Raw genomic sequence first — 57671 nt, forward strand, 5'->3', positions numbered from 1 at the left:
GACGCGCGATGACGGCGACGGTATCGGGGGCATCCTCGGGTGCCCTGGTGATGATGCCGGCCTTCTCACCCGCGATGCCGGCCAGGTCGTCGCCCAGGTATTCGACGTGATCGAGGGAGATCGGGGTGATGACCGCGACCGGGGCATTGATCACATTGGTGGCATCCCAGCGGCCACCCATCCCCACCTCGATCACGGCGACGTCGACGGGGGCGTCGGCGAACGCGGCGAACGCCATCGCGGTCAGCACCTCGAACTTGCTCATCGCGGGTCCGCCGGCGGCTTGCGACTGCGCGTCGACCATCTGGATGAACGGTTCGAGCTCCCGGTAGGTCGCCACGTACTGGGCCGGGCTGATCGGCTTGGAATCGATGGAGATGCGTTCCACAGCCGACTGCAGGTGGGGACTGGTGCTGCGCCCGGTGCGTCGATGCAACGCGGTGATCAGCGCGTCGATCATTCGGGCCACCGAGGTTTTGCCATTGGTGCCGGCGACGTGGATCGACGGGTAGGCCAATTGCGGTGAGCCGAGCAAGTCCATCAGCGCGCTGATCCGGGTCAGGCTCGGCTCGATCTTGGTCTCCGGCCAGCGCTGGTCCAGCAGGTGCTCGACCTGCAACAACGACGCGATCTCGTCCGGGGTGGGGGCCGGGTCGGGAACCTCACCGGCAAGCTCGTCCTGCGGCCACTCGGGCGGCTCAGTCATCGATCACTCACTGCAGTCCGGCTAGCCGCGCGTTGATCCGTTCCGTCTCCTCTTGGGCGAGGCGCTGACGGTCCCGAATCTTGTCGACGACGTTTTGCGGGGCCTTGCCCAAGAAGTCCTCGTTGGCCAGCTTTGCGGTGGTCGACGCCAGCTCCTTGTGCGCTGCGGCCAGGTCCTTTTCCAGTCGGCGACGTTCGGCGGCGACGTCGATGGTGCCCGAGGTGTCCAGCTCGACGACGACGGTGCCGCCGCTGAGCCGCACTTCCACCGACGCCGACGGCCGGAACTCCGGCCCCGCGGCGGTGAGCCACGCCAGCGACGTCACCGCGCTCACCTGGCTGCTCAGATCCGATTCGTCGACACCGGCCATCCGGGCCGGCACTTTCTGCCGGTCCGCCAGGCCTTGATCGCTGCGGAATCGGCGAACCTCGGTCACCAGCTTCTGCATGTCGGTAATCCGTTGCGCGGCAACCTGATCCAAGCTGATGCCGGAGGACTGCGGCCAGTCAGCGATCACCAGTGACTCGGGTTGAACCTGGTCATCGGTCAGGGCCTGCCAGAGCGCCTCGGTGATGAACGGGATGACCGGATGAAGCAACCGCAACAGCGTGTCCAGGGTCGCCGCCAGCACGGCGGTGGTGTGCGCGATCCCTTCGGCCAGTTGCGTCTTGGCCAATTCGACGTACCAGTCGCAGAATTCGTCCCACGCAAAGTGGTAGAGCGCCTCGCAGGCGCGACTGAACTCGTAGTTGTCGAACGCCGAATCGACTTCCGCGCGAACCTCTTCCAACCGCCCGAGGATCCACCGGTCGGCATCGGTGAGCTCGGCCGGCGCGGGCAGCGGAGCCAATTTCGCGCCGTTAAGCAGCGCGTAGCGGGTGGCATTGAACAGCTTGGTGCAGAAATTGCGCGACGCCCGGACATGGTCCTCGCCGACCGCCAGGTCGCCGCCCGGGCTGGCGCCGCGGGCCAGTGTGAACCGCAGCGCGTCGGCCCCAAAGATTTCCACCCAGTCCAACGGGTCGATGACGTTGCCCTTGGACTTGCTCATCTTGCGGCCGGACTCGTCGCGGATCAGCCCGTGCAAGAAGACATCGGTGAACGGCACCTGTGGGCCGCGGCGGCCGTCCAGGGTGATGGCCGCGTCGTCACCGACAAAGGTGCCGAACATCATCATCCTGGCCACCCAGAAAAACAGGATGTCGTAACCGGTGACCAAAACGCTTGTGGGGTAGAACTTTTCGAGCTCCAGGGTTTTCTCCGGCCAGCCCAACGTGGAGAACGGCCACAGCGCGGAGGAGAACCAGGTGTCCAGCACATCGGGGTCCTGCTCCCAGCCTTCTGGTGGCGTTTCGTCGGGGCCGACGCAGCGCTGTTCCCCGTTGGGCCCGTACCAGATCGGAATGCGATGGCCCCACCACAACTGCCGGGAGATACACCAGTCATGCATATCGTCGACCCAGGCGAACCATCGCGGTTCCAGGCTTGCCGGGTGAATCACGGTGTCCCCGTTACGCACCGCGTCCCCCGCAGCCTTGGCAAGTGTTTCCACCCGGACCCACCACTGCAGCGACAGGCGCGGTTCGATCGGCTCGCCAGTGCGCTCGGAATGTCCGACGCTGTGCAGGTAGGGCCGCTTCTCCGCGGTGATCCGGCCTTCGGCGGCCAGAGCTTCGCGCACCGCAACCCGGGCCTGGAATCGGTCCATCCCGTCGAATTGTGTTCCGGTACCGGCGATCCGGCCCTTGGTGTCCATGATCGAAATCATTGGGAGATGGTGCCGAACCCCGATCTCGAAGTCGTTGGGGTCGTGTGCGGGAGTGACTTTGACTGCGCCGGTGCCGAATTCGGGATCGACGTGCTCGTCGGCGACGACCACGAGCTGGCGGTCCACGAAGGGGTGCGGCAGGCTGGTACCGACCAGGTGCCGGTAGCGCTCGTCGTCGGGATGCACCGCGATCGCGGTGTCGCCGAGCATGGTTTCCATCCGGGTGGTGGCCACCACGATGTGTGGTTGCGAGTCGTCCATCGAGCCGTATCGGAACGACACCAGCTCTCCCTCGACGTCGAGGTAGTTGACCTCGAGGTCGGAGATCGCCGTCTCGAGCACTGGCGACCAGTTGACCAGCCGCTCGGCTTGATAGATCAGTCCGGCGTCATAGAGCCGTTTGAAGATGGTGCGGACAGCGCGGGACAGGCCCTCGTCCATGGTGAACCGGTCGCGGCTCCAGTCCACCCCGTCGCCCAGCCGGCGCATCTGACCGCCGATGGAGCCACCGGACTCGCGCTTCCAGTCCCACACCTTCTCGACGAACAGCTCCCGGCCGAAGTCCTCTTTGGTCTTGCCGTCGACTGCGAGCTGCTTTTCCACCACGCTCTGCGTCGCGATGCCGGCGTGGTCCGTCCCCGGCTGCCAGAGGACCTCATATCCCTGCATTCGCTTGCGGCGGGTCAGGGCGTCCATCATGGTGTGTTCGAGCGCATGGCCCATGTGCAGGCTGCCGGTCACGTTGGGCGGTGGCAGCACAATGGAGAACCCGGGCTTGGCGCTATTGGGGTCCGCGACGAAGTACCCGGCGTCCACCCACTTCTGGTAAATCGCGCTTTCGGCCGCAGCCGGATCCCACGACTTGGGCAGATCGGTGGCGGGGCTGCGGCTGGCGGTCACCCGTCAATTCTAGGGAGCGTCTTTTACCCCCTTGTAAGTGGCCAAATCCGCAGGTGGCGGGGTCTGGCTGGGCGTGATCAGGGAATCGTGAGCACTTGGCCGGGCTGGATTAGGTCCGGGTTGGAGATGCCGCTGGCATCGGCGATCAACTGATATTTGTTGCCGTCGCCGTAGAAGCGCTCCGCAATCGCCCACAGGGTATCGCCGGATTCGACGTTGTAGGTCCGCGCCGCGGGCTCTGGCTCCGGAGTTGGCTCTTCAGCGACGGCTTCCTCGGCGGGCGCCGCAGACTCAGGGGCGGCTGCCTCCGCGGCGGCCTCGGGCGCGGGCGGCGGCGGATTGTCGGTCTCGGTGTGCGTCGACCAGGCCGGTCCGTCAGCGGCGTAGAGCACCAAGTTGCGATCGTCTTGCAGCACCAGCTTGACGTCCTTCTTGCCCTTGGTGTCGGTGTGCCAGATTGGTTTGTCCGCGGTGTAGAGGACGAAGTTGCCGTCGGGCTGTACTTCGGCGCGCACCACATCCTGTCCCTCGGTCGAGGTGGACCACAACGCCTGGCCGCGCGAGGCCAGTACCAAGTTGCCGTCGTCTTGCAGGGTCAAGGTGTAGGCGCCGTTGTTCGAGGCGATCGATTCCCCGCGCACGAGTTTCTGGCCACCGGTAAGCGTGTCTGACATAGCAATCCCTTCTTAATCAACGCAGTCCGGGCCGGGCCGGGACCGGACCTTGCTCGTACCCGTGAGGGCCTACTTTCGATCTTTGTTGGGCTTGGACATCCCTCCCTCGACGCAATCGAAACCACCCGAGACATGCTGATGAACACGGGGTGCTGCGGCGCTGGACTACCTTTTGCCGCCGAGCAACCCACCGAGGATGTCGCCCAGCGCACCGCCCTTGCCGCTCAACACATTCCCGAGAACGCCACCGACGGATTTGTCGCTGGCGCCGGCACTGAGGATGCTGCCCAGAACTTCGCCGAGGCCGCCACCGGAGGCGGCCTGCGTTGTCCGAGGCGCCGTTTCCGTCGACCCTGCACTCAGCTGTTTTCCGATGTATGCCAACACAATTGGGAGCACCACCGGCAGCAACTGCTTGAGCATGTCGCTGTTACCGGCGCCTCCCTTCGCCAACGCAGACGCGACCTGGTCGGTGTCGTTAGCGCCGAAGAGGGTAGTCATCGCCGGGTGACCGTCACTCGCGTCAACGCGGTCGGCGCCTACGTCAGTGTCGAGCAGGCCACGGGCCTCGTGACTCGCGGACTCGATCCTGTCGGCCTCGGCGGGATCCTGCGAGTTCTGGTGAAGTCCGCTGAGCAGTGCGGGCACCAGCGTGTGAACGGCGCTATTGACTTCGCCTTCGTCAACGCCGAGCCTTGTCGCCATTTCGGACGTGGGAATCTGAGCGTAGAGATCATCAAGACCGGCCATCGGGGTTACCCGCCTTTTGTTACTGGCATCTATGGGGCAAGCCAGTTACGACACTAGACTCATGCGGCCCAAGACAACAGCCCTCGCGGAGGGCAGCGTAACGCAATCGATCAGTGCAACCGCTCGGTTTGCAGCGCCACGCCTGCGGCGGGGAATCGGTCCAGCAGTGCATCGCCCATCGCGGCGGCGGGTGTGAGTACGCCGTGCAGTTCGGGGAGCTTGTCGCGGTCGAACGCCAACGCGAGGCCGCACTCCCCCAACAGCACCGAAGTCGCCTTGTAACCCGGATCGCCGCGCTGCTCCATGCGCGCCACGAAGCGCGCGCCGGTAGTGGTGGTGGTGAACGTCTCGATGCGGTAATAGCCGCGTTCCCGGGTGGATTCGCTCGGGCCGGTTCCGGGCTTGGGCACGATCCGCTCCACCAGCCGGCGGGGCAAGAAACGGAAATAGCGGCTGCCCAATCCGAAGGTCGCGGCGCCCACCCCACCCACCACGGCGGAGGCCACCGGAGCCAGCGGTGACGAGCCCAGGCTCATACTTTCGCTGTAGCGCAACTGGCGCCCGTAGGCCCAGTCCAGCAATGCGTTGCTGCGCCGCACAATTCGGGTGTTGTAGGGCGCCATCACGAAACCGGCCGTCCACAAGCCGGTCAGTTCCGGCGCGATCCGAGCACCACGACGCCACGCCAAATCGGGCTGCGGCCCGATATCGGGTTCGGCGCCGCGGTCGGTGGTCAATGTGTACGGATCGGCGAGTTGGCGGCGGGCCTCGGGATCACGGGAGGCGGTATCCAGCACCTCCAACATCGACGCGACGGTCCCGCCGGATATCCCACCGGAGAAGGAACGCACCACCAGGTCGGTGTCGCCGAGCTCACCGGCTCCGCCGTCTCGCGCCGCACGGTATAGCGCATACACACTGAGGTCCGAAGGGACGGAATCGAATCCACACGCATGCACGATGCGGGCGCCGGTATCCGCGGCCTGTTTGTGATACAGGTCAATGCTTTCGCGGACGAACATCGCCTCGCCGGTCAGATCGGCGTAGTCGGTGCCGGCTGCGGCGCACGCCGCCACCAGCGGCAGCCCGTAGCGGGTGTAGGGCCCGACCGTGGTGATGACGACCTGGGTACGGGCCGCCATCTCATTGAGCGTCGAGGGCGACGAGGCGTCCGCGTTAAGAATTGGCCAGGACTGCGCGGCGTCGCCCAGCGTGTCGCGGACGGCGCGCAACTTGTCGGCCGATCTGCCGGCCAGCGCAATCCGCCTGTCCGGTGCCGAGCTGGCCAGATATTCGGCGGTGAGTTTCCCGACGAAGCCGGTCGCCCCGTACAGCACAATGTCGAATTCGCGCGGCGTTGCGGTCACGGGCCCGACGCTACCCGACGCTCGCAGCCCCTGAAGTTAAGAAGTGCCGGGCCTCAGGCCCGGCACTTCTTATAGGTATGACGGCGAAGCCGTCGACTGCGGCTGCGGCTCAGCCGCGGCGTCCGCAGACCGGCCAAGCGCCGATGCCCTGCGAGTGCAGCACGTTCTCGGCGACCCGGATCTGCTCGTCACGGCTTGCACCGGCCGGGGAGCCGCTGCCGCCGTTGGCGCGCCAGGTGCTCGGGGTGAACTGCAGACCACCGGAGAAGCCGTTACCGGTGCTGATCCCCCAGTTGCCACCCGACTCGCACTGCGCGATGGCATCCCAGTTCACGCTGTACGCCCGGTGAGCCGGCGGCGGCGGGACGTCCGGGCCAGGAGCCGGCGGAGCCTCGGGAGCCGGCGGCGGCGGAGCGTCCGGAGCCGGCGGCGGCGGAGCGTCCGGAGCCGGCGGCGGCGGAGCGTCGGGAGCCGGCGGCGGCGGAGCGTCGGGAGCCGGCGGCGGCGGAGCGTCGGGAGCCGGCGGCGGCGGAGCGTCCGGAGCGGGGCCGGCGGCCGGAGCGGGGCCGGCGGCCGGCGCGTTGGGATCGAAGGCCACCGTCTCCGGGTCCGCGTGAGCGGTAGCCGATGGAATGGTCACGAGCGTGCCTGTGACCGCGGCAAGAATGAGCGTCTTTCGGACGTTCTTCAAGTTTGTTCCTTTCGCGGTGCGCGCGCGCCAAAGCAAGCCCACGGATGTGGGCTGAAGCTCTCTGGTTGATGCCTGCTTTGAAACGTGCCGTCTTGGTCAGGCACGGCAGCGGCGGGCCAAGTCTGCCCGGTGGGTGTCACCCACCGCCCACGGCCGGGCTTTCGCCGTCCGTGGAGCCGCTCACACGCGGGTCCGTGGATTCAATTATTTGATTACTGTTCCGTAACCCGTTGCGGGCTAACAGGGACCGTAGAAGACGCCGCTGCATTCGTCATCTTCAGAATTCGGATATCTCGTTTCGGTAACGGGCCGATCACGCCGTGGTTGATTGGCCATTCATGCAGGTCAACGCGGACTTTCGCGGATCGGCAAGCTGATCGAATCCACAAACGGATCGTGAGCCGAATCACCTGCGTTTTGTGAGGTGGCGCACGTTTATTTGCACCCGCTGCACCGATTGCCCAGCGCTTCAACGAATCCGAACCCACTGACAAAAAGTCGCAGCATACCTTAAGGCGCGCCCGTTGCAAGATTCCCACGCCGGGCGGTTGACGCGAACGCCTGGTCGCATCGAATACCCCTGCGCCCCACTATCATTCAACAGCAAACCGCGCGCGCGGCCCGGCAGACCAAGCCGATACTACGCAACTGCCGTATTACCTGATCAGCGACGTGTTTCATTCAATTGACCGACGTAGCAACGTCTTTCGCAAAGTTCAGGCGTCGACACGTTTCGTTGACACAGCGCCGCGGGCGCCGTCAAAGATTGTTCTCAGATCGACACGAGCGTGCGCTCTTTCGCGGAAGCAGATTTTGCTACAACAGTTGCTAACTCTTTAGCGACAACGGAAACGCGATGCGCCGCCGGAACCGACAGGCATTCGCGAAATGACGCCAAATCGCCGCTGCGCCAACAGATCACGATGCCAGGCCATGCGACGGTATTGTTTTTAGTCCAGAATCGGCGGAGCTGCGCCATGGCGAAATTGGGCAATTAGTTATTCCGAAGAGATCAAAAGCGTGCAGCGTCGACGCCGGATTTATTGGCGAAAGCAGAATTCGACCGCCAGGCCGGCGGAGCGCTCAGCGCCGCGACTGCGCGAGAGCGAGCAGATCGCTCTCCGTGTTGACGTTGGCCAGGAAACGCGATTCCGGCAACACGATCTGCTGCGCATCCGAGGCATCGATCAAGGCGCGCATCGACCGGGCGCCGCCGGCGACCAGGCCGTCGATCCGCTCGGCCAGATCGGTGCGGTACACCGCGGCGAGGTAGTGGCTGCGACCGTCCCACGGGAGCACGATCTCGGCGTTGGTCTCGGCCGCCAATCGCACCAGGTCGTCGATCAATTCCGCAGACAGCAACGGCATGTCGACGGCGCAGACGAAGGCATACTCCGCTCCCGCTTCCGCGGCCGCCCGCAACCCGCGTCCGGTGGCCGGCAGCGGCCCCTGGCCGCGCACCTCGTCGCGAATGACTTGTGCCTGTACCGCCGGCAGCGGCTGACCCGGCGCGGCCATCACGAAGACCGGTTCGCAGCGCTGCGCGATTACCCCGACAACATGTTCGAGAAGTGTGGCGGCACCGCCTGGCCCCGGCAGGGTGGCCTTGTCGCGCCCCATGCGCCGCGATTCGCCGCCGGCCAGCACTATCCCCGCGAGCAACCCGGCCTGAGGATTGTCGGGCATCTGGTCGGCCACGTCAGTCGACGGTCCAGGTGTCGCGCCCGCGCAACAGCGATTGCAGCGCGGCGGAGTCGAACGACTTCGCCGACTGGGCCGCCTGGACCTGTGAACGCGCCGCGTCGTCGTAGGTGGGCCGGCTGATGTCGCGGAAGATGCCGAGCACGGTGTGTTCGAGGTTCTGATCCGACAACCGGGACAGCGCGAAAGCGTAGGCCGAGTTGTCGCTGTGCGCGTCGTGCACCACGATCTCGTCGACCGACACGTCGGCGGTCTTGGCCACCTCCAGCCCGAAACCCGACTTCACCACGCAGTATTCGCCGTTGGCGCCGAACACGATTGGCTCACCGTGGCGGACGTTGATGACCCGCTCCTCGGCGCCTTCCTTGCGCAACGCGTCGAAAGAGCCGTCGTTGAAAATCGGGCAGTCCTGCAGGATCTCGACCACCGCGGCGCCCCGGTGCCCGGCGGCGGCGCGCAATACCTCGGTCAGTCCATTGCGGTCGGAGTCCAGCGCGCGGCCGACGAAGGTCGCCTCGGCGCCCAGTGCCAACGACACCGGGTTGAACGGGTGGTCCAGCGATCCCATCGGGGTCGACTTGGTGACCTTGCCGACCTCCGACGTCGGCGAGTACTGCCCCTTGGTCAGACCGTAGATCCGGTTGTTGAACAGCAGGATGGTGATGTTGACGTTGCGGCGCAGCGCATGGATCAGGTGGTTACCCCCGATCGACAGGGCGTCGCCGTCACCGGTGACTACCCACACCGAGAGGTCCTCGCGGGCCAGCGCCAGGCCGGTGGCGATGGCCGGCGCGCGGCCGTGGATCGAGTGGAAACCATAGGTCTCGAGGTAGTACGGGAACCGGCTCGAGCAGCCGATGCCGCTGATGAACACGATGTTCTCGCGCCGCAGCCCGAGGTCGGGCAGGAAGTTGCGGATGGTGTTGAGGATGACGTAGTCACCGCAGCCCGGGCACCAGCGGACCTCTTGGTCGCTGGTGAAGTCCTTGGACTTCTGTGGCTGGTCCGTGGTGGGAACCCCGTCGTTTTTGGTCAACTTGGCGGTCACACCGAGGTCTTTGCCCGCCAAGTTGCCGATCACGTCAGTCACGAGCGCCGCTCCTCCTCATCGCTTCGCTCTTTGTCGTCACCGGCACGAGTCATGCGCCGGCTCCAACCGTTGCCGCCGCCATTTTGGCGACCATCGTCTTGTCGTTCTCGACTTCGGCCAATGTCCCGCCCAGTGCGGCGCGGATGACACGGCCGATCTCGTCGGCCAGGAATGCGACCCCTTGCACCTTGCTGACCGATTGCACGTCCACCAGGTACTTGCCCCGCAGCAGGAACGCCAGTTGGCCCAAGTTCATCTCCGGGCAGACCACCTGCGGGTAGCGCCGCAGCACCTCGCCCAGGTTGGCCGGGAAGGGGTTGAGGTAACGCAAGTGAGCGTGCGCCACCTTGATGCCCTTGCGCCGGGCCCGCCGGCAGGCCTCACCGATCGGGCCATAAGAGCTGCCCCAGCCGATGAGCAGCAGCTCGGCGTCGCCGGTCGGATCGTCGACTTCCAGATTCGGGACGGCGATCCCGTCGATCTTGGCCTGCCGCAACCGGACCATCAGGTCGTGGTTGACCGGCTCGTACGAAATATTGCCTGAGCCGTTCGCCGCTTCCAGACCACCGATGCGGTGCTCGAGCCCCGGCGTGCCAGGAACCGCGAATTGCCGGGCCAGCGTCTCCGGATCGCGCGCGTACGGCTGGAACGGTTCGTCCGGTTTGGCGAAGGTGTGCGTGATGCTCGGCAGCGTGCTGACGTCCGGAATGCGCCACGGCTCTGACCCGTTGGCAATTGCGCCGTCGGACAACACGATGACCGGTGTGTGATACGACACCGCGATGCGCGCAGCCTCCAGCGCGGTCTCGAAGCAGTCCGACGGTGACCGTGGGGCAAGTACCGCCACCGGCGACTCGCCGTTGCGGCCGTACAGCGCCTGCAGCAGGTCGGCCTGCTCGGTCTTGGTGGGCAGCCCGGTCGAGGGCCCGCCCCGCTGCACGTCGACGACGAGTAACGGCAGCTCGGTCATGACGGCCAGCCCGAGCGCTTCGGACTTCAGCGAGATACCCGGCCCGGAGGTGGTAGTGACGCCCAGCGCGCCGCCGTACGAGGCGCCGATCGCCGCGCAGATACCGCCGATTTCGTCCTCGGCCTGGAAGGTGATGACGTTGAAGTTCTTGTGCTTGGACAGCTCGTGCAGGATGTCGGACGCCGGCGTGATCGGGTAGCTGCCGAGTACGACCGGAATGTCGGCCAGTTGGCCGGCCGCGACGATGCCGTACGCCAGGGCGGTGTTGCCCGAGATCTGGCGGTATTCGCCCGTTGGCAGCGTGGCCCGGGACACCTCGTAGGTGGTGCCGAAAGCCTCGGTCGTTTCGCCGTAGTTCCAGCCGGCCTTCAGTGCCAGCACGTTGGTCTCGGCGACTTCGGGCTTGCGGGCGAACTTCTCCCGGATGAACTTCTCGCTGGTCTCGATCGGCCGCCCGTACATCCACGACAGCAGCCCCAGCGCGAACATGTTCTTGGCGCGCTGGCCGTCTTTCTTGGTCGCGCCGATCGTCTCGACGGCGCCAAGCGTCAGCGTGGTCATCGCGACGGAATGCACGACGTAGTCCGACAACTCGTCGGTCTCGAGCGGGTTGGTGACGTAACCGACCTTGGTCAGGTTGCGCTTGGTGAACTCGTCGGAGTTCGCGATCACCATGCCACCGCGCGGCAAGTCACCGATATTGGCCTTGAGCGCAGCGGGGTTCATCGCGACAAGGACGTCGGGCCGGTCGCCGGCGGTCAGAATGTCGTAGTCGGCGATCTGAATCTGGAAGGACGAGACACCGGGCAGCGTGCCTGCAGGAGCCCGGATCTCGGCGGGATAGTTGGGCTGGGTCGCCAGGTCATTGCCGAAAAGTGCTGCCTCAGATGTGAACCGGTCTCCGGTGAGCTGCATGCCGTCACCGGAGTCACCGGCGAAGCGGATAACGACCTGTTCCAGGCGCTGACGAGCAGATCCGTTGGGGGAAGCCCCATTCGGTGAGTCTGATCCGGCTCCGCTGCCGTTCGGATCCACGTCTTTGCCCTCCATTTGTTCACCGGACAGACAGTTCGCGCAGCTACAGGTTACGCGCCGGCGAAGTGAGTCTCCGACCATCACGGTTTTATGTCACTGGCAGTATCAATTATGGCATTGATTTCCGCTGTACATGGCCAGCCGCTCCCCGCCACACGCGAGCCCTACGTGGCTAAAAGCCCAAGTCAGCAGGATGACCCCAGTTCCTACCATAGCAAACTGTGTTGTTGGTCACGTCTCGCGCGTTAACTACTGTCGTCCATACCGGACGGGCCTTCGGTTGCCGCGTTTTAGCGTCCATTTATGGCAGTCGCCGACCGTGAACAAGACGTGAGATCGCTGCTATCGCGGGGCGCGCGAGCGCCCCGGGATCGTAACTAGGCGCTCTTGTCCCGACGCTCGCTGCGGGAAGGCTTGCGCGGCACGATCGTCGGCAACACGTTGTCCTGGACGGTCTCCTTGGTCACCACGACCTTGGCGACGTCGTCGCGGCTCGGGATGTCGTACATCACCGGCAGCAGGACCTCTTCCATGATGGCCCGCAGGCCGCGAGCCCCGGTGCCGCGGTGGATCGCCTGGTCAGCGATCGCTTCCAGCGCGTCGTCTGTGAACTCGAGCTCCACGCTGTCCATCTCGAAGAGCCTGGTGTACTGCTTGACCAGCGCGTTCTTCGGCTCGGACAGGATCTTGACCAGCGACTCGCGGTCCAGGTTGGTGACCGAGGCGACGACTGGAAGACGGCCGATGAACTCGGGGATCAAGCCGAACTTGATCAGATCTTCGGGCATGACTTCGGCGAAGTGATCGGTGGTGTCGATCTCGGCCTTCGAGCGCACCTCGGCGCCGAAGCCCAGACCGCGCTTGCCTACCCGCTCGTAAATGATCTTCTCCAGGCCGGCGAAGGCACCGGCGACGATGAACAGCACGTTGGTGGTGTCGATCTGGATGAACTCCTGGTGCGGGTGCTTGCGACCGCCCTGCGGAGGAACCGAGGCCTGGGTGCCTTCCAGGATTTTCAGCAAGGCCTGCTGCACACCCTCACCGGAAACGTCACGGGTAATCGACGGGTTCTCGCTCTTGCGGGCGATCTTGTCCACCTCGTCGATATAGATGATGCCGGTTTCGGCGCGCTTCACGTCGTAGTCGGCGGCCTGGATCAACTTGAGCAAAATGTTCTCGACGTCTTCACCGACATACCCGGCTTCGGTCAGGGCGGTGGCGTCGGCGATGGCGAACGGGACGTTGAGCATCTTGGCCAGGGTTTGGGCCAGGTAGGTCTTGCCGCAGCCGGTGGGGCCGAGCATCAGGATGTTGGATTTGGTCAGCTCGACCGGCTCGTGTCGGGAGTCGCGGCCCTTTTCACCGGCCTGGATGCGCTTGTAGTGGTTGTAGACCGCCACGGCCAGCGTCCGCTTGGCGGTGTCCTGACCGATGACATATCCCTCGAGGAACTCCCGGATCTCGATCGGCTTGGGAAGTTCATCAAGCTTGACGTCGTCGGCGTCGGCGAGCTCCTCTTCGATGATCTCGTTGCAGAGATCGATGCATTCATCGCAGATGTACACACCGGGGCCAGCAATGAGTTTCTTGACCTGCTTCTGGCTCTTCCCGCAGAACGAGCACTTCAGCAGGTCACCGCCGTCTCCGATGCGCGCCATGGTGCTGAGGGCCTACTTCCTGTTCGCCGTTGGTCTTGCCTGTCCCGCATGTATTCACCGACGCTACCCGCTAGATCGGGCCCGACGCGACCATAAGCGCCGAATCGCGTCGGTGGTATTCATACATGCCCCGTATGCATGAAACATATAGCCAGACGGTGCCAGTCACTCGCGAAAGGCGCGCTTTGCGTGTCTTTGGCGTGTCGCGCTCGTAATGCGACCGAGGCTAACTGGCCCTCCGACCATGTTTCCGGTGGAGGTGCCAACCCAACGCCGACGAATACCCGAGGCCTGGGCGGACCCCCAAGAAATCACCCTACAGTGGCCAGGTGGGTTTGGCTGAGGGCTTTGCGTGGCCCAGCGGATCCGTGTTGCTCGACGGCGGCTTGGCCACCGAGCTTGAAGCACGCGGGCATGACCTGTCCGACCCACTGTGGTCGGCAAGGCTTCTCGCCGACGCCCCGCAGGAGATCGTCGCCGTGCACGCCGCCTACTTTCGCGCCGGGGCGATGATCGCGACGACGGCCAGCTATCAGGCGTCATTCGAGGGGTTCGCCGCCCGCGGCCTCGATCGCCGGGAGACCGCCGGTCTGTTGCGCCGCAGCGTCGAACTCGCCGAGGCAGCCCGCGACGAAGCCGGCGCAGACGGCCTGCTGATCGCCGCCTCGATCGGGCCGTACGGCGCGGCACTGGCCGACGGGTCGGAGTACCGCGGCCGCTACGGCCTGACCGTCGCGGCGTTGACGCGATGGCATCGGCCCCGGCTGGAGATCTTGGCTGCCGCCGGCGCCGACGTGCTCGCGTGTGAAACCGTGCCCGACGTCGACGAGGCGCAGGCGCTGGTCGATCTGGTCCGCTCGGTCGGGAAACCGGCCTGGCTGAGCTACACCATCGACGGCGGCCGGACCCGGGCCGGTCAACCCCTCGCCGACGCGTTCGCGGTGGCCGCCGGCGTCGACGAGATCGTCGCGATCGGGGTGAACTGCTGCGCACCCGACGACGTGTTGCCCGCGATTACGCACGCGGCGGCCGTCGGGAAACCCGTCATCGTCTACCCGAACAGCGGTGAGCGCTGGGATGCGTTGCGGCGCAGGTGGATCGGCCCGTCGCGGTTCAGCACCGAGCTGGCAGGCCAGTGGATCGCGGCCGGGGCCCGCATCGTCGGCGGATGCTGCCGGATCGGCCCGGCCGATATCGCGGATCTGCGCCGAGCGTGCACTCAGCGCGACAAATCAGCCGAAGATGCGCAGTGAGTGCACGTTCGGCGACAGTCCTACGCGCTTTGCGCCGAAAGCTTCCGGTACTCCAGCACGGTGTCGATGATCCCGTAGTCCTTGGCCTCTTCGGCGGTCAGGATCTTGTCCCGGTCGGTGTCCTTGCGGACCGTCGTTGCGTCCTTGCCGGTGTGGCGGGCCAGCGTGGTCTCCATCAGCGTGCGCATCCGCTCGATCTCGGCGGCCTGGATCTCCAGGTCGGAGAACTGACCCTGGATCACGCCCTGCAGCGAAGGCTGGTGGATCAGCACCCGGGCGTTAGGCAGCGCCATCCGCTTACCCGGCGTTCCGGCGGCCAGCAACACCGCCGCGGCGGATGCGGCCTGCCCCAGGCACACCGTCTGGATGTCGGCGCGCACATACTGCATGGTGTCGTAAATCGCCATCAGCGAGGTGAATCCGCCGCCGGGTGAGTTGATGTACATGGTGATGTCGCGGTCCGGGTCCAACGACTCGAGCACCAGCAACTGGGCCATGATGTCGTTCGCCGACGCGTCGTCGACCTGGACACCGAGGAAGATGATGCGTTCCTCGAACAGCTTGTTGTAAGGATTGGATTCCTTGATGCCGAAGCTGGAGTGCTCGATGAACGACGGCAGGATGTAGCGCGCCTGGGGTTGGGTTTCGGGGTTCACTGGGCTTCTCCATTGGTGATGTGGGCGGCGCGGGTGATGATGTGGTCGACGAAGCCGTATTCCAGGGCTTCCTGCGCGGTGAACCAGCGGTCGCGATCCGAGTCCGCCTCGATGCGCTCGATCGATTGGCCGGTGAACTCGGCGTTGAGCCGGAACATCTCCTTCTTGATGACCGTGAACTGCTCGGCCTGAATGGCGATGTCGGCCGCGCTGCCGGTCACCCCGCCGAGTGGCTGGTGCATCAGGATGCGGGCGTGCGGCAACGCGTAACGCTTGCCCTTGGTGCCGGCGGCCAACAAGAACTCACCCATCGAGGCGGCCATGCCCATCGCGTAGGTGGCGATGTCGCACGGCGCCAGCACCATGGTGTCGTAGATGGCCATTCCGGCACTGATCGATCCGCCCGGCGAATTGATGTAGAGCGAAATGTCCTTGGTGGCATCCTCGGCGGCGAGCAGCAGAATCTGTGCGCACAGCCGATTGGCGATTTCGTCGCTGACCTCCGAACCAAGGAAGATGATGCGCTCGGACAGCAAGCGCTCATAGACCGAGTCCGTGAGGTTGAGACCCTGCGAGTTCGAACGCATGTCAGTCACGACTGGGTTACCTGCTTTCTAAAGTTCCGTATGTTCCGACCCTAACCAACCGAGCCCGCTGTTTCGCGGCCACGCACCCCTGAAACGGGCGCGTTCGCTCACAGCGTCATGGCGGGGTCACTTCCCGGTGTCGGCCTCGTCGGATTCGCCGGCCTCATCCGAGGCTTCGTCGTCCTCCGTCGCCGGATTGCCGGCCCCCTCCGTGCGCTTGCCGAAGAATTCACTGGTGTCGATGGTGTTCCCAGCGCTGTCGGTGACGGTCGCCGCCCGGATCACCTCGGCGATGGCCAGCGACCGGCGCACGTCGGCGAACATGGCCGGCAGCTGGTTGTTTTCCTGCAGGTAGCCCAACAGTTGCTGGGGTTCGATGCCGTATTGCTGTGACGTCGCCACCAGCCGCTCGGTCAGGTCCTCCTGGCCGACCTGGATCTGCAGCTCGTCGGCCAGCGCGTCCAGCAGCAGTTGCCTCTTGACGTCCGTCTCGGCGGCGGTGCGCGTCTCGTTCTCGAACTCTTCGCGAGACTTGCCTTGCTGGGCCAGCACTTCCTCGAGCTTGGTTTCGTCGTGGTTGAGGCTGTGCAGGGCATTGTGCAGGGCACTGTCGACCTGCGCCTTGACGATCGCCTCCGGCAGCGGCACGTCGACCTGCTCGAGCAGCGTGTCGAGAGTGGCCTCGCGGATGTTCTCGGCTTGCTGGACTCGCTTGGTGCGGCCGACCTGGTCGCGCAGGTTGGTCTTCAGCTCCTCGATGGTGTCGAACTCGCTGGCCAGTTGGGCGAACTCGTCGTCGGGCTCGGGCAGCTCGCGTTCCTTGATCGACTTGACCGTGACGGTCACCTGCGCGTCCTTACCGGCGTGCTCGCCGGTCGCCAGCGCCGCGGTGAACTCCTTGGACTCGTCGACCGACAATCCGATCAGAGCTTCGTCGAGGCCCGCGATGAGCCGGCCCGACCCGACCTCGTGGGACAGGCCCTGTGCGGTGGCGCCCGGAACCTCTTCACCGTCGATAGTGGCCGACAGGTCGATCGACACGAAGTCACCGTCGGCGACCGGGCGGTCCACTCCGGTCAGGGTGCCGAACCGGGCACGCAGAGACTGCAGTTCGGCGTCCACGTCTTCGTCGCTGACCTCGATCGGGTCCACCGAGACCTTGAGTTCGCCCGGGTCCGGCAGAGTGAGCTTCGGGCGCACGTCGACCTCGGCGGTGAAGGCCAGCTCCTCGCCATACTCCTTTTTGGTGACCTCGATCTCGGGCTGGCCCAGTGGGTGCACCTCTGACTCCGCGACCGCCTGCCCGTACCGCGCCGGCAGCGCCTCGTTGACGACCTGATCGAGCATGGCCTCACGGCCGAACCGGGCCTCCAGCAACTTCGCCGGCGCCTTGCCCGGCCGGAATCCGGGCAGCCGCACCTGCCGGGCCAGCTCCTTATAAGCACGCTGGAAATCGGGCTCGAGTTCCGAGAAAGGGACCTCCACGTTGATGCGCACCCGGGTGGGGCTCAACTGCTCGACGGTGCTCTTCACGGGTGTGCTCCTCAGTGCTCGTTCTTGGCGGTCGGTGGGCCGTGCGCAACGCACGGTGCCGGTCGTGCTGGTCGGGGTGACAGGATTTGAACCTGCGGCCTTCCGCTCCCAAAGCGGATGCGCTACCAAGCTGCGCTACACCCCGCGCTGACCTCGATGATCCTAAGGCCCCTCAACACCTGGTTGGCCACGGGCTTCGCAGCGACGTCACAGACCTCACAGAGCGATCACAAAATCGAGTCGATTAGATTTGATCTCCGTCGCCAGCTACAGTCACGCTCGACTAAATACATGCGGGCGTAGCTCAATGGTAGAGCCCTAGTCTTCCAAACTAGCTACGCGGGTTCGATTCCCGTCGCCCGCTCTGGGCTGGCTATCTGCTCGACAGAGAGGCGCCATGAGCGACCTGAAGAGCGACGTGTCAATACACGGCTCATGCGCGTCGGACTTCGTCGGGGTTCGCGACGCGTTCGAGCGCAATTTCACGCTGGGCTCCGAAGTCGGCGCCGCAGTCGCGGTCTGGGTCGACGGGTCCCTGGTGGTCAATCTGTGGGGTGGCTGGGCCGATGCGGCCCGTACCCGTACCTGGCAGCAGAACACGCTGACGACGGTGTTGTCCGGCACCAAGGCCCTGTCGGCCACCTGTGTGCACCAACTCGCCGACCGTGGTGAGCTGGACCTGCAGGCGCCGGTCGCGCACTACTGGCCCGAGTTCGCCCAGGCGGGCAAACAAGACATCACGGTGGCGATGGTGATGAGCCACCGCTCCGGCGTCATCGGCCCGCGCACCCGGATGCGCTGGGAGCAGGTCGCCGACTGGGACTACGTCTGCGAACAGCTGGCCGCCGCCGAGCCGTGGTGGGAGCCGGGCACCGCCCAGGGTTACCACATGACCACCTTCGGTTTCATCATGGGCGAGGTGTTTCGCCGGATCACCGGCCGCACCATTGGCCAATACCTGCGCGCCGAGATCGCCGAACCGTTGGGCGCCGATGTCCACATCGGGTTGCCGCTGTCCGAACAGCACCGTTGCGCCGAGCGGGTCAACAAGCCGCACGCCCGAGACCTGCTGGCCGACGCGAACGCGCCCGGCTACCCGACCAGCCTGGCCGAGCACCCGAAGGCGGGACTGTCCATCTCGATGGGGTTCGCCCCGGATGACGAACTCGGCTCACACGACCTGAACCTGTGGCGCGAACTCGAATTCCCCGGCACCAACGGGCAGGTCTCGGCGCTTGGGCTGGCGACGTTCTACAACGCGCTCGCCCAGGAGAAGCTGCTCAGCCGCCAGCACATGGATCTGGTGCGGGTCTGCCAGGGCGGCCTAGAGACCGATCTGGTGCTGGGCCCGCGGGTCGCCGACCACGGATGGGGCCTGGGGTACATGCTCAACCAGCGCTGCGTCAACGGACCCAACCCGCGCATCTTCGGTCACGGCGGGCTGGGGGGTTCGTTCGGGTTCGTCGATCTCGAGCACCGCATCGGCTACGCGTATGTGGCCAATCACTTCGATCCCACCAAGGCGAACGCGGACCCCCGCAGCCTGGTGTTGTCCAACGAGGTCTACTCGGTGCTGGGAGTCAGCTAGCCACGGACACAAACGCGCCCTGCCGATAACCGGCAGGGCGCGTTTTTGTTGCGTGACTTATCGGATCAGGGGTGCCAGCCCGGAGGCGGCGGCGGTCCCCACGGACCATGCGGAGGCGGCGGTGGTCCCCAGCCGGGACCCCCGGCCGGACCGGGCGGGTTCCAGCCCCCGGGCCCCCAACCCTCGTGACGCCAGTCGTGGCAGTTGTTCCAGTCCCAGTTATCGCCCCAGCCCGGATCCCAGAACTCACCCGGACACCATTGCGGGAAAGGTCCGGGATGCGCCTGCGCCTCGGTTGCGACGCCCAGGCCCGCCAGTCCCAGCCCACCGATTGCGAGAGCCGTTGCGGCCAAACGTGGAAGAGTTTTCACAGCAAGGACTATTACCCATCGGTGCTTTGGCTAAACAAATCGGCGCCAGTGTTTCGGGCTGAGAGTTACCTGTTAATCCGGTCCGGCTGCGTCAACTGCCGGGCCGGCCGGCTCATTTCTGGCAGGTCGGGCACCAGAAAACGTTTCGGCCCTCCAGCACCGTCGTGCGGATCGGATCACCGGACACCCGGCAGGGTTCGCCGGCGCGCCGGTAGACGTAGGTGCGGGGCCGATCGGGCCGGTACGACGGCGCGCCGTGATCGTGCTCCGGCCGCACCACGATGATCTTGCCGCGCCGCAAACCGACCTTCATCAACGTCACCAGGTCGCTCCAGGCCGCATCGAACTCGGCCTCGCCGACGTCGCGGCCGGGCCGGAACGGGTCGATCCGGTGACGGAACAACAACTCGCTGCGATAGACGTTACCCACCCCGGCCATCACCGTCTGATCCATCAACAGGGCGCCAATAGGCCTGCGGGACTTGGCAATTCGCTTCCACGCCCACGACGGATCGGCGTCGCTGCGCAGCGGGTCGGGGCCTAATCTGGCCAGGACGTCGCTGACTTGGCCTTCGTCGATGACCTCGCACACCGTCGGCCCGCGCAGGTCGGTGCCGTGATCGGCGCCGATCATGCGCATCCGGACCTGCCCGACCGCTTCGGGAAACAGTCCGTCGCCGGTACGTTCCCACTCGGTGAAGGCGCCGTACAGCCCGAGATGCACGTGCACGATCGGGCCGCCGGCGTAGTGGTGAAACAGGTGCTTCCCCCAGGCGCTGGTGCGCTGCAGCACCCGACCGTTGACCACCGCCGCCGAATCAGCGAAGCGGCCCTGGGGGCTGGACACCGCCACGGGGGCGCCGGCGTACCGGCGTTGGTGCAGCCGGGCCAACCGATGCAGGGTATGCCCTTCGGGCACGCGCAGACCTTTCCGGCGTCAATCAGCCGCGCCGGGTACCGGCGGGGCCTGGTGGGTGCGTTCGTATTCGGCGAGTATGTCGATACGCCGTTGGTGGCGTTCGGCTTTCGACCACGGCGTGGTCAAGAAGGCGTCGACGATGGCCAGCGCCTCGGCCACGGTGTGCATCCGTCCGCCGATGCCGATCAGTTGGGCGTTGTTGTGTTCGCGGGCCAGCGTCGCGGTTTCGACGCTCCAGGCCAGCGCGCACCGGGCGCCGGGGACCTTGTTGGCGGCGATCTGCTCTCCGTTGCCCGAGCCACCCAGCACGATGCCCAGGCTGTCCGGGTCGGCGACCGTGCGAGTGGCGGCGGCGATGCAAAACGCCGGGTAATCGTCTTCGGCGTCGTAGCTGAAGGCACCGCAGTCGATCGGCTCGTACCCGGATTTCTGGAGGTGGTCGATGATCTGCTGCTTGAGCTCGAATCCGGCGTGGTCAGAGCCGAGGTAGACGCGCATGCCCGCAATCCTTACACAGCCACCGCCGCCCGTTTCGCGGCGATCCAGTGCGGTCTAGTCGAATTCGGGCTTCTCGGTGCGGGTCCGCTTGAGCTCGAAGAAGTGCGGGTAGGACGCGAAGGTGACCGAGGCGTCCCACAGCTTGCCCGCTTCCTCACCCCGCGGGATCTTGGAGAGCACCGGCCCGAAGAAGGCCACGTCGTTGACGTGGATGGTCGGTGTGCCGACGTCGTCGCCGACCGCGTCCATGCCGGCGTGGTGGCTCTTGCGCAGCGCTTCGTCGTAGGCGTCGCTGTTCGCGGCCTCCGCCAACTCGGCGGGCAGGTCGGCGTCGGCCAGCGCCAGCTTGATCACGTCGTCGAGTTCTTTGTTGCCCTCGTTGTGGATCCGGGTCCCCATCGCGGTGTACAGCGGCCGCAGCACCTCGGCCCCGTGGGCCTGCTCAGCGGCGATCGCCACGCGCACCGGGCCGAAGGCCTTCGCCAGCCGTTCGCGGTATTCGTCGGGCAGACCTTCGCGGTTCTCGTTGAGCACCGCCAGGCTCATCACGTGAAAGTTCACCTCGATGTCGCGAACCTTTTCCACTTCGAGGATCCAGCGCGAGGTGATCCATGCCCACGGACATAGCGGATCGAACCAGAAATCGGCTTTGTTTTTCGCGGCGGCGGTGTCAGGCATGGCGCATCCTCTCGTCGGATAAAAGACTGCTCTTCATAACCGTAGGCGTCTGGATCCTGTTCCCGCTTCGCCCGACCCGTAAGTTGGACACGTGGCACTTCCCAACCTCACCCGCGAACAGGCCGTCGAACGCGCTTCCCTGATCACCGTCGCCAGCTATCAGATCGACCTAGATCTCACCGACGGCAGTGGCGCTCCCAGTGAACGGAACTTCCGCTCGCTCACCACGGTGGTGTTCGATGCGCTCGACGGCGCCGACACGGTCATCGACATCGCCGCCGACACCATTCGCAGCGCCACCCTCAACGGGCACGATCTGGACGTTTCCGGATACGACGAATCCACCGGTATCCCACTGCGCGGGCTGGCCGACCGCAACATCGTCGTGGTTGACGCGGACTGCCGTTACTCCAACACCGGCGAGGGTCTGCACCGATTCGTCGACCCGGTCGACGACGAGACCTATCTGTACTCGCAGTTCGAAACCGCCGATGCCAAGCGCATGTTCGCCTGCTTCGACCAGCCCGACCTCAAGGCCACCTTCGACGTGCGGGTCACCGCGCCCACGCATTGGAAGGTGATCTCCAACGGCGCGACGGTGTCGGTGGAAGACGGCGTGCACACCTTTGCCACCACACCCCGGATGAGCACCTATCTGGTCGCGCTGATCGCCGGCCCCTACGCCGAATGGAACGACGTTTACACCGATGAGCACGGCGAGATCCCGCTGGGCATCTACTGCCGGTCGTCTTTGGCGCAACACATGGACGCCGAGCGGCTGTTCACCCAAACCAAACAGGGATTTGGCTTCTACCACAAGAACTTTGGGCTCCCCTACGCGTTCGGGAAATACGATCAGCTGTTCGTTCCCGAATTCAACGCCGGCGCAATGGAAAACGCCGGCGCGGTGACCTTCCTTGAGGACTACGTGTTTCGCAGCAAGGTCACCCGGGCATCCTACGAACGGCGCGCCGAGACCGTGCTGCATGAGATGGCGCACATGTGGTTCGGGGATCTGGTCACCATGGCCTGGTGGGACGACCTGTGGCTGAACGAGTCGTTCGCGACCTTCGCCTCGGTGCTGTGCCAAAGCGAGGCAACCGAATTCACCGAGGCCTGGACGACATTCGCCACGGTGGAGAAGTCGTGGGCCTACCGCCAGGATCAGTTGCCGTCGACGCATCCGATCGCCGCCGACATCCCCGACTTGGCCGCGGTCGAGGTGAACTTCGACGGCATCACCTACGCCAAAGGCGCTTCGGTGCTCAAGCAACTCGTCGCCTATGTCGGGTTGGAGCACTTCCTGGCCGGGCTGCGAGACTACTTCCGCGCCCACGCCTTCGGGAATGCCACCTTCGACGACCTGGTCACCGCGCTGGAGCAGGCGTCGGGACGCGACCTGTCCGATTGGGGTCAGCAGTGGCTCAAGACGACCGGGCTGAATACGCTGCGGCCGGATTTCGACGTCGACACGGACGGCAGGTTCACCCGGTTCGCGGTGACTCAGAGCGGCGCCGCACCGGGCGCCGGCGAGACCCGGGTGCACCGGCTGGCGGTCGGGATCTACGACGACGACGGCAGCGGAAAGCTGGTGCGAGTGCACCGCGAAGAGCTCGACGTCGAAGGTTCGGTCACGGAAGTTCCTGCACTGGTTGGTGTTTCGCGGGGCCAGCTGGTCCTGGTCAATGACGACGACCTGACGTATTGCTCGTTACGGCTGGACACGGAGTCGCTAGGCACCGCGCTGGAGCGCATCGCCGACATCGCCGAGCCGCTGCCGCGCTCGCTGGTCTGGTCGGCCGCTTGGGAGATGACGCGTGAAGCCGAACTGCGGGCGCGCGATTTCGTGGCCCTGGTGACGGGTGGCGTGCACGCCGAATCCGAGGTCGGGGTGGCACAACGGCTGCTGCTGCAGGCGCAGACTGCGCTGACGTCGTACGCCGAACAGGGCTGGGCGCGCGAGCAGGGCTGGCCGCAGTTCGCCGACCGGCTGTTGGAGTTGGCGCGTGCCGCGCAGCCCGGCTCGGACCACCAGCTCGCCTTCGTTAACACGCTGTGCTCGTCGGTGCTGTCGACGGACCATGTCGCGACGCTGGCGGAGCTGCTGGAGCGGGGTCCCGCCGAGTTGGGACTGGCCGGCCTCGAGATCGACACGGACCTGCGGTGGCGGATCGTGACGGCGCTGGCCACCGCCGGTGCCATCGACGCCGATGGGCCCGCGACGCCGTTCATCGATGCCGAGATCCAGCGCGATCCGACCGCCGCCGGCAAGCGGCACGGGGCCCAGGCCGCGACGGCCCGGCCTCAGCTGCGGGTCAAGGAGGAAGCCTGGACGATGGTGGTGGAGGACGACACCCTGGCCAACATCACCGCCCGCTCGATCATCGCGGGCATCGCGCCGGCGGGGCAGGCCGAGTTGCTCAAGCCGTTCACAGAGCGCTATTTCGAGGTGATCTCCGGAGTCTGGGCGCGCCGATCCAGCGAAGTGGCGCAGACGGTGGTGATCGGCCTGTATCCGCACTGGGACATCAGCGACGACGGCATTGCCGCCGCGGACAAGTTCTTGTCCGACCCGCAGGTGCCGGCGGCGTTGCGACGTCTGGTGCTCGAGGGTCAGGCCGGAGTGAAGCGTTCGTTGCGGGCGCGCCGTTTCGACGCCAGCGAGAGCTGAGCGCCCCCGCCGCTTAGAACTAAGCAATGGTGGCGACCCGCCGCGCCCGGCTACGCCGCGCTTGCGATCGCCACTAAGCCGGCGAAATCCCGGCGCTGAGCACGCGGATCGCGCTGACCAGGCCGTCGACCAGGTCACCCCGCTCGAATGCCGACGATGCGGCGGCGACACCCAGCGGTGCGGCCGACTCGGCGCCCCGGCCGCGAACCTCCGTGCCGTAGACCACCTCGATGACCTTCTGGTCGGGTGAGACGGCCAGCAGCACCGCATTGTTCGGCGTCGGCACGTCGGCCAGGATCTGGCGAGCGCGTGCGGCGGTGTCGGTGCCCAGGTCGCCCAGATAGACCGCGAAACGCGTCTTGGATGCCCGCGATCCGTATTTCAGCGCATCGTCCACGGTGACCAGGTCTTTGGTGGAAAAGGGGAACTGCACCGACAGTTCGCCCGGCTCGGTGACGCCCGAGATCCGTCCGCTGGTGGTGATCACCCAGCCAGGCGGCAGCTCGGCGGGTTCTCTCGTCGCTACCTCACCACGTGCCACTGGCGCCACCTCCAACTGCGAATTCCGACGTGTCGTGCCCACCGTGCCCGCCGTGGGCATGGCCGACATCTTCGCCGGTGGCAGCCCAGAGAATCGGCGGATGCGTCCACTTCTCGCCCAGCTTGTAGGACGCCGGGTGCGGTCCCTTGCGGGACCAGATCAGCACCGACAGCGCGACCACCAGCAACAGTGGTATTCCGACGATGAACAGGTGAAGATGCATAGGACTCACGACGCAAACCGTATCCCACGCAGCGATCTACCGGCGCGACCGGACGCCAGATTGGTGATCAGGCCGCGCCTTCACCCAGATATCGGGCCCAGGCCGGGTCCAGTTCCTTGACCGTCGACAGCAGCCGCCAATGTTGTCCGGTCGGCGGCAGCGGCGGCCGGCGCAGCGTCCAGCCCAGTTCGTTGAGCAGCTTGTCGCCCTTGCGGTGGTTGCAGGTCGAGCAGCACGCGACGCAATTCTCCCAGGAATGGTCACCGCCGCGGCTGCGCGGCACGACGTGGTCGACGGTGTCCGCCTTCGACCCGCAATAGGCGCAGCAGAACCGGTCGCGGTGCATCAGCGCGGCGCGGGTCATCGGAACGCGCGCCCGGTAGGGAACGCGGACGTAGGACCGCAGTTGGATCACCGAGGGCACCACGATCGAACTGGTCGCCGAGTGAATGACCGGGCCGGCCGGATCGTGGTGCACCACGTCGGCCTTTCCGCAGATCACCATGACGATCGCGCGCCGCATGGGCAGCGCGGTCAGCGGCTCATAGGTGGAATTGAGCAGCAGGACCCGCCGTCGGCTCCAGATGGAAGTGCTCTCGGAACGGGTGGGCGGATGGACTTCAACGCTATGCAACGACGACACGGTTGTGGGCCCGGTTGACCCTGCCGCGGCTACCGGATTGCGGTGACTGCGGCGTCTCTTGCCCTGCGCCATAGATCCTCCGCGAACAGTCCACCATGATTCGCCGCCAATCGCACCCCTATTGCAGGTGAACGCCGTGTCGATCCGATGAACACCCGGCGTGAGGCCGGGCCGCCTCAGCCCGGCCCCGCGAGGATGCACCACAATGGACGGCGATGGATGAGGTTGCACAGTCCTTCTACGACGCGATCGGCGGTGCCGAGACTTTCCACGCGATCGTGTCGCGCTTTTACGCCCAGGTCCCCGAGGACGAGATACTGCGTGAGCTGTATCCGCTGGACGACCTGGAGGGCGCCGAAGAGCGCTTGCGGATGTTCCTCGAGCAGTACTGGGGCGGCCCGCGCACCTACTCCGACCGGCGCGGACACCCCCGGCTGCGGATGCGTCACGTGCCGTTCCGGATCACTCCCCTGGCGCGTGACGCGTGGCTGCGGTGCATGCACACGGCCGTCGCCTCCATCGATTCGCAGACACTCGACGACGAACACCGTCGCGCGTTGCTCGACTATCTGGAAATGGCTGCCCACTCACTCGTCAACTCGCCCCTGTGATACCCAGCAACTGAACGGAGCAGGATGAGCCCCGGACCATGGTGGTCGAACGCGGTCTTCTACCAGGTGTATCCACGGTCGTTCGCCGACAGCAACGGCGACGGCGTGGGAGATATCGACGGGGTGCTGGCCCAATTGGATCACCTCGAGCGGCTGGGCGTCGACGCGATCTGGCTGAATCCGGTCACCGTCTCACCCATGGCTGATCACGGCTACGACGTGGCCGATCCCCGGGACATCGACCCGCTGTTCGGCGGGATGGCGGCCATCGAGCGGCTGATCCCGGCCGCACACCAGCGGGGCATCAAGATCACCATGGACGTGGTGCCCAACCACACCAGTTCGGCGCATCCGTGGTTTCAGGCGGCGCTGGCGGCCGGCCCGGGCACCGACGCGCGGGAGCGTTACTACTTTCGCGACGGGCGGGGCGAGCATGGCGAGCTGCCGCCGAACAACTGGACCTCGGTGTTCGGCGGGTCGGCCTGGACGCGGGTGGTCGAACCGGACGGCAATCCCGGGCAGTGGTACCTACACCTTTTCGACACCGAGCAGCCCGACCTGAACTGGGAACACCCCGACGTCTTCGACGACTTCGAGAAGACGCTGCGCTTCTGGCTGGAGCGCGGCGTGGACGGCTTTCGCATAGACGTGGCCCACGGCATGGCCAAGCCGTCCGACCTGCCCGACGCGAAAGACGACGTCAAGGTGCTCAGCCACAGCGACGACGACCCGCGGTTCAATCACCCGACCGTGCACGACATCCATCGCGGCATCCGCAGGATCGTCGACGATTACCCCGAAGCGGTGACCATCGGCGAGGTGTGGGTGCTGGACAACCTGCTGTGGGCCCAGTATCTGCGGCCCGACGAATTGCACCTCGGGTTCAACTTCCGGCTGACCAAGATCGACTTCGACGCCGCCGAAATCCACGACGCGATCCAGAATTCGCTGGCGGCCACGGCAATCCATCAGTCCATCCCGACCTGGACGCTGTCCAACCACGACGTCGGCCGCGAGGTCACCCGGTACGGCGGCGGCGAGATCGGGCTGCGCCGGGCGAATGCGATGACGATGGTGATGCTCGCCCTGCCGGGTGCGGTGTTCATCTACAACGGCGAGGAGTTGGGCCTCCCGGACGTGCTGGACCTGCCTGACGAGGTGCTGCAGGACCCGACCTGGGAACGCTCCGGACACACCGAGCGCGGCCGGGACAAATGCCGGGTGCCGATCCCGTGGTCGGGTGAGGACCCCCCGTTCGGGTTCTCCTCCTCGGCGCAGACATGGCTGCCGATGCCGAAGGAGTGGGCGGCGCTCACCGTCGAGAAGCAGAGCGACGATCCCGATTCCACGTTGTCCTTCTTTCAGCGAGCGCTCGAATTGCGAAAGCGCCGTGTGGAATTCGACGGCGACGGCGTCGAGTGGCTGGAGGCGTCCAGCGATGCGGTGATCTTCCGGCGCCCCGGCGGGCTTATCTGCGCTCTCAACAGCGGTGCGGCCCCCCTGCCGCTGCCGGCGGGGGAACTCATCTTGGGCAGCGCACCGCTGCTCGACGGGAAGCTCCCACCGGATTCCGCGGCCTGGCTCGCGTAACCGGTCGGAAACACGTGGCGAGCATTTCGCCGCTCACTGCTCTATATGTTGTGCATGGCTTCCTACGAGTGGACAGTGATCGGTGCCGGGCCGGCGGGTATCGCCGCGGTGGGAAGGCTGCTGGACCACGGGATCGCGCCGGAACGGATCGCCTGGATCGATCCGGACTTCGCCGGCGGAGACATCGGCCAAAAGTGGAGGTCGGTGTCGAGCAACACCCACGTCGGGCTCTTTCTCGAATACTTCAACGGCTCCAAGTCGTTTCGCTTCGCCGAAGCACCGCCCATGCCGCTGCGCGAAATCGATCCCCGGGAGACGTGCGCGCTGGGCCTGGTGGCCGAACCCCTGGTGTGGATCACCGAGCACCTGCGTGAGCAGGTCGACGCGATCGCCGCGACCGCAACCGCGTTGTTCCTGCACGACCGCCAGTGGCGGATCGAAATGGAACCGCGCGATGTCTCGTCGAAGAACGTGATCCTGGCCGTCGGCGCGGAACCCAAGAAACTTTGCCACCCTGACCTCGATGAGATCGGGGTCCAGGTCGCTCTGGACCCGGAAAAGCTCGCCCAAGAGCCACTGGCCGGCAAGACGGTCGCCGTGTTCGGATCATCGCACTCGTCGATGATCGTTCTGCCGAACCTGCTTCGCCATCCCGTCAAACGAATCATCAACTTCTACCGGAGTCCGCTGAAATACGCTGTATATCTGGATAATTGGATCCTCTTTGACGACACCGGCCTGAAGGGTCAAGCGGCCGTGTGGGCGCGGGAGAACATCGACGGGGTGCTCCCGGACCGCCTGGAGAGGTGCTGGGTCTCCAGCCCGGACTTCGCCGCGAAACTGGCACAGTGCGACCGGGTCGTCTACACCGTCGGCTTCGAGCGCAGAACGTTGCCGGAGACACCGCAGTGGGGCCAACTGGACTACAACCGCACCAACGGAATCCTTGCCCCGGGCCTGTTCGGGGTGGGCATCGCGTTTCCCCAGTACGCCGAAGACCCCTACGGCTACGGCCAGTTTCGGGTGGGCCTGAAGAAATTCATGGACCACCTCGACGCCGTTCTGCCGCTGTGGCTGCTCTACGGTCCCTGATCTCCCGTCCGCCGACCGCATTTAACTCAGCCTGATCCATTTGGAATCCGCAGCCCGCCGCGCTCACGGCTTCCCGGATCATCCCAGCAGCAGCGCGGGGTCACCACGGCGGCGATACACCGAACCGAACCGGGCATCCAGGCGCAACCACGTCGGCAGGATCCGCACCCGGATCAATTCGTCGGCGTCGACCGCATCGGGTGACTGCGGCAGGAAACCCATCGCGGTCAAGGCGAACACGCAGCGCATGGGCAATCCGACCTGCACGTCGTCCGCGCTCACCTGAATGACCTCCTGGTCGAGCAGCGACACCGGCGGGCCATGAGAACTGCTGTGCTCCTTGGCAAGTTGCGCACCGCGTTGCGCCAGCTCGAGTATCACCCGGGCGGGTATGTCCTCGAGGTGGGTGAAGCCGGATTCGGGCGGCAATGCACCCCGCCACGCCGAGTCCATCGCGAAACCGGGATCGACATAACCCGAGTCATCCATAGCGGCCAGGCCGCGCGCCAGCGCGTCAGCGCCCACCGAAAGATCCCCCGGCCGCACCTCCCCGACGACGACCCTGCTGGCCAGCACGTCGAAACCCGTCGCGACCCAGGCGGTCAACAGCCCTTCGGATCGCGTCCGGAATCGGATGATCGCGGCGTCATCGAGTCGCAGCGCCCGATCGACGAACGCGGCGAGATCCCTGCGGTGGGCGGCCCTCGAGTCGGCGGCCAGCCATAGTCCGCGGTCGGCTACCTGATCCACCGTTGCAGATACTCCCGATGTTGTGGCGAGAGTCGCACCAGCCGCTCCTCTTCGATGTGGACGGCGGCCAATTGCGACTCGGCGATGACGGCGGGTTTCGACTCCGGATCCGCAGCGACCGAACGGACTTCATAACCCAGCGTGAAGTCGACCGCCCGCAACCGCTTGGTCCACATCGTCACCTGCAGCGGCGAATCCACCAGCCGCAGCTGACCTTTGTAGGTCACCTTGACCTCGGCGATGAGCAACCCGATCGTCAAGATGTCGACCTCGAACGCCTCACGCAGGAACTGGACCCGCGCCTCCTCCAGGATCGTGACCATTGTGGCGTGGTTGACGTGCTGATACATGTCGATGTCCGACCAGCGCACTGGCACGGGCGCGACGAAGCCGACGCTCAACTTGACGATCCTCTTCCACTGGTCCGGGTCATGCGACGGATTTGTCGGGCGGCGACGGACAGCGTCGCGAGATCCTTGTTCCCGCTTTCCTGAATCTCGATGAGTGTTCGGCGGGCCCGCTCGACCCGGGAGGCACTCAGGTGTTCCCACTCGGCGATCTTTTCTTCTCCACTTTCGTCAGGCTCCCCCACGGCGAGCACATCGAAACACAGCGACCGCAACGACGCGTAGATATCGTCACGAATCGCCAAGCGCGCCAAGGAGTGCCAACGGTCCCGGCGCGGCAGCTCGGATACCGCCGTCAGCAGCCCATCGGTGCCGAGCCGGTCCATCAGGGCGAAATACGTATCCGCCACCTCGGCGGCATCGATGTCGTTGATGTCGCCGATGTCGATGATGTCGAGCAGGCTGAAGCGGTAGAGCCCGGAGGAAACCAGGTAGGCCAGGTCTTCGGGTGCGCCCTGGGATGCGAATTCCGCGGCTTCCTTTTCGACGATGGCCTTGTCGTCACCACGCAACCACTCCGACATGCGCGGCGTCAGCGCCTTGACCTTGGCGGCGAACCGGTTGATCTCTGCTCCGACCGCCAACGGCTGCGGACGGTAGTTGAGCAGCCACCGCCCGGCGCGGTCGATCAGCCGCCGGGTATCCAGTGTGAGCCGATCCGACAGTGCGACAGGCAGATTCGCGACGCGGATGCGCCGCCAGATCTCCCCCACGCCGAAGATGGCGTCGGTGGCGACGTAGGTGCGCACCGCGTCGACGGATCCGACGCCGACGTCTTCGACGATGCGGAACGCGTAGCTGATGCCGGCGGTATCCACCAGGTCGTTGATCAGCATGGTGGTGACGATCTCGCGACGCAGCTGGTGCGTGCGGATCTCCGGGGTGAACCGTTCCCGCAACGGTTTCGGGAAGTACATCGGCAGCCGGGATGCGAATACGTCCTGTTCGGTCAGCTCGGTCTCCAGCATCTCTTCTTTGAGCCCGAGTTTCACGTGAGCCATCAACGTGCACAGCTCCGGCGAGGTGAGCCCGATGCCGGCCTCCACACGGCGCGCGATCTCCTTCTCCGAGGGCAGCGCCTCCAGGTCGCGGTGGATGCCGCGCTCGTCCACCAGGTACTGAATCTGCCTGGCGTGCACCGGCAGCAGGCTGACCGCGTTGGCGCGGCTGGTGCCGATCAGGTCGTTCTGGTCCTCGTTGTCGGTGAGCACCAGTTGCGCGACCTCGTCGGTCATCGACTCCAGTAGTGGTTTGCGCTCGTCCGGCGTGACCTTGCCCGCGGTGACCAAGGAGTCGATCAGGATCTTGATGTTGACCTCGTGGTCCGACGAGTCCACGCCGGCCGAGTTGTCCATGGCATCGGTGTTGATCCGGCCGCCCGATAAATCGAACTCGACGCGCCCCAGCGCCGTCACTCCGAGATTGCCGCCCTCGCCGATCACCTTGGCGCGCACCGTAGAACCGTTGACCCGAACCGGGTCGTTGGCGCGGTCGCCGACGTCCGCATCAGACTCGGACTCGGCCTTGATGTAGGTGCCGATGCCGCCGTTGAACAGCAGATCCACCGGCGCCTGCAAAATCGCTTTGACCAGGTTGGGCGGCGTCATCTCGGTGACCTCACCCTCGATGCCCAACGCCTCGCGGACCTGGGGGCTGACCGGGATCGCTTTGTGCTCACGGCTGTAGACCCCGCCGCCCTCGCTGATCAACGACGTGTCGTAGTCCTCCCAGCTGGACCGGGGCAGGTCGAACATCCGCCGGCGCTCCTCCCAGGAACGCGCCGCGTCGGGGTCGGGATCAAGGAAGACGTGGCGGTGGTCGAAGGCGGCGAGCAATCTGATGTGCTTGCTCAGCAGCATGCCGTTGCCGAAGACATCGCCGCTCATGTCGCCGATTCCCACCACGGTGAAATCCTCGGTCTGGGTGTCGACATCCATCTCGCGGAAGTGCCGTTTGACGGCCTCCCACGTGCCCCTGGCGGTGATGCCCATGGCCTTGTGGTCGTAGCCGACCGAGCCGCCGGACGCGAACGCGTCGCCCAACCAGAATCCGTAGGACTTCGCCACGTCGTTGGCGATGTCGGAGAAGGTGGCGGTGCCCTTGTCCGCGGCCACCACCAGATACGCGTCATCGCCATCGCGCCGAATGACTTCCGGTGGCGCACTGACCTTTCCGGTCGCATGGTCGACGTTGTCGGTGACGTCGAGCAGGCCGGAGATGAACAACTTATAGCAGGCGACGCCCTCGGCGCGGCTGGCGTCGCGGTCGGCGGCGGCATCGCCGGTGGGCAGCGGTGGCCGCTTGAGGACGAATCCGCCTTTGGCGCCGACCGGCACGATGACGGCGTTCTTGACCGCCTGCGCCTTGACCAGGCCGAGGATTTCGGTGCGGAAGTCGTCTCGGCGATCCGACCAGCGCAGCCCACCGCGGGCCACCGGGCCGAACCGCAGGTGCACGCCTTCCACCCGCGGCGAGTAGACGAAGATCTCGTACTTGGGTCGCGGCAGTGGCAGCTCGTCGACCAACTGGGCGTCCAACTTGATCGCCAACACATTGCGTGCCCGCGCCGAACCCTCGTGTGTGACAAAGTAATTGGTCCGCAAGGTGGCCTGTACCAGCGAGGCGAAGGCACGCAGAATGCGGTCTGTGTCCAGGCTCACCAGCGCGTCGATGTCGGCTGCGACCGCCGCGGCCGCCGCCTGCGCGTCGCGACTCGTCGATGACTTCGACCGCGGGCCGAACAGCGCCTCAAACAGCGCCACCAGCGATCGCGCGGTGGAGGGATGCTCGTTGAGGACCGACTCGATATAGGACTGGCTGTACGGAAAGTTCGCCTGCCGCAAGTATTTTGCGTAGGCCCGCAACAGCACGACCTGCTGCCACTGAAGGCCGGCGCGCATCACCAGCTCGTTGAACCGGTCGATCTCGAGGCGACCCTGCCAGATGGCGGTGACCGCGTCGGCGAAGCGCTCGGCCATCGCGTCCCGCTCGGCTTGCGTCGAGGCCAGCCGGATGGTCGGGTGCGGTGAGATCTTGAACTGATAGATCCACACCGGAAGCCCGTCGGACCGGTCGACGGTGAACGGCCGCTCCTCGAGCACCACCACCCCCATGCTCTGCAGCATCGGCAGCAGTTTGCTCAGCGAGGCGGTGCGCCCACCCAGGAACCAGGTCAGCTGGGCGGTCCCGTCGTCGGCCTCGGTGAACACCAACTTGACCGAATCGTCTTGCAGCTCATTGATGATGGCGATGTGGCCGATGGCATCGGCCGGGGCGACGGCCTGCTTGTAGACCTCGGGGAACGCGTCGGCGTAATACTCCGCGTCGGCGTGCCCGACGGAGCCTTCCGCTGCCGCGGCGATGAGTCGGTCGGCCCAGGTTCGCGCCGCTTCGCTCAGCAGCCCCTGGATGCGGATCCGGTTGCGTTCGGAGACGTCGACCGGCGCGGCGTCGGGATGATCCGCAGGCAGCCGAACCATGAAATGCATGAGCGCCCAAGGCGATTCGCTAACCCGGGCGGTGAATTCGAGTCGGGTGCCACCGAATTCGTGAACCAGGATGTCTTCGATCTGCAGCCGCACCGCCGTCGTGTAGCGGTCGCGGGGCAAATACACCAGGCATGAGACGAAGTACTGCAGGCGGTCGGCCCGCAAGAACAACAACGCGTTGCGTTGCGGCCCCAGATCGACGACCGCCTTGGCCATCGCCAGAAGCCGTTCGGCGCTCAGGGTGAACAGCTCGGAGCGGGGAACGGTCTGGATGACGTCGAGCAGCAACTGGCCCGGATGGATCGGGTCGTTGTCGGCCATTGCCAAGGCCTCACGGACCCGGCGCGAGATCGTCGGGATTTCCAGCACATCGGCGTTCATGGCGGCCACCGTGAACAGTCCGACGAAGCGGTGCTCGATCACCGAGCCGTCCACGTATTCGCGCACCGCGATGACATACGGGTAGGCGCCGTAGCGCAGATAGCTGCCCACCACGGATTGCGCCAGAACCAGCAGCCTGTCGTCGTCGGTCAGCCGGGGGCGCGAGCCGGTGCGGGTGCGCAGCACACCAAGACCGCGTGTCCCGTCACCGGAGACCTGACCGTCGTGCACACGGCAGCGCTGATAGCCGAGCAGCAGGAAGTTGCCGTTGCCCAGCCAGCGCAGCAGCGCCGCGACGTCGTCGCGGTCCGGCGCCGAGAAGTGGTCTTGCGCGTTGGCCTCGACCTGCGCAGCCAACTCGTTCAGCGTGGCGATCAAGTGCGATGCGTCGCTGGCGACCTGTTGAACGTCGGCCAGGACCTTGGGCAGCAGCCGATCGACCTCGGTGAGTCCCTTGCTGTCGACCGACGGCAGCAGCTGCACGTGAATCCACGCTTCGCCGTCGAATTGCGATGCGCCTTTGGATTTCGCTGCCACACTGAGCAGGTCACCGTCGGGGCTGCGATGCACGTCGAACACCGGCGTCATGATCGCCGTGTAGGGCACGCCGAGCCGGTGCAGCAGTACCGTGACGGAATCCATCAGCATGCCGCCGTGATCGGTGACGACTTGCAGCGCGGGGCCGAACCCGGCGGGGTCTTCGGCCGGATACACCGCGACGCGGCTCTCGCCGTCGGGCCGGTGCAGACCGAGTTGGTAGTGCGCGCTGAGCATGGCCGGGGACACGATCGTCGCCGGCACGGTCAGGTCGATCGGCCGGGTTTCGGCACCCCCCGACTCGTCGCTATGCGGACCGCGATAGCTCTCTACATAGGCTTTCGAGATCCACTCAGGAATGTCCTGCTGCTGGGTGAAGGTCGTCCACGGCTCGAGATCCTGTTTAGCTCCGGGATCTATCGTCATGCCGATTGCTCCCAACTGGCGACGGTTGTCGGTGCGCTCGATCGCCCCGCTGGGTGCCGGCGCGGGGCAGAGCCGACACTAGTCGCGCGTTAGCTTGCGATGGGTAACCCTGTGCGGCCGTGCCGCGTCGGCACCGAGCCGCTCGATCTTGTTCTCCTCGTATGCGCCGAAGTTGCCCTCGAACCAGAACCACTTGGCCTCGTTGTCGTCGTCACCCTCCCAGGCCAGGATGTGCGTGCAGGTGCGGTCCAGGAACCAGCGGTCGTGCGAAATCACCACCGCACAGCCGGGGAATTGCTCGAGCGCGTTCTCCAGCGAACTCAGGGTTTCGACGTCCAGGTCGTTGGTCGGCTCGTCGAGCAGGATGAGGTTTCCGCCCTGCTTGAGGGTGAGCGCGAGGTTGAGCCGGTTGCGCTCACCACCGGAGAGCACGCCGGCCGGCTTCTGCTGGTCTGGGCCCTTGAACCCGAACGCCGACACGTAGGCCCGAGACGGCACCTCGGTCTGGCCGACGACGATGTGATCCAGCCCGTCGGAGACCACTTCCCACACGTTCTTCTTGGGATCGATTCCGCTACGGGCCTGGTCGACGTAGCTCAACTTGACGGTCTCGCCGACCTTGACGGTGCCGCTGTCCGGCTGCTCGAGACCGACGATGGTTTTGAACAGGGTGGTCTTACCGACCCCGTTCGGGCCGATGACGCCGACGATGCCGTTGCGCGGCAGGGTGAAGGACAGATCCTTGATGAGCGTGCGGCCGTCGTAGCCCTTGTCGAGGTGTTCCACCTCGACCACCACGTTGCCCAGTCGCGGACCGACCGGGATCTGGATCTCCTCGAAGTCGAGCTTGCGCGTCTTCTCGGCCTCGGCGGCCATCTCCTCGTAGCGCTGCAGCCGCGCCTTGCTCTTGGCCTGACGCGCCTTGGCCCCGGACCGCACCCAGGCCAACTCCTCGGTCAACCGCTTCTGCAGCTTGGCGTCCTTGCGCCCCTGCACCGCCAGCCGGTCGGCCTTCTTCTCCAGGTAGGTCGAGTAGTTGCCCTCGTAGGGGTAAGCGCGGCCGCGGTCCAGTTCCAGGATCCATTCGGCGACGTTGTCCAGGAAGTACCGGTCGTGGGTGACGGCCAGGATCGCGCCGGCGTAGGAAGCCAGGTGCTGCTCGAGCCACTGCACGCTCTCGGCGTCCAGGTGGTTGGTCGGCTCGTCGAGCAGCAACAGGTCGGGCTTGGACAGCAGCAGCTTGCACAGCGCGACGCGGCGGCGTTCACCACCGGACAGATTGGTCACCGGCTCGTCGGGCGGCGGGCAGCGCAGCGCGTCCATCGCCTGCTCCAGCTGCGAATCGAGGTCCCACGCGTCGGCGTGGTCGAGCTCCTCCTGCAGCCGGCCCATCTCCTCCATCAACTCGTCGGAGTAGTCGGTGGCCATCAACTCGGCGACCTCGTTGAAGCGGTCGAGTTTGACCTTGATCTCGCCCAGGCCTTCTTCGACGTTGCCGCGAACGGTCTTTTCCTCGTTCAGCGGCGGCTCCTGCAGCAGGATGCCGACAGTCGCGTCGTTGGCCAGGAAGGCATCACCGTTGTTCGGCTTGTCCAGGCCCGCCATGATCCGCAAGACGCTCGACTTGCCGGCGCCGTTGGGCCCAACGACACCGATCTTGGCGCCTGGATAGAAGCTCAACGTGACGTCGTCCAGGATCACCTTGTCGCCGTGCGCCTTGCGGACCTTTTTCATCGTGTAGATGAACTCAGCCATGCCGCGGTTATGCCTTTCTGATTTGCAGAGTGATCTCGCGGACCATCCTAGGCATCGCCCGGGAGCCGCAGCGCCGCGCCCGAGCCGAGGCTCAGGCCGGAACGGGAAGCGGGTCTCGGTCGGCGGTGGCGTCGCCTATGCCGGCCGGATCGTCATCGGCCAGCGGGTCCTCGCTACTAACGTCGACGGTGTCGGCGGGAGTTCCCTGGCCCGCGCCGTCCTGGCCGGCATGGGGGCCGGTGTAACCGGGCTTCTCAATGCGCACGATGACACGCGACAGGTCCGGCCCGACCGCGGTCGCCCGCATCTCCAGGGTCGAGCGGCGGTTGCCGTCGCGGTCCTCGTATTCGCTGGTGTACACGTGACCCACCACGATCACCGGCGCGCCCTTGCCCAGCGCGGCGCCGACGCCGGTCACCAGCTTTCCCCAGCAATTGACCGTGACGAACAGCGAGTGCCCATGCTCCCAGGCGCCGTCGCCGGTGCGGCGGCGCGAATTGCTGGCCACCCGGAACTTGATGACCTCCTGATCGCCAACCTTGCGGCGGGACGGGTCGTTGACGATGTGACCGACGACGGTCAGCGGGGTTTCGAACATGGGGCTGATCCCTTCTCGATTGGTTTCTCTGGCTACGGCTGCAAGTAAGCGCGGAGCCACCGACGCGCGGCGTACCGAACAGCGGTGAAAACCGGCCGGACCGGCCGTCGTTGTGGAAGAAACCGGAACTGTGGATCAGTCGGGATTAACCGGGGCCTGGTCGGACCGCTTCGGCGTCTCGCCCCGAGCCAGCTGCGCCAGCATCGCGTTGTAGGCCACCAGCTCGGCGTCATCGTCGCGTTCGGCGGCCCGATCCAACCGCTTGGCGGTCCGGCGATCGCTGCGCGCCCACTGGATAAGGAGCGCGAGCATCACGATCACCAGCGGGAACTCCCCCGCCGCCCAGGCGATACCCCCACCCAGCCGCTGATCCCCCAGCAGATCGGTGTGCCAGCTCAGATCGAGCGAGCGGTAATAGTCGGCGGCAAGCACCTTCTTGGTGCCCATCAACACCACCCCGAAGAAGGCGTGCAGAGGCAGCGACGCGAACACGACGGCGACCTTGGCCAAAGGCGGGATCGGCCGCGGCGTGGGGTCCACCCCGATCACCACCCAATAGAACAGGTAGCCGCTCAGTAGGAAGTGCACGTTCATCGCCAGATGCCCGGCGTGGCTGCTCGCGGTGATGTCGAAGAGATTCGACAGATACAGCCCGTAAAACCCGGCGACGAACAGGACGGTCGCCACCACCGGGTTGGTGAGAAACCGGGAGAAGCGGCTGTGCAGCGCGGCCAACAACCATTCCCGCATGCCCGGTGGATCGTCACGGCCGGCCGCCGGCAGCGCCCGCAACGCCAGAGTGACCGGGGCGCCGAGCACCAGCAGGATCGGGATCAGCATCGACAGGCACATGTGGACGACCATGTGCATGCTGAACATCGCCGGCATGTAACGCCCGACACCCGACGACGTCGCGAACAGCAACACCAGGCAGCCGAGCAGCCAGGAAAAAGTGCGGCCCGGCGGCCATTGGTCGCCGCGGCGGCGCAGCCGTACCAGTGCGGCCACGTAGAGCGCGGCCAGCACGATGGCGGCGGAGCCGAAGATCAGGTCGAAGCGCCAATCGAACAGGATCCGCGCCACGGTAGGTGGCCCGTCGAAGTCGTAACCGATCTCGGCTTCCGGGATCGACGGCAACCGGGCCGGGGGCGGCGGCGGTGGGGTGCGGCCCAGCCCGACGGCGATGCCGAAGGTGACACCGAAGATGGCGGCCTCGATCAGTGTCAGCCTCAGCAGCGCACCACGCGCCCGCGCCGGACCTGGATTCGCTTGCAACGCAGCCACACTCACCCGCCGTTGGCGCCAACCGAGTCCGCCCAGCAGGCACAGCGCGACGAATTTGGCGGTTACCAACCGTCCATAGCCGGTGCTGAGCAGGTCAGCCGGCTGGACACGCACCAATGCGTTGACCAGTCCGCTCCCCGCCATCGCGACCCAGCACCACAGCGCAAGCGTCGAGAAACGCCGGGCGGCCAACCCGAGGTGGCCACCGCGTCGCAGGGCGTGGGTGAGCAGGGCCAGCAGTCCACCGGCCCACAGGCTGGCCGCGACCAGATGGATCAACAAGCCGTTGGTGGCCAGGTCATGCGAGCCGCCGGCCGACGAATGCCCGGTCAGCCCGAGCGGAATCAGCGTCAGCACCGAACCGGCCAGCAGCACCGGCGTCCACGACCAGCGCAGCACCGACAGACTCGCCAGCGTGATCACCGCGGCCAAAATCGCCGTCCACCGCCAGGCCGACGCGTTGGTGATCAGACCCGCCAGCGACCACATCCGCATCGGGCTGATGTCGACGACCGAGTGACCGGACACGTCGGAGATGGTCAGCGGCACCAGCAGAGCCGCACATACCGCCCACGCCCCCGACGCCACCGTGCCCAGGCGCAGCGCCCGGTAGCCGTCGGCGTCGAGGATGCCGCTGCGTTGCGGCGGTACCAGGAAGGCCGCGAATAGAAACGACCCGACCGCAAGCACCGCGGCGATCTCGCCCGCCGCGCGCACGAACGGCAGCCCCAGCGTGGTCACCGGACCCGGATCGGGCAGGCCGGTCACGGTCAGCGCGCTCGCCAGCGAGAGCGTCCCGATTCCGGCGGCCGTGCAGCCGGCCAGCACGGCCACCGCGGCCAGCACCGGCCACACCTGCGCGCGGCGCTGTGGAGCGGCCTCAGTCGGGGCCGTGTCAGCCGGTGGAGCGACGGTCATGCATCCAGGGTATGGGCGTTCGGGCCGACTACAGCGGGTGGCCGTCCAGACGGTCCTGACGCGCCCTGGCCTCGCGGGCCAGGAACTGCTCGCGCGCGATCTGTCCGACGTAGTTGAAGTCTTGCAGGACGTCGCGCAGCTCTTGCAGGAAGGCGTCGCGCCGGTCGGTCAGGTCCGGGGCGGGTGCGATCAGGTTTTGGTCGTCGATGACCTGGCGCGCGGTCGCGAACAACAGCGTCGACACCGACTCACTGCTGCGCACCCGGGTCTGCGCCACATACTGCCGGCCGACACCCAACGCCAGGTTCGTCAGCTCCTTGTGGCCGATGTCCGCGGGTGCATCGCGTAACACGTCGGCGACGATCTCATACGCCTCGAAGAACACCCGCAACATCGCTTCGGCCATCAGGGGACGCTTGGCGAACAACAGTGCCTGGATCTCGTCGCCTCCGGCGGCAACGTGGGCCTCCCAATTGTCGTGCCAGGCCATCTCTTCGGCGATGTTGTCCCGGAACGTCGCCGAGTCGGCAAAATAGAAGTCGAATTTCAGCAGATCGCGCAGCCGCATCGCCTGGGTCCAGAAGGCCTCCATCCGGTCACCGTCGGCGTGGCGGGCGTGCGCCAGCGCGAGCTCGACGATCGAAGTTTCCAGGAAGGCATGGATCACCGAGTTGCGGTAGAAGGCGGCGGCGTGTTGCTCTTCGGGCGCGATCCGCCACACCGGTTCCCGGCCGCCGTCGACCCGGGTGATGGGGTGGCCGTTTGACAGCGCGTCGACGGCCGCACGCACGCCGTCGTGCGTGCGTAGTCGTAAAGCGCTGGTGGACATGGGGTTTTGTTTGCGCTCCAGGTAGTCCAGCGAGTCCTGCAGGGTGTGATGCAGCTGGCCCAGGGTCAATGCCGCACCGCGCGTGGTCAGCAGCAATGCACACACCAGACCCGTCGCCGTCACCGGCGTCGCCTGCAGGATTCGCCAGGCAACCTCGAACGACATCTTCTGCAGTGCAAGACGTTTGGCGTCCGGATCGTGGGACAGCGGGCCGTGCGCCGCGCCCAGGTACTGGCGCATCGACACGGCTTCGGGGAAGCGGACGTAGATCTTGCCGTAGTTGCGCTCGCCCTGCGCCCGGATGAAGTTGTACAACCAGCCCACGCCTTCGGGCGTCTTCTCCCCGCCGCGAGCGTAGGCGGCGTATTCGGCGGTCTCGTGCAGCTGGTCGAAGCTGATCGAGACCGGTTGCAGCAGAATATCTTCGCTGCGACCGTCCAGGTAGGCGTCGGCGACGTAGGCCAGCAGGCCGAGCTTGGGTGGCAGCATCTTTCCGGTTCGCGAGCGGGTTCCCTCGATGGACCAGCTCAGATTGAACCGCTTCTCGACGATGTAACCGACGTACTCGCGCAGCACGTACTTGTAGAGTTGATCGTTGCCGATGTTGCGGCGGATGAAGATGACACCGGAACGCCGTAGCAGCGGGCCCATCGCGCCGAACGACAAGTTGATGCCGGCGAACACGTGCACCGGCGGTAACCGGTTCTCTTGCATGGCGACCGGCACCACGGCGCCGTCGATGTAGGAGCGGTGGGAGAACAACAGCACCGCCGGGTGAGCTTCCAGGCCGGCGCGCATTGCCGCAACCTGGTAGCCGTCGTAGTCGATCTCGGGATCGAACCCGCGGCTGAGCATCCTGCCGAGAACGCCGACGAGGTCGACGGATGCCCTGCTCCACCCGGTGGCGAGTTCGTCGAGCATCTTTCCGGCTTCGTCGACGGTTGCGCCCGGAATCTTGGCCAGACCGGCGCGAAACCGGTTGGAGGCCAGGATCTCCGGTTTCACCAGCCGCGGTGACTTGTATTGCGGTCCGAGAATTCGATACTCGACGCGTTCCATCGCCAGGATGGCACGGCGGATCACGAATTGGGCGAAGTCGTTCTTGTCCTGTCCGACCGTGGTCTCGCGCCACTGCCGCCGCAGTGCGGAGACGGTGGCCGCTTCACCGGCCACCACGCGGGCCCGCTGGGGAGCGGTGCGCACGATCTGTTCTTGCAGACGCTGATTGGGACGGTAGGGATCCCGGCCGGGAAGCAGACCGGCCAGCTTGGCGATTCGGCCGCGATCCGGCGGCGGCAGCCAGAACACCCGCACCGGCACGACCGAGCGGTCTTCGCCGGATTCGAGTTGCTCGGCCAAGGCTGTCAACGCTTCCGGCGGCGCATCGAGCCGGGGCAGTTGCACCAGGCCGAAACTCGACCCCGGGTTGGCGGCGCGCTGATGATCCATCCACGCCGTCACCAGTTCCATCTCGACCGGCGAGGTCATCGACGCCAAAACCAGCGAGTCCGTTCCAGCCAGGACCGCGCTGGTATCTGCGGCCGGTTCGGTCACGGATGCCCTCGGGGCGGTGATTCTGGTGGTTCGGCGTTGACGGCCGCCTCGGCGGTGGGCCGTTGAGCCTCACCGTCGTTGAGAGCGGTCTCGGATTTATGCGGAGTTGCCTTGCGGGCCTTGGGCTTTGACGTGGCCTTCTTCGGCGCGGCCTTCTTTGCCGGCGCCTTCTTTGCGGGTGCTTTGCCGACCCGGCTTTGCGCTCTGGCCGCCGCCTTCCGCTCGGCGTACAGGTCGACCTCCGGCAATTCACCGACCGGCCAGTTGGCGAGCGTGTCCAGATACAGCTGGCGTACCTCGGCGATGCGCTCCGGCAGGGTGTCAAGCGTCCAGTCCTGCACCGAAATCGGCGGAAAGACCGCGACGTCGACGGTGCCCGGGTTGATGACGGTCGAGTTCCGGGCGGCAACGAGCTCGGCGTTGCGGATCACGATCGGGACGATCGGGATACCCGCCGCCATCGCAATCCTGAACGGCCCCTTCTTGAATGGGCCGACTTCAGTGGTGTCGACCCGGGTGCCCTCTGGGGCGATCACGATGGAAAGCCCCTTGCGTGCGCGATCTTCGACCTCGTGCAACATCTCCACCGCGGCCGCCTGATCATCGCGGTCGATGAACACGCTGTCCACCAGCTTTCCGATCGTGCCCATGACGGGGTCTTTCTGCAGCTCCTTCTTGCCCACCCCGACCCAGTTGTCGCGCACCAGCGCGCCGGTGATGATCGGGTCAATCTGGTTGCGGTGGTTGAAGATAAAGACCGCCGGACGTTGCGCGGTCAGATTCTCCTCGCCGATCACGTTGAGATGCACGCCCGCGATCGCCAGCGACAACTGGGAGAAGTTGGAGGTGAAGAAATTGACGCCACGGCGCCGGTTGCGGGTCAGCACACCGATGCCTACCGCGCCGGCCGCTACCGGGAACATCGAGCCGAAGCCGGCGAGTGTGCGCAGCTGCCGCCGAAGGCCCACCGGTCCGCGGCTGCTGAATCTCAGGATCGGCCAACCGCGTCGCTTGGCCACCGCGGCCATCTTGCCTTCCGGATTCGTCGGCCGCGGGTTGCCGACCAGGTACATCAGCGCGACGTCCTCGTCGCCGTCGGCGTAGAAGTAGCTGTCTTTGAGATCGATGTCATGCTCGGCGGCAAAGCGTTGTACCGCAGCGGCTTTGCCCGGCCCCCACAGGATCGGCTTCTGGACGCCGCCGGTGAGCAGGCCGTCCTCGGTGGTCTCGAACTTATTGGTGAGCATGTTGGGAATGCCGAGGAAACGCGCGACCGGGTTGACCTGGATGGTCAGCGCTGACGAGCTGAGCACCACGGTGTGGCCGCGGGCCATGTGAGCGCGCACCAATTCGCGCATCTCCGGATAGATCCGGGACTCGATACGCTGGATGAACATCCGCTCGCCGATCTCTTCCAAGTCGTCGAGCAGTCGCCCGGTCAGTGCCGCCGCGGCCTTACCGATGAGGTCCTCGAACTCGATGCGCCCGAGGGTGTGGCTCAGGCCGGCCTGCACCATGCCCAGCAGCTCGCCCACGCCCATGTCACGACGCAGCAGTCGTTCCTGGGTCAGGATGAGTGCGGTGAACCCGGCGACCAGCGTGCCGTCCAGGTCGAAGAACGCACCGATCTTGGGCCCGGGCGGGCTGGCCATGATCTCGGCCACCGAGCCGGGCAACCGCATGTCCTGCCCGGACTTTGCGGTATCCCGCTCGTCGCCTTGTTCTTTCGGTGCGCTCACGAGCCCGACGCCGATCGAGACGACACGGCCGGTTGGGTGAACGAGGCGGGTACCGCTTGCGCTGGTGTGTCGCCGGCCAGCGCCAGGATCTCGTCGAAACCCTCCAACAGGCACTGGGCGAACAGCGCCTCGTTTCGCACCGCCGCCCTGTCGTAGCGCACGGTGATCGTGCACCAGCCACCCCGCGAAATCAGCACCACCATCATCGCCACGCCCGGCAGCGGACCGATACCGTACTGCCGCAAAACTTTTGCGCCCGCGATGTAGGTGTCTCCGGGGAACACCGGGACGTTGCTGGCCTGTACGTCGGAGCCGATCACCGAGCCGGTGATCCCTTCCAGCACCGCGGTCGGCAAGACGCTGAGCACCGGCGCCATCGAACCGATGATGTTCATCGCGGGCTCGTCACGGCGCTGCGTCATCTGAGCGCGAATCTTTTTCATCCGCGAGACGGGGTCGACGGTGCCGATCGGCGCCGCCAGGTTGACGCCGGTGAACCGGTTGCCACCGGCGGTATCCGCTTCGGCCCGCAAGTTGACCGGCACCGCCATCGGCAGCGTGCTGACCGGCACGCCGAACGCCTCGTGGTAGCGGCGCAACGCGCCACACAGCCCGGCAAGGTAGGCATCGTTGATCGAGCCGCCACCCGCTTTTGCGGCTTTGTGCAAGTCGGCGAGCGGGATATCGATCGCCTCGCTGCGGGTGGCCAGGCTGCGCCGGCGCAGCAGCGGCGACGGCTCAGCGGCCCGGTTGAGCACCCGGGCGCCCGACATGGCGTACCTGACGATCCCCGAAACGGTGGCCGTCGGTTCCAGCACCGCCCGCCCGGCCGCCGATACCGCGCCCGACAGCGCACCCATCACACCGCCGACGACGGCGACGGGCAGGTGGTTAATGCCCTGGCGCATCAGGTCATTGGACGTCAGGTCCTGCGGGACGGGCAGCGGCAGCGTGGGCTTGGCCGGCGGATTGCGCTCCAGGTCATAGATCTCGGCGAACATCTGAACCCCGCCGACACCGTCGGTGACGGCATGACTTATATGCAGTAGCGTCGCGGCCTTTCCGTCGGGCAAGCCCTCGACCAGCGTGGCCGTCCACAGCGGCCGTGAGATGTCCATCGGCGACTGCAGGATGAGGTCGGCGAGATCGAATACTTCACGCAGCGTGCCGGGTTCGGACACCCGCACCCGCCGCACATGGAAATCGAGGTTGAAATCGGGATCGACCACCCAGCGCGGCGCCGCCGTCGGCAGGGTTGGCACGACGACCTTTTGCCGCAGCCGCAGCACTCGTCGGGAGGCATTTTCGAATCGGGTTCGGAACTGCTCCCAGTCCGGCGTGGTGTCCAGGAGCTCCAGCGCCATGATCCCGGACCGGGTGCGCGGGTTTGCCTCGCCCCTGTGCAGTAGGTAATCGACCGGCCCCAGCTCGTCGGACAACTTCAGCGCCTCGACGGACTCAGTCATGGTCATCAGCTCGACGCACCAGCCTTGTCACCGTCGATCAAGCCTCCTGCCTTGGACCCCACCCAACCCCAATGGTCTACCCAACGCTAGTCGGGTTACCGCGCTGGTGAAAGGAGCGGCGAGTACTCGAACGCGGGCTCAGCTGGCCGAAGTGGCCGACAGCGGCAGCGAATCCAGCAATGAGCTGACGCGGCGCCCGTAGACGACACCGAGGAAATCTGCGACAGCGTCGGCGGCCAGCTGCGATCGAACCGTGGGGGTGATGTCGAAAGCGTGGTGGGCGTTGCCGAGTTCGGCGTGCGCCACCGAGGCCGCGCCGGCCCCGCGCAGCGCCGCGCAGAAAGTGCGCGCCTGGCCGCTGGGCACCAATTCGTCCTTCTCACCGTGCAGTACGAAGAAGGGCGGCGCGTCGCTGCGTACGTACGAAATCGGCGATGCCGCAGCGAAGCGCTCCGGCTCATCGGCGTAGCGGGCCTTGATCACGAACTGCTCGAGGAACGGCAGCATCAACGGGTGCATGTTCTCGGAGTCGGTGAAGTCATAGACACCGTAGTAGGGCGCGACCGCCTGCACGCTGGTGTCGGCATGTTCGAAACCGGGTTGGAAGGTTGGGTCGTTCGGCGTGAGCGCCGCCAGTGAGGCGAGATGCCCGCCCGCCGACCCGCCGGTGATAGCGATGAAATCGGAGTCGCCGCCATAGTCGGCGATGTTCTCGCGGACCCACGCGATCGCCCTTTTGACGTCGATGAGGTGTGCCGGGAACGTCGCGCGCGGGCTCTTGCTGTAGTCGATCGAGACGCAGATCCAACCGAGTTGGACCATTCGGCTCATCAGCGTGTAGGCCTGCGGCCGCCTGCCATTCAGCGCCCACGCCCCGCCCGGCACCTGGATCAGCACCGGCGCCCGGCAACCGGGCGCCAGATCGTCACGCCGCCAGATGTCGAGCAAGTGGTCGCGCGAACTCGGGCCGTAGGAGATGTCGGATGTCTGCGCCGCGTATCGGCGATGCGGCCCGGGCCTCCCTAACAGCCCACCGCGTGGGGCGCACAGGGCCCCAACCGCAGCGGGGTGACATACCTGCCCGCGGAAGTCGGGTCCGAAGGACTCCTCGAGCGCGGCGGTGAGGGTTTGGTCCGCCCGTTGGGCGGCCCAGGTCTTGCCCACGACCGACGTACGCGAGACGCGCGACAGTGCGTGCCCGGTCACCACGTGCGGGGGAAACTCCGTGAAAAGCCAACCGGCGAAGCAGCCCAGGGCGAACGGCCCGCCGCGCAGCGCGAGGTTGCCGAGCCGATAGACATTACGGGCTTCGGCCGCCAGACGTGCCGCCTGCGCTCCCGCCCACCCGCAGGGTGAAGTCCGATCACCGGCCACGCTCATTGCAACGTCACCTCTCGACGTTATGCACACGCCTCGCTGCGGTTAACGGCCGATGACCGGCCGATGTTGAACGTGTGTCGAGGGTCACCACGATAACCGATATTTGCGGCGCGGGAAGGCCTTTCGCGCGCGTGGCGACGGTGAATCGGATCGCGGGGTGGGGTTGGATAGACTGACCTGCACATTGCCTCCGTAGCTCAGGTGGATAGAGCAAGGGCCTTCTAATCCCTAGGTCGCACGTTCGAGTCGTGCCGGGGGCACCGGAAATAACCAGTGCTGGCCGAGGCCCTGCACTGGCGTGGCCATTACAGCAGCTGTCGCTGTTTCAGCAACGCCCCCGCGCCTAGGTGGTCACCAGACGTGACTACCTAGGCGGGGTCTGGACAACCGCAATACGCAGCACCGGAGCGTTGGCGCATGGCTGTCGATCACCTGATAGCTTGGCGCCTTACTCGACTTCGATCGTCTGGCTGACGTAGTTCTCCCAGGTGGCGATTTGGCCTGCATCGACCATGAGGCCCTGGAAATCGGGATCGGAAGTAAGGGCCTCCTGGATCCGGCCATATGTGGCCCAGTCCTGGGCGGTCGTCAAAAAGCCGATGGAATTAGTGCCGGGACCTCCGACCATGTTGACCAGCACGGTGACATTCTCCGCGCCATGCTTGCGGGCAAGCCCGCTCGCTCGCTTTAGCTGCTTTTGAATGTCATCCCAGGAAGTCCCAGGATTCGGATGAACGATCGTGGTAGCGAGGATGGCCATGAGGGGACCTTCCGCTCGAAGGGAACAGGACCCTATTAGTCTCCGGCCCGGCAGAGTGAGCGGTCTAGAGTAGCGAATACGTCATTCCTGCCGACGCCAGTAAGCGATTGCCTACTGCTCCCGCGCGAGCCACTCCGGTTGCCATTGAACCTGCAAACCCCAGGACGGCTCCAACCAGCGGTTTCTGCGAAAAGTGATTAGCGACCGCAAACATGGGTACCTGATAGCGCAACTACTGGTCCGCGATCACTGAGCAGGAAAATTCAACAGGATGTTGTCCCCCACACACCGAAGTTCAGCAAACAGAGTCAGACACAAGCAAGGATTAATGGTCCCTTGCTTGAATCCGAATCACAAATACATTCAAGAATGTCCCAAATGCAACTCAATACACGAAACGCAAAATCAGAACGACGAGTATTGCGCTAATTGCAAAGAACATAGCGTGACGGTCCATTATTAAGGAACCGACAAAAGGCGTGATTGACATGGCCTTGCGGCGTTAGCGCCGCTGCGAGGTCGAGACCATCGACTGGCGATGCGGTTTGCGCCACGATATGCCAGCATTTGGAGAGTGAACGCACGCCGATTCGGTCGCTTGCTGGGCGCTGCGGTGCTAGCGCCCTGTGCGACGCTGCTGAGCCCGGCTCTTTTCGCGACCGCGGCGCCCTGCCCCGACGTCGAGGTGACATTTGCCCGCGCCACCGGCGAGCCACCCGGCATCGGCGGGGTCGGACAGGCATTCACCAATTCGTTGCGCTCCCAACTAGGGGGACGGTCCCTCGGGGTCTACGCGGTCAATTACCCGGCCGACGAAGATTTCGCCCCATCAGCGTCCGCCGGCGCCGGCGACGCGCACGCTCACGTTCAGTCCATGGTGGCGAACTGCCCCAGCACCAAACTGGTACTTGGTGGATATTCCCAGGGCGCGATGGTGATAGATCTGATCACCATCGCCCAAGCGCCGGTCGCCGGCTTGATGCCTCAAATATTGACCGCGGACGAAGCGGACCACGTCGCGGCCCTGGCCCTGTTCGGGAATCCGTCGGCCAGATATCTTGGGGCGCCGGTAAGCGTGGTCAGCCCGTGGTACGGGGCGAAGGCGATTGACTTGTGCGCTGCTGGCGATCCGGTGTGCACCCCGGGCGGCCCGCTCGCGCTGCCTACCCACGATGAGATGTTCTCGGCGCCGCACCTGTCCTACCAGCAGTCCGGGATGCCCAGTCAGGCCGCCACATTCGTGGCCGGCCGTCTCTAATTGCTAGCTGAGTTCTTTCATGAACTCGCGTGCCAGCGGCCCCGCCGACGCGGGATTCTGGCCCGTGAAAAGGTTGCGGTCCTTGACCGTATAGGGCTTCCACATCTCGCCGCGGGAGAACTCGACGCCCATCTTCACCAGCTCGTCCTCAGCGGTCCAGCGGGCTTTTTCGCGCAGCCCCACGGCATCCTCTTCGTCGTTGGTGAAGGCCGTGACCCGGTAACCCGCAAAGGGCGAAACGCCGTTTCGACGGGTTGCCATCATGGCCACCGGTGCGTGACAGACGATCGCCAGCGGCTTGCCGGATGCGAGAGCTGCGATCAGCAGCCGGCCGGAGTCGGCGTCCTGCCACAGGTCCTCCATCGGGCCGTGCCCGCCCGGATAGTAGACGGCGTCATAGTCCTCGAGGCGGGCATCGGCCAGTTCGATCGGCCGGCGCAACTCCTCGGCGGATCGAAGGATGTCTTCCAGCTCTCGGGCGATCTTTTCACTTCCGGCCATCGACGGACGCAGGCTCATCACATCGACATGCGGCACAACGCCTTTCGGTGTGGCCACCACGACCTCGTGACCGGCGCCGGTGAGCTCGCGATACGGCGCCGCGAACTCCTCAGCCCAGTAGCCCGTCGGATGTCTGGTGCCGTCCTTGAGGGTCCAATAGCTTGCGCCCGTCACCGCAAACAGCACCTTCGCCATCACTTCTCTCCCGCTCGGCAGGGTTTGGTGCGTTTAAGCCTCACCCCATCCAATGGCCAGGTCAACCGCCATGCGCGGCCTGTTCCGTACCGGGGATGGTGGCGACGTTCGCCATGACCGAAACGTGCTGTGAGAGTTCAGACCACGGCCACGGCGAAGGGCGACCGTTACATGCGTCACGAATCCGGTAGCGCATCCGCTAGCAGATTCGGGCGTCACTCTATGGTGACCGGACGGTGACCGAGTGACTGTTGTGGCCGCCGGGGAATCAGCGCGCAAGTCAATACCATTTGGACCATTTTTTGCCAATTTCCATACCGCGCGGCTGACGGGCAAAGCTAACCGGCAAAGTCAAAGTATTGTCAAAAGTCTGTTGACGCACCATTCTGGGAACAGCGTGTCAAAACGAGCAGATGGCGCTCGCGGGGAGATCATTACTTGGAGCGTCTTCTCTTCGAGGGGTTGGCGATATATGGCGTCGAATGACTGGCAGCCGGTGGTGCGCGTCGGGGAGCCGAAGTTCATAGCTGGCGTTGGCAATCGAATCAAGGTTGTAGTCAAAACAAGGGGCTGGTTAAGCCGCGACTGGCGTTGTTACTTCGGATCGCAGGTATCGCAGCAACAGCTCGACGCCCGGTACTCTTCCTATCCGTGCTGGGACGAAGTCCAGCGCATCGAGGGCTCCTGCGCAGAGCACGACGCGGAGCGATACATCGAAATGCTCGACGCCGCAATCCATTACGCCAACACTAAGCTGCGTAGCGACGCGCTGCCCAGGGCCGATCTGCAGGGTGCGCGCATCGGGCGGCGAGGATGCGCGGTGCGTGAGCGCCAGGCCGAACTCGATGAGCTAGCGAAGAAGTTAGCGAAACCCGAGCTGTAACAAATCGCGCACATTTCGATGGCTCAATCGAAGCCGCACTTGATAAGAACACCGTCCTATGCGGCTGCGACTTGAGCAGGCGTTGCGCCAGCTCGACTTGGGGTTTTGGGCAATGAGGCCGAATGCGACAGTCACGGTCTCGATAAATCCAACATTACTTGTAGATTTTGATTTCGGTCGCACGACTGCGCAAAGCTTCTGGAGTTTGCGCAACAGCCTCCAAGGCACTTGAGGCGGCCCCGTTAATAACGTTCAGTAATCGAAACGAGCCAATAAGATGCGTCGCCAGTGTGAATGCCCACTGTGTAATACGGCTCGCGCTCATCGCGCTCGCACCGGCCGCCCCGGTCTGGAAGCCGCGAAGTAGTCTTACCTCGCCCGTGACGCTGCCGCCGGTGAAGTCAGGTGGATTCACAGCCAATACCCGAAGCCGGAGGTGCCCGATGGCCCAGTCCGAACACATCTTGCTCGACGTCACCAACCGCGTCGCGATCATCACCATCAACGATCCCGATCGGCGCAACGCGATAACCGCCGAGTCGTCGAGACGGCTGCGCGAGGCTGTCGACCTTGTTGAAGCCGATCCCAATGTGCATGCGCTCGTGGTCACGGGAGCCGGCAAGGCGTTCTGCGCCGGCGCCGATCTCAGTGCCCTGGGCGCCGCGGGCGGCGGAGCGGCCGAGGCGGGCCTGCAGCAGCTGTACGACGGCTTCATGGCGGTCGGCAGTTGCCGGCTGCCCACCATTGCCGCAGTCAACGGCGCGGCGGTGGGCGCGGGTCTGAATCTGGCCCTGGCGGCCGACGTGCGCATCGCCGGACCCGCCGCCGTGTTCGACGCGCGATTCCAGAAGTTGGGGCTGCACCCCGGCGGGGGTGCGACGTGGATGTTCCAGCGGGCGGTCGGGCCGCAGGTCGCCCGGGCCGCCCTGCTGTTCGGTATGCGCTTCGACGCCGAGGCCGCCGTGCGGCACGGCTTGGCGCTGAGCATCGCCGACGATCCTGTCGCCGCGGCGCTGGAGCTGGCCGCGGGCCCGGCGTCGGCTCCACGGGAAGTGGTCCTGGCCACCAAGGCAACCATGCGCGCCACCGTCAGCCCGGGGGCACTGGACAACGAGCAGCACCAGAAAGCCATGCGCGCCGAGCTCGGGCCGCAGTCCCACTCCATCCAATCACCAGAATTCGCACAGCGATTGGCCGCAGCACAACGCAGGTAAGTTAGCCCTGGCGCCGCCGCAGTCCTGACCCGTAGCTCACAAGTCGAGCAGCGCGGTTTCGGGTGACTCCATGAGATACCTGAGCTCGCAGATGAATTGCGATGCTTGCGCACCGTCGACGATGCGGTGATCGAACACACAGGTCAGCGACATCGTCGGGCGCACCACGATCTCGGCACCACGGGCGACGGGCCGCGGCTTGATCGCTCCCATACCGAGAATGGCTGCCTCGGGATGGTTGATCACCGGCACACCGTCGTCCACACCCAGCGCCCCGAAATTCGTCACGGTGAACGTGGAACCCCGTAGCTCCCCGGGCCCCAGCTTGCCCGCGCGCGCAGCGGCGATCAATTCGGCCGCCCGGCCGGCCAATTCACGGGTCGTCTTGCTGTGGGCGTCGGCGATGACCGGGACGAGCAACCCTCGTTCGGTGGCGGCGGCGATGCCCAGGTGCACACGATGATCGACGCGCACCTGTGGCCCCTGTGGCGAGTCGAGCCACGTCGCGTTCAACATTTCGTTGTGACGTAACGCGATGACCAGCAACCGCAACGTCAGCACGAAGGGCGTGATGTTCTCCTCCGCCGCACGCAACCGGTCGGCCAGCCGCAACAGCTCGGCGCAGTCGACCTCGACCCCGACCTTCGCCGCCGGAATCTCCTTGTGCGACAACGCCATTTTCTCCGCCATCCGGGCCTGCACACCCTGGACCGAGCGGACGTCGGCGCCGTTTCCGTTCCCGCGAGTCGCCGCCAGCACATCCTCGCGGGTGATGATGGCGCCGGTGTGCTGCACCGAGCCGAGGTCGACCCTCAGCTCCTTGGCCAGCTTGCGCACCGGCGGGGCGGCCAGCGGACGGGTGGTGCGCCGGCTGGTGTCGATGCCGGAGTCCGCGCCATAGCCGACGAGTGTGGGCGGCGCCGGTTCGGCCGCTTCCGGGCGATCACCGTCGCCCGGCGCGGTGTCGATCTTCAACAGCACCGCCCCGACGTCGAGCACATCACCTTCGGCGCCGTTCAATTCGGCGATCCGCCCAGCATATGGGCTGGGAATCTCCACCTCCGCCTTCGCGGTCTCCACCGTGCACACCACCTGGTTGAGCTCGACGTCGTCGCCCACCGCGACGTTCCACTGAGTCACCGTGACTTCTTCCAGTCCCTCGCCGAGATCGGGAACCCGAAATGACTTGATCCGCTCGTCACTCATGGCTGGTCCAAGACCCGCTCGACGCAATCCAGTAGCCTGTCGGGACCGGGCAGCCACCACTTCTCCAGCCGGGCCGGCGGGTACGGGGTGTCAAACCCGCACGCGCGCAACACCGGCGCCTCCAGCTCGTAGAACAACTCCTCTTGTATTCGGGCGGCCAGGCCCGCTCCGTACCCCAGGCTCCGCGGGCCCTCATGCATCACCACACAGCGTCCGGTCCGGTGGATCGACGATGCGACGGTGTCGAAGTCCAGCGGCACCAGTGACCGCAGATCGATGACCTCCAGGCTCCAATCGCGTTGCCGCTGAGCCTCTTCGGCGGCACCGAGCGCGGTGCTGACCAAGCTGCCGTAGGTCACGACGGTCACGTCGGTGCCCGGCCGGCGCACCGTCGCCTGCCCGATCGGTGGTTCCGGCCGAGTGACGTCGACCATCCCGCGGCCCTGGTATCGGCGCTTGGGCTCCAAATACATCACCGGGTCCGGGCAGCTGATCGCATGGCGCAACAGCCAGTACGCGTCGGCCGGGGTGGACGGCACCACCACCTTCAAGCCGGCGGTGTGTGCCCAGTATGCCTCGGTGGAATCCGAATGATGTTCGGCGGCACCGATTCCGCCGAACGACGGGATGCGGACCGTCACCGGCATGTTGACTTCGCCGCGGGTTCGGGTGCGGTACTTCGCCAGATGGCTGACCACCTGATCGAACGCCGGGTAGGAGAACCCGTCGAATTGGATCTCGGGTACCGGCACGAAGCCGCGCAGTGCCAGGCCCACCGCGATCCCGACAATGGCGGACTCCGCGAGTGGAGTGTCAAAACAGCGGTTCTCGCCGAACGCCTCGGCCAGTCCTTCGGTGACCCGGAACACTCCTCCCTCGACCGACACGTCCTCGCCGAACACCAGCACCCGTTCGTCGGCGGCCATCGCATCGTGCAGCGCGCGGTTGAGTGCTTGCACCATGGTCCACGACTGGGTGCCCAGCGCGACGTCTTCTACTGCCGCGGTGAGTGTTTCGTCGTGGCCGGCTGGACGGTCAGCAAGCTGAGTCATGGACGCCTTTCAATCACTTCGGTCGAGTTCGGCCCGTAGCTGTTGACGCTGCGCCTGCAGGCCCGGCGTGATTTCGGCATACACCGAGGTGAACACCTCGTCGATGTCGAAATCGGGCGCGTCGAACACCGCGTCGCGCAATTCGGCACGCATCCGCTTCGCGCGGCCGGCGACCCGTTCCGCCAATCGTTGCGACCACAGACCCTGGCCTTCCAGATAGCTGCGGTACCGCTCGATCGGGTCCAGCGCCGCCCAGTGCTCGACTTCGTCTTGCGTCCGGTAACGGCTCGGGTCATCGGACGTGGTGTGCGGGCCCAAGCGGTAGGTGACCGCCTCGATCAAGATCGGGCCGCCGCCGGCCCGAGCCCGGGCGGCGGCCTGGGCAGTCACCGCATAACAGGCCAGGACATCGTTGCCGTCCACCCGGATTCCCGGCATCCCATAGCCGATCGCCTTGTGCGCCAACGACGGTGCGGCAGTCTGCTTGGAGATCGGCATCGAGATCGCCCACTGGTTGTTCTGCACGAAAAAGACACAGGGCGTGGTGAACACGGCCGCGAAGTTCAGCGCCTCGTGCACGTCTCCCACGCTGGTGGCCCCATCGCCGAGAAAGGCCATCGTCACCGAATCTTCGCCAAGGCGTTGAGCGGCCATCGCCGCGCCCACTGCATGCAGGGTTTGGGTACCGATCGGAATCGACAGCGGGGCGCAACACTTCTTCGTGAAATCCAGACCTCCATGCCAGGTTCCGCGCCACACCGCGCCCACATGTCCGGGCGGTATGCCGCGCACCAAAAACGCGCCAAGTTCCCGATATTGGGGAAACAACCAGTCCGTCTTACGCAGGCACGCCGCCGCGCCGACCTGAGCGGCCTCCTGGCCGCGGCAGGACGCGAACAGCGCCAACTCGCCTTGCCGCTTGAGGTTGACGAATTCGCCGTCCAGTTCCCGGGTGACCACCATCATCTCGTAGAGCCAGCTCAGCGTCTCTGCGGGAAGCTCACGGCTGTACCGACGTTCGGACGTGGGTGAGCCATCGGGGGCGACAAGCTGCACCGGCTCAAGATCAACAGTCATCGGCACCGAAGACATCTGCGCCACACCGCCTCCCTTGCCGGGGTGCCGCGTGGCCCTTTGCGCCACAGCGGGTCCCGGCAAACGGTCAGCCGAGACCTACCGCGAGCTGAAGTCGATCGCCAGCTACACGAAAGGCTTCGCTCGCCGCGACACTGACGTACTTTCCATTATGCGCTCAAACGAGAAGAGACCGTGTTGATCGCAACGACGCCGGAACGTGTCGCGCTCTGATGCGCCGGCAAAACGTCAGCCGGGGACGGCTTCGCCCGCCCTGCGCAATGTCATTTGCGCGTGCTTGAGCACCGGCGAGTCGACCATCTGGCCTTCGAACGCGAAAACCCCGCGTTCGGAGCGCGCCGCGGTCAACACCCGTCGCGCCCAGTCCAGCCTCTCCTCACTCGGGCGATACGCCTCGCGTACCACCGGGATCTGGCTCGGATGGATGCAAACCGTGCCGGCGAAACCCAGCGCGACGGCGTCTTCGGCCTCGTCCCGCAGGCCGTCGAGATCCCGGATATCGAGATGCACCGCGTCGAGCGCAACGCGGCCGAAGGTAGACGCCGTGAGCAGGGCCGTCGACCGCACGTGATGGGCGACATCCCGGTACGTGCCATCGGCCCTGCGGCTGGAGCTGCCGCCGAGCGCGGCGACCAGGTCCTCGGCGCCCCACATCAGCGCCACCGTGCCCGGTGCCGCCGCGATTTCGGTGGCGAACACCGCGCCGCGCGGCGTCTCGAGCAGCGCGATCACGTCGCGTGGCGCCAGCGCCGTCACCTGCTCGGCCGATTCCGTCTTGGACAGCATCACCGTGGTGTAGGCGGTTCCGGCCAAGGCTTCGAGGTCGCGGGGATATTCCGCGGTATCGGCCGCATTGACCCGCACCACGGTGCGCTCCGGGTCCAGCGGTGTCTCCTGCAGCGCCTTGCGGGCCGCGGGCTTATCCGCCTCGGCCACGCCGTCTTCCAGGTCGAGGATCACCACGTCGGCGGCCGCGGCGGCCTTGGCGAACCGCTCGGGACGGTCAGCGGGGCAAAACAGCCATCCGGGTCCGGCGGCTTGCAGGTTCACTTGGTCTCCTGGTTGTTCGGGCGCTTCTGCACCAGCGTCGTGCGCACGGCGCGCGCCACGACCTCACCGTGTTGATTGCGTCCGGTGTGCTCAAGGGTGACGATGCCCTCGCCGGGCCGGCTCTTCGATTCGCGCTTGCCCGTGCACACCGTTTCCGCGTACAGGGTGTCTCCGTGGAAGACGGGCTTGGGGAAGGACACCTCGGAGAAACCCAGGTTGGCCACGATGGTGCCGAGCGTCAGCTGCGACACCGACAGTCCCACCACGGTGGACAGGGTGAACATGGAGTTCACCAGCCGCTCGCCCCGAAAGCCGGGCTGCTCGGCGGCCCAGGCCGCGTCCAGGTGCAGCGACTGGGTGTTCATGGTCAGCGTGGTGAACAAGACGTTGTCGGCCTCGGTGACCGTACGGCCGGGCCGGTGCAGGTACGTGGTGCCGATCTCGTATTCCTCAAACCACAAGCCCCGCTGGACAACCGACTTGCCGCCTTGGTCGGTCACGAGAGCCCCAGCGATCGCGCGATCAGCATCAATTGCACCTCCGTGGTTCCTTCACCGATTTCGAGAATCTTGCTGTCGCGGTAGTGACGCGCGACCGGATACTCGTTCATGAAGCCGTAGCCGCCGTGGATTTGGGTTGCATCGCGGGCGTTGTCCATGGCCGCTTCCGACGCGATCATCTTCGCGATCGCCGCCTCCTTCTTGAAGGGCTTGCCCGCCAACATCTTTGCCGCCGCATCGTAGTACGCCGTGCGGGCCGCGTGGGCACGCGCCTCCATTCGCGCGATCTTGAAGCTGATCGCCTGGTAGGCGCCGATCGGCTGGCCGAAAGCCTGCCGCTCCTTGGCGTACTTGACGCTTTCGTCGACGCAGCCCTGCGCCGCCCCGGTTGCCAGCGCGGCGATCGCGATGCGGCCCTCGTCCAGGATGGACAAGAAGCCCGAGTAGCCGGTGCCCCGGGCGCCCAACAAGTTCTCCGCCGGGACACGGGCGTCGTCGAAGCTCAGCGGGTGAGTGTCCGACGCGTTCCAGCCGACCTTGCTGTACACCGGTTCGACGGTGAATCCTGGTGTGCCGCTGGGCACGATGATCGACGAGATCTCCTTTTTGCCGTCCGCGTTGGTTCCGGTGACGGCGGTGACGGTGACCAATGAGGTGATATCGGTGCCGGAGTTGGTGATGAACTGCTTGCTGCCGTTGATCACCCATTCGCCGTTGTCGAGGCGGGCGGTAGTGCGGGTGCCGCCGGCATCCGAGCCCGCTCCGGGCTCGGTCAGGCCGAACCCGGCGAGCGCCCGGCCAGCCGTCAAGTCCGGCAGCCACTTCTGCTTCTGCTCTTCGGTGCCGAACCGGTAGATGGGCATCGCCCCTAGGCTGGCACCGGCCTCCAGCGTGATCGCCACCGACTGGTCGACCTTGCCGAGCTCCTCGAGCGCCAGCGACAACGCGAAGTAGTCGCCGCCCATGCCGCCGTACTCCTCGGGGAACGGCAATCCGAACAGGCCCATCTCCCCCATCTTGGCGACGACCTCGTACGGGAAGCTGTGCTCCTCATCGTGTTTGGCCGACACCGGGGTGACCACGGTGCGTGCGAACTCGGCGACGGTGTCGCGAAGATCCTGATATTCCTTGGGTAACGTCCCCGCGGTGATGGATGTGGTCATGACGCGTCCTTACTCGAATCGGCTGCCGCACTAGATTCCTCGGGCACCAGCCGGGCCAGCACCTGATCCACCGTGACCTGATCACCAACGGAGACCAGCACCTCCACCTGTCCGGAAACCAGTGCGGCGAGCGAATGTTCCATTTTCATCGCCTCGACGACGACGACCACGTCACCTTCGGAAACGTCGTCGCCCGAGGATGCCTGAACCGCGATCACGCTGCCGGGCATCGGACTGACGATCTCGGCCCGCTGCGCTCCCGCGGCGCGGTGGATTTTGTTCTCCTCGGCCTCGCGCAGGTGCCAGGTCCCTCGCTCGTCGGCGATCCACAGGTGCCGGTCGGCTTCGGCCCACCGGTACTCGCGGCGCAGACCGTCCAGCGTCACGGTCATCCGGCTACGCGCGACTTGAACTGCGGCGCATTGCGTTTCGCCCCCGCCGACCTGCACGGTGGCCGCCTCGGGCAGCCCCCACACCGACACCGTCTCACTGCGCAGCGGGGTACGCATGTCGGTGCG

Annotated in this window: 50 protein-coding genes and 3 tRNA genes (1 of these 53 running past the window's edge); 11 read left to right on the plus strand and 42 right to left on the minus strand. The window is 65.7% G+C overall.

The window, feature by feature from the left end; genetic code table 11:
• The 11 genes from A5625_RS24005 to clpX all read right to left on the minus strand — a co-directional run.
• The coding region (locus tag A5625_RS24005) for a folylpolyglutamate synthase/dihydrofolate synthase family protein (RefSeq protein WP_255398031.1) at window positions 1–706 on the minus strand (706 nt) is incomplete at its 3' end.
• A gap of 7 nt (window positions 707–713) precedes the next feature.
• Window positions 714–3374 carry a valine--tRNA ligase gene (locus A5625_RS24010; RefSeq protein ID WP_067000082.1) on the minus strand — a complete coding sequence of 887 codons (2661 nt, stop codon included), beginning with the start codon at window positions 3372–3374 and terminating at the stop codon, window positions 714–716.
• A 77-nt stretch (window positions 3375–3451) separates the two neighbouring features.
• Entirely contained in the window at window positions 3452–4048 is a 597-nt protein-coding gene (locus A5625_RS24015; protein WP_067000085.1) for a LysM peptidoglycan-binding domain-containing protein, read from the minus strand.
• A gap of 165 nt (window positions 4049–4213) precedes the next feature.
• Window positions 4214–4798: a DUF937 domain-containing protein gene (locus A5625_RS24020; protein WP_067000088.1), complete on the minus strand. Its 585-nt coding sequence runs from the start codon at window positions 4796–4798 to the stop codon at window positions 4214–4216.
• Between the two features lie 110 nt (window positions 4799–4908).
• Window positions 4909–6165 (minus strand): trans-acting enoyl reductase family protein, encoded by a 1257-nt coding sequence (locus A5625_RS24025; RefSeq protein WP_067000091.1) that lies wholly within the window; start codon window positions 6163–6165, stop codon window positions 4909–4911.
• Window positions 6166–6274: 109 nt separating this feature from the next.
• Window positions 6275–6856: a transglycosylase family protein gene (locus tag A5625_RS24030; protein WP_067000222.1), complete on the minus strand. Its 582-nt coding sequence runs from the start codon at window positions 6854–6856 to the stop codon at window positions 6275–6277.
• A gap of 772 nt (window positions 6857–7628) precedes the next feature.
• Window positions 7629–7850, minus strand: a complete 222-nt coding sequence (locus tag A5625_RS29330; RefSeq protein WP_156748505.1) for a hypothetical protein — start codon at window positions 7848–7850, stop codon at window positions 7629–7631.
• A gap of 89 nt (window positions 7851–7939) precedes the next feature.
• Entirely contained in the window at window positions 7940–8542 is a 603-nt protein-coding gene (gene mobA, locus A5625_RS24035) for a molybdenum cofactor guanylyltransferase (RefSeq protein WP_067000225.1), read from the minus strand.
• 13 nt (window positions 8543–8555) lie between these two features.
• Window positions 8556–9647 (minus strand): 2-oxoacid:ferredoxin oxidoreductase subunit beta, encoded by a 1092-nt coding sequence (locus tag A5625_RS24040; protein ID WP_067000094.1) that lies wholly within the window; start codon window positions 9645–9647, stop codon window positions 8556–8558.
• Between the two features lie 49 nt (window positions 9648–9696).
• Window positions 9697–11652 (minus strand): 2-oxoacid:acceptor oxidoreductase subunit alpha, encoded by a 1956-nt coding sequence (locus A5625_RS24045; RefSeq protein ID WP_156748518.1) that lies wholly within the window; start codon window positions 11650–11652, stop codon window positions 9697–9699.
• Between the two features lie 377 nt (window positions 11653–12029).
• Window positions 12030–13310, minus strand: a complete 1281-nt coding sequence (gene clpX / locus A5625_RS24050; protein WP_067000099.1) for an ATP-dependent Clp protease ATP-binding subunit ClpX — start codon at window positions 13308–13310, stop codon at window positions 12030–12032.
• 329 nt (window positions 13311–13639) lie between these two features.
• On the opposite strand from clpX, the gene mmuM reads away from it, so the two are divergent.
• The gene (mmuM, locus tag A5625_RS24055; protein ID WP_232003807.1) at window positions 13640–14563 is read left to right on the plus strand and encodes a homocysteine S-methyltransferase; all 924 of its coding nucleotides are present in this window, start codon (window positions 13640–13642) and stop codon (window positions 14561–14563) included.
• Between the two features lie 20 nt (window positions 14564–14583).
• On the opposite strand, the gene clpP2 is transcribed toward mmuM, so the two are convergent.
• The 4 genes from clpP2 to A5625_RS24075 all read right to left on the minus strand — a co-directional run bounded on the left by clpP2 (window position 14584) and on the right by A5625_RS24075 (window position 17484).
• Window positions 14584–15219, minus strand: coding sequence for an ATP-dependent CLP protease proteolytic subunit ClpP2 (gene clpP2, locus A5625_RS24060; RefSeq protein ID WP_067000106.1), 636 nt, complete (start codon window positions 15217–15219; stop codon window positions 14584–14586).
• Window positions 15216–15806 carry an ATP-dependent CLP protease proteolytic subunit ClpP1 gene (gene clpP1, locus A5625_RS24065; protein WP_007774150.1) on the minus strand — a complete coding sequence of 197 codons (591 nt, stop codon included), beginning with the start codon at window positions 15804–15806 and terminating at the stop codon, window positions 15216–15218. The genes clpP2 and clpP1 overlap by 4 nt, the downstream gene beginning before the upstream one ends.
• 126 nt (window positions 15807–15932) lie before the next feature.
• Window positions 15933–17339 (minus strand): trigger factor, encoded by a 1407-nt coding sequence (tig, locus tag A5625_RS24070; protein ID WP_067000108.1) that lies wholly within the window; start codon window positions 17337–17339, stop codon window positions 15933–15935.
• A gap of 68 nt (window positions 17340–17407) precedes the next feature.
• Window positions 17408–17484 (minus strand) — tRNA-Pro (locus tag A5625_RS24075).
• A gap of 148 nt (window positions 17485–17632) precedes the next feature.
• Here A5625_RS24075 and A5625_RS24080 point away from each other — a divergent pair.
• Window positions 17633–17703 (plus strand) — tRNA-Gly (locus tag A5625_RS24080).
• Between the two features lie 33 nt (window positions 17704–17736).
• Entirely contained in the window at window positions 17737–18927 is a 1191-nt protein-coding gene (locus A5625_RS24085; protein WP_067000111.1) for a serine hydrolase domain-containing protein, read from the plus strand.
• Between the two features lie 65 nt (window positions 18928–18992).
• Here A5625_RS24085 and A5625_RS29725 read toward each other — a convergent pair whose 3' ends face one another.
• From A5625_RS29725 to A5625_RS24100, 4 genes are all read right to left on the minus strand, one after another.
• Window positions 18993–19298, minus strand: a complete 306-nt coding sequence (locus A5625_RS29725; protein ID WP_369830041.1) for a hypothetical protein — start codon at window positions 19296–19298, stop codon at window positions 18993–18995.
• Between the two features lie 112 nt (window positions 19299–19410).
• Window positions 19411–20217, minus strand: a complete 807-nt coding sequence (locus tag A5625_RS24090; protein ID WP_067000114.1) for an Fpg/Nei family DNA glycosylase — start codon at window positions 20215–20217, stop codon at window positions 19411–19413.
• An 18-nt stretch (window positions 20218–20235) separates the two neighbouring features.
• Window positions 20236–20715 (minus strand): ribose-5-phosphate isomerase, encoded by a 480-nt coding sequence (locus A5625_RS24095; protein ID WP_067000117.1) that lies wholly within the window; start codon window positions 20713–20715, stop codon window positions 20236–20238.
• 54 nt (window positions 20716–20769) lie between these two features.
• Window positions 20770–21393: a DsbA family protein gene (locus A5625_RS24100; RefSeq protein ID WP_067000119.1), complete on the minus strand. Its 624-nt coding sequence runs from the start codon at window positions 21391–21393 to the stop codon at window positions 20770–20772.
• A gap of 91 nt (window positions 21394–21484) precedes the next feature.
• Here A5625_RS24100 and pepN point away from each other — a divergent pair, with 91 nt between their 5' ends.
• Entirely contained in the window at window positions 21485–24064 is a 2580-nt protein-coding gene (gene pepN / locus A5625_RS24105; protein WP_067000123.1) for an aminopeptidase N, read from the plus strand.
• A 73-nt stretch (window positions 24065–24137) separates the two neighbouring features.
• Here the strand turns inward: pepN and A5625_RS24110 are convergent, their stop codons facing one another.
• The 3 genes from A5625_RS24110 to A5625_RS24120 form a co-directional block, all read right to left on the minus strand.
• Window positions 24138–24605 (minus strand): DUF5130 domain-containing protein, encoded by a 468-nt coding sequence (locus A5625_RS24110; RefSeq protein WP_067000127.1) that lies wholly within the window; start codon window positions 24603–24605, stop codon window positions 24138–24140.
• Window positions 24592–24828, minus strand: a complete 237-nt coding sequence (locus A5625_RS24115; RefSeq protein ID WP_067000130.1) for a hypothetical protein — start codon at window positions 24826–24828, stop codon at window positions 24592–24594. Before A5625_RS24115 ends, A5625_RS24110 begins: the two co-directional genes overlap by 14 nt.
• A gap of 67 nt (window positions 24829–24895) precedes the next feature.
• Window positions 24896–25543: an HNH endonuclease gene (locus A5625_RS24120; protein ID WP_067000133.1), complete on the minus strand. Its 648-nt coding sequence runs from the start codon at window positions 25541–25543 to the stop codon at window positions 24896–24898.
• Window positions 25544–25686: 143 nt separating this feature from the next.
• Here A5625_RS24120 and A5625_RS24125 point away from each other — a divergent pair, with 143 nt between their 5' ends.
• From A5625_RS24125 to A5625_RS24135, 3 genes are all read left to right on the plus strand, one after another.
• Complete coding sequence (locus A5625_RS24125; RefSeq protein ID WP_067000135.1) at window positions 25687–26082, plus strand: globin; 396 nt, start codon at window positions 25687–25689, stop codon at window positions 26080–26082.
• A gap of 24 nt (window positions 26083–26106) precedes the next feature.
• Window positions 26107–27672, plus strand: a complete 1566-nt coding sequence (locus A5625_RS24130; protein WP_067000139.1) for a glycoside hydrolase family 13 protein — start codon at window positions 26107–26109, stop codon at window positions 27670–27672.
• A 75-nt stretch (window positions 27673–27747) separates the two neighbouring features.
• Window positions 27748–28764: a pyridine nucleotide-disulfide oxidoreductase gene (locus A5625_RS24135; protein WP_067000228.1), complete on the plus strand. Its 1017-nt coding sequence runs from the start codon at window positions 27748–27750 to the stop codon at window positions 28762–28764.
• Window positions 28765–28842: 78 nt separating this feature from the next.
• Here the strand turns inward: A5625_RS24135 and A5625_RS24140 are convergent, their stop codons facing one another.
• From A5625_RS24140 to A5625_RS24185, 10 genes are all read right to left on the minus strand, one after another.
• Window positions 28843–29514, minus strand: coding sequence for a hypothetical protein (locus tag A5625_RS24140; protein ID WP_067000142.1), 672 nt, complete (start codon window positions 29512–29514; stop codon window positions 28843–28845).
• Entirely contained in the window at window positions 29502–29915 is a 414-nt protein-coding gene (locus A5625_RS24145) for a thioesterase family protein (RefSeq protein ID WP_067000145.1), read from the minus strand. The genes A5625_RS24140 and A5625_RS24145 overlap by 13 nt, the downstream gene beginning before the upstream one ends.
• Complete coding sequence (locus tag A5625_RS24150; protein WP_067000148.1) at window positions 29912–34753, minus strand: NAD-glutamate dehydrogenase; 4842 nt, start codon at window positions 34751–34753, stop codon at window positions 29912–29914. The genes A5625_RS24145 and A5625_RS24150 overlap by 4 nt, the downstream gene beginning before the upstream one ends.
• Before the next feature lie 78 nt (window positions 34754–34831).
• On the minus strand, window positions 34832–36508 hold the full coding sequence (gene ettA, locus A5625_RS24155; protein ID WP_067000151.1) for an energy-dependent translational throttle protein EttA: 1677 nt from the start codon (window positions 36506–36508) through the stop codon (window positions 34832–34834).
• A 91-nt stretch (window positions 36509–36599) separates the two neighbouring features.
• Complete coding sequence (locus A5625_RS24160; protein ID WP_067000155.1) at window positions 36600–37106, minus strand: single-stranded DNA-binding protein; 507 nt, start codon at window positions 37104–37106, stop codon at window positions 36600–36602.
• 135 nt (window positions 37107–37241) lie between these two features.
• Window positions 37242–39308, minus strand: coding sequence for a cytochrome c oxidase assembly protein (locus A5625_RS24165; protein ID WP_067000158.1), 2067 nt, complete (start codon window positions 39306–39308; stop codon window positions 37242–37244).
• Window positions 39309–39336: 28 nt separating this feature from the next.
• The gene (locus A5625_RS24170) at window positions 39337–41691 is read right to left on the minus strand and encodes a glycerol-3-phosphate 1-O-acyltransferase (RefSeq protein WP_067000161.1); all 2355 of its coding nucleotides are present in this window, start codon (window positions 41689–41691) and stop codon (window positions 39337–39339) included.
• Window positions 41688–43430 (minus strand): HAD-IB family hydrolase/lysophospholipid acyltransferase family protein, encoded by a 1743-nt coding sequence (locus A5625_RS24175; protein ID WP_067000163.1) that lies wholly within the window; start codon window positions 43428–43430, stop codon window positions 41688–41690. The genes A5625_RS24170 and A5625_RS24175 overlap by 4 nt, the downstream gene beginning before the upstream one ends.
• Window positions 43427–44896 carry a wax ester/triacylglycerol synthase family O-acyltransferase gene (locus tag A5625_RS24180; RefSeq protein ID WP_156748511.1) on the minus strand — a complete coding sequence of 490 codons (1470 nt, stop codon included), beginning with the start codon at window positions 44894–44896 and terminating at the stop codon, window positions 43427–43429. Before A5625_RS24180 ends, A5625_RS24175 begins: the two co-directional genes overlap by 4 nt.
• A 138-nt stretch (window positions 44897–45034) precedes the next feature.
• Window positions 45035–46276 (minus strand): alpha/beta hydrolase, encoded by a 1242-nt coding sequence (locus A5625_RS24185; protein WP_067000168.1) that lies wholly within the window; start codon window positions 46274–46276, stop codon window positions 45035–45037.
• A gap of 186 nt (window positions 46277–46462) precedes the next feature.
• Between A5625_RS24185 and A5625_RS24190 the strand changes: the two genes are divergently transcribed.
• A tRNA-Arg gene (locus A5625_RS24190) sits at window positions 46463–46536 on the plus strand.
• Between the two features lie 188 nt (window positions 46537–46724).
• Here A5625_RS24190 and A5625_RS24195 read toward each other — a convergent pair.
• Entirely contained in the window at window positions 46725–47036 is a 312-nt protein-coding gene (locus A5625_RS24195; RefSeq protein WP_067000171.1) for a hypothetical protein, read from the minus strand.
• Between the two features lie 574 nt (window positions 47037–47610).
• Between A5625_RS24195 and A5625_RS24200 the strand changes: the two genes are divergently transcribed.
• On the plus strand, window positions 47611–48294 hold the full coding sequence (locus tag A5625_RS24200; RefSeq protein WP_232003808.1) for a cutinase family protein: 684 nt from the start codon (window positions 47611–47613) through the stop codon (window positions 48292–48294).
• 3 nt (window positions 48295–48297) lie between these two features.
• Here the strand turns inward: A5625_RS24200 and A5625_RS24205 are convergent, their stop codons facing one another.
• Window positions 48298–48990, minus strand: a complete 693-nt coding sequence (locus A5625_RS24205) for a type 1 glutamine amidotransferase domain-containing protein (RefSeq protein WP_197516214.1) — start codon at window positions 48988–48990, stop codon at window positions 48298–48300.
• A 472-nt stretch (window positions 48991–49462) separates the two neighbouring features.
• Here A5625_RS24205 and A5625_RS24210 point away from each other — a divergent pair, with 472 nt between their 5' ends.
• Window positions 49463–49873, plus strand: a complete 411-nt coding sequence (locus A5625_RS24210; protein ID WP_067000177.1) for a hypothetical protein — start codon at window positions 49463–49465, stop codon at window positions 49871–49873.
• 154 nt (window positions 49874–50027) lie between these two features.
• Here A5625_RS24210 and A5625_RS29340 read toward each other — a convergent pair whose 3' ends face one another.
• Window positions 50028–50288 carry a hypothetical protein gene (locus tag A5625_RS29340; protein ID WP_156748513.1) on the minus strand — a complete coding sequence of 87 codons (261 nt, stop codon included), beginning with the start codon at window positions 50286–50288 and terminating at the stop codon, window positions 50028–50030.
• Window positions 50289–50316: 28 nt separating this feature from the next.
• On the opposite strand from A5625_RS29340, the gene A5625_RS24215 reads away from it, so the two are divergent.
• Window positions 50317–51087: an enoyl-CoA hydratase gene (locus tag A5625_RS24215; protein WP_067000180.1), complete on the plus strand. Its 771-nt coding sequence runs from the start codon at window positions 50317–50319 to the stop codon at window positions 51085–51087.
• 36 nt (window positions 51088–51123) lie between these two features.
• Here A5625_RS24215 and A5625_RS24220 read toward each other — a convergent pair whose 3' ends face one another.
• The 7 genes from A5625_RS24220 to A5625_RS24250 form a co-directional block, all read right to left on the minus strand.
• Complete coding sequence (locus A5625_RS24220; protein ID WP_067000183.1) at window positions 51124–52293, minus strand: dihydrolipoamide acetyltransferase family protein; 1170 nt, start codon at window positions 52291–52293, stop codon at window positions 51124–51126.
• Window positions 52290–53345, minus strand: coding sequence for a 3-methyl-2-oxobutanoate dehydrogenase subunit beta (bkdB, locus tag A5625_RS24225; protein WP_067000186.1), 1056 nt, complete (start codon window positions 53343–53345; stop codon window positions 52290–52292). Before bkdB ends, A5625_RS24220 begins: the two co-directional genes overlap by 4 nt.
• Before the next feature lie 9 nt (window positions 53346–53354).
• On the minus strand, window positions 53355–54437 hold the full coding sequence (gene pdhA, locus A5625_RS24230; RefSeq protein WP_197516215.1) for a pyruvate dehydrogenase (acetyl-transferring) E1 component subunit alpha: 1083 nt from the start codon (window positions 54435–54437) through the stop codon (window positions 53355–53357).
• 231 nt (window positions 54438–54668) lie between these two features.
• The gene (locus A5625_RS24235) at window positions 54669–55490 is read right to left on the minus strand and encodes a CoA ester lyase (protein WP_067000189.1); all 822 of its coding nucleotides are present in this window, start codon (window positions 55488–55490) and stop codon (window positions 54669–54671) included.
• Window positions 55487–55990 (minus strand): MaoC family dehydratase, encoded by a 504-nt coding sequence (locus tag A5625_RS24240; protein WP_067000193.1) that lies wholly within the window; start codon window positions 55988–55990, stop codon window positions 55487–55489. The genes A5625_RS24235 and A5625_RS24240 overlap by 4 nt, the downstream gene beginning before the upstream one ends.
• The gene (locus A5625_RS24245) at window positions 55987–57153 is read right to left on the minus strand and encodes an acyl-CoA dehydrogenase family protein (protein WP_067000196.1); all 1167 of its coding nucleotides are present in this window, start codon (window positions 57151–57153) and stop codon (window positions 55987–55989) included. Before A5625_RS24245 ends, A5625_RS24240 begins: the two co-directional genes overlap by 4 nt.
• Window positions 57150–57671: the 3' portion of an acetyl/propionyl/methylcrotonyl-CoA carboxylase subunit alpha gene (locus tag A5625_RS24250; RefSeq protein ID WP_067000237.1), read on the minus strand. The gene runs 1494 nt beyond the window's last position; only the last 522 of its 2016 coding nucleotides appear in the window; the start codon falls outside the window, past its right edge — the gene reads right to left on this strand; it ends in the stop codon at window positions 57150–57152. The genes A5625_RS24245 and A5625_RS24250 overlap by 4 nt, the downstream gene beginning before the upstream one ends.

The sequence above is a fragment of the Mycobacterium sp. 1465703.0 genome (assembly GCF_001672975.1).
Taxonomy (GTDB): Bacteria; Actinomycetota; Actinomycetes; order Mycobacteriales; family Mycobacteriaceae; genus Mycobacterium.

Excerpts from the sequence above, each read along its gene's own strand:
- A5625_RS24205 (WP_197516214.1), bottom strand. The coding sequence starts at position 48,990 with ATGGCGAAGGTGCTGTTTGCGGTGACGGGCGCAAGCTATTGGACCCTC.
- A5625_RS24150 (WP_067000148.1), bottom strand. The coding sequence starts at position 34,753 with ATGACGATAGATCCCGGAGCTAAACAGGATCTCGAGCCGTGGACGACC.
- A5625_RS24165 (WP_067000158.1), bottom strand. The coding sequence starts at position 39,308 with ATGACCGTCGCTCCACCGGCTGACACGGCCCCGACTGAGGCCGCTCCA.
- A5625_RS24215 (WP_067000180.1), top strand. The coding sequence starts at position 50,317 with ATGGCCCAGTCCGAACACATCTTGCTCGACGTCACCAACCGCGTCGCG.
- A5625_RS24185 (WP_067000168.1), bottom strand. The coding sequence starts at position 46,276 with ATGAGCGTGGCCGGTGATCGGACTTCACCCTGCGGGTGGGCGGGAGCG.
- A5625_RS24115 (WP_067000130.1), bottom strand. The coding sequence starts at position 24,828 with ATGCATCTTCACCTGTTCATCGTCGGAATACCACTGTTGCTGGTGGTC.
- A5625_RS24130 (WP_067000139.1), top strand. The coding sequence starts at position 26,107 with ATGAGCCCCGGACCATGGTGGTCGAACGCGGTCTTCTACCAGGTGTAT.
- A5625_RS24220 (WP_067000183.1), bottom strand. The coding sequence starts at position 52,293 with ATGAGTGACGAGCGGATCAAGTCATTTCGGGTTCCCGATCTCGGCGAG.
- A5625_RS24020 (WP_067000088.1), bottom strand. The coding sequence starts at position 4,798 with ATGGCCGGTCTTGATGATCTCTACGCTCAGATTCCCACGTCCGAAATG.
- A5625_RS24085 (WP_067000111.1), top strand. The coding sequence starts at position 17,737 with ATGAGCGACCTGAAGAGCGACGTGTCAATACACGGCTCATGCGCGTCG.
- A5625_RS24100 (WP_067000119.1), bottom strand. The coding sequence starts at position 21,393 with ATGCCTGACACCGCCGCCGCGAAAAACAAAGCCGATTTCTGGTTCGAT.
- A5625_RS24210 (WP_067000177.1), top strand. The coding sequence starts at position 49,463 with ATGGCGTCGAATGACTGGCAGCCGGTGGTGCGCGTCGGGGAGCCGAAG.
- A5625_RS24180 (WP_156748511.1), bottom strand. The coding sequence starts at position 44,896 with ATGACTGAGTCCGTCGAGGCGCTGAAGTTGTCCGACGAGCTGGGGCCG.
- A5625_RS24195 (WP_067000171.1), bottom strand. The coding sequence starts at position 47,036 with ATGGCCATCCTCGCTACCACGATCGTTCATCCGAATCCTGGGACTTCC.
- pdhA (WP_197516215.1), bottom strand. The coding sequence starts at position 54,437 with ATGTCTTCGGTGCCGATGACTGTTGATCTTGAGCCGGTGCAGCTTGTC.
- ettA (WP_067000151.1), bottom strand. The coding sequence starts at position 36,508 with ATGGCTGAGTTCATCTACACGATGAAAAAGGTCCGCAAGGCGCACGGC.
- A5625_RS24095 (WP_067000117.1), bottom strand. The coding sequence starts at position 20,715 with ATGCGCGTCTACCTCGGCTCTGACCACGCCGGATTCGAGCTCAAGCAG.
- A5625_RS24125 (WP_067000135.1), top strand. The coding sequence starts at position 25,687 with ATGGATGAGGTTGCACAGTCCTTCTACGACGCGATCGGCGGTGCCGAG.
- A5625_RS24245 (WP_067000196.1), bottom strand. The coding sequence starts at position 57,153 with ATGACCACATCCATCACCGCGGGGACGTTACCCAAGGAATATCAGGAT.
- A5625_RS24120 (WP_067000133.1), bottom strand. The coding sequence starts at position 25,543 with ATGGCGCAGGGCAAGAGACGCCGCAGTCACCGCAATCCGGTAGCCGCG.
- mobA (WP_067000225.1), bottom strand. The coding sequence starts at position 8,542 with ATGCCCGACAATCCTCAGGCCGGGTTGCTCGCGGGGATAGTGCTGGCC.
- clpP1 (WP_007774150.1), bottom strand. The coding sequence starts at position 15,806 with ATGCGTTCGAACTCGCAGGGTCTCAACCTCACGGACTCGGTCTATGAG.
- A5625_RS24015 (WP_067000085.1), bottom strand. The coding sequence starts at position 4,048 with ATGTCAGACACGCTTACCGGTGGCCAGAAACTCGTGCGCGGGGAATCG.
- clpX (WP_067000099.1), bottom strand. The coding sequence starts at position 13,310 with ATGGCGCGCATCGGAGACGGCGGTGACCTGCTGAAGTGCTCGTTCTGC.
- A5625_RS24160 (WP_067000155.1), bottom strand. The coding sequence starts at position 37,106 with ATGTTCGAAACCCCGCTGACCGTCGTCGGTCACATCGTCAACGACCCG.
- bkdB (WP_067000186.1), bottom strand. The coding sequence starts at position 53,345 with ATGACTCAGCTTGCTGACCGTCCAGCCGGCCACGACGAAACACTCACC.